The sequence below is a fragment of the Streptomyces albicerus genome (assembly GCF_008905045.1).
Lineage (GTDB): Bacteria > Actinomycetota > Actinomycetes > Streptomycetales > Streptomycetaceae > Streptomyces > Streptomyces albicerus.
Map to the genome: position 1 here is coordinate 110815 of NZ_VWMY01000015.1, position 56997 is coordinate 167811.

The following is a 56997-nucleotide window of genomic DNA, read 5'->3' on the forward strand; positions in this document are numbered from 1 at the left end:
CGACACCCCCACCCACCCAGGGGCGCGGGGAACTGCGCGACCAGCCACAACGAACCCGCAGACGAAAACGAACCCGCACCTACTCCCCGCGCCACCAGGCCCGCAGCCGCGCCCACGCACCCGTCGGCCGGACGGCCGGGGGAACCGGCTGCCCGGGCTGCTCGGCCCCGGCAGACGCGGGCGGCACGGGCGGCACGGGCCGGCGCACAGCCACCCCCTCCCGCGCCTCCCCCTCCCGCGCCTCCGCGGCAACCGCAACCCCCGCCACCGGAAACCGCACCGGCAACGAAGCCAACGCCCGGTGAAACGGCCCCGGCCGCCACTCCAGTTCATCCACCGCCACCGCCAACTCAACATCCGGCAGCCGATCGAGCAGCTTCTCGACCGCGACCGCGGCGATCAGCCGGGCCGGGCTCTGCGCGGGGCAGTTGTGCGGCCCCGCGCTCCACGCCAAGTGGGCCCGGTTCCCGGCCCGTTGGTCGTTCGTCAGCGCCGGATCGGTGTTCGCCGCGGCAAGACTGACGACGACCGGATCGCCCTCGCGCAGCAGCGTCCCCTCGTACACGACGTCCCGTTTCGGGTAGTGCACGGCATAGTTGGCCATCGGCGGGTCGGTCCACAGAACCTCGTCGAGGGCGTCCTCGACGGGCAGACTGCCGCCGCCCAGGCTGCCCGCGAACCGGTCGTCGGAGAGCAGCAACCGCAGACTGTTGGCGATCAGGTTCTGCTGGGGCTCGGTGCCCGCGCCCATCAGGACGACCAGTTCGTGGATCATCTCCTCGTCGGTCAGACCGGCCGGGTGGGCCATGAGCCAGGACGTCATGTCCGGCCCCGGCCGCGCGCGCTTGAGCGCGATCAGGTCGAGCAGCGTCACGGTGAGCAGCTCGTTGGCCTTCTCCGCGTCCACGCCGTCGAAGATCCCGGACATGCCCTCGACCAGCCGCTCCCCGAGGTCGGGCGGGCAGCCGAAGAGACGGTTGAAGACCAGCAGCGGCAACACCTGGGCGTACTCGCCGAGCAGGTCGGCCCGGCCGCGCGGCGCCATCAGGTCGATGAGGGTGTCGGCGCTGCGCTCGACGTATCCGCGCAGGGTGTTGGGCTCGACGCGCGCCAGGCTGTCGGTGATGGCGCCGCGCAGTCTGCGGTGCTCCTCGCCGTCGGTGAACAGCGCGTTCGGCCGGTACATCATCATCGGCACGACCGGGCTGTCCGGCGCGACGGTGCCGTCGGCCAGGTCGCGCCACCGGCGGGGGTCCTTGGAGAAGGTCTCCGGGCTGCGCAGGACGTGCAGGGCGGCCTCGTACCCGGTGACGAGGGTGGCGCGGACGCCGGGCGCGAGTTCCACCGGCGCCGTGTTGCCGTGCGCGCGCAGCTTGCCGTAAGTGGCGGCCGGGTCGGCGGCGAACTCCGGCCCGTACATGGGGTGGTGGAAGGGGCAGCCCTCAGGTGGCTCGGGGGCGGAGGCGGAGGCGGGCACGGAAGCGGGGACGGGGGCTTCGGGGGAGGTCACGCGTGCTCCAGTTCACTGTCGCCGGCACCGTCGCCGGCGCTGTCGTCGGCGCTGTCGTCGGCGCTGCTGTCGGCGCTGCCGGCGTTACGGGTGAGGAGGTACTCGACGAGGGCGATCAGCGCGTGCGTGGAGGAGATCCGGTCGCGGGCGTCGCAGCGTACGAGGGGTGTTTCGGGGAGCAGGTCGAGGGCCTCGCGGACCTCGCCCAGATCGTGCTCGGGGGCGTCGTCGAAGTCGTTGAGGGCGACCGCGTACGGCAGGCCCAGCTCCTCCAGTACGCCCATGACGTCGAAGGACTGGCCGAGGCGGCGCGTGTCGGCGAGGACGAGCGCGCCGAGTGCCCCGCGCGTCATGTCCTGCCACAGCTCGGTGAAGCGCTGCTGCCCCGGGGTGCCGAAGAGGTACAGCACCAGGGAGTCGTTGAGGGTGAGGCGGCCGAAGTCGAGGGCGACCGTGGTGGTCGTCTTGTCCTTCGTGCCCGCGAGGTCGTCGACGAGAGCGCCCGCCTGGGTCATGACCTCCTCGGTGCGCAGCGGCCGGATCTCGGACAGCGCGCCGACGAAGGTGGTCTTGCCGACCGCGAAGTGCCCCACGATCAGGAGCTTGACGGCGGTCTGCACACCGCTCGCGAGATAGACGCCGTCACTGGCGCCGGAGGACGAGGCGCCCGCGGAAGGAATGCCCGCGGAAGGGCTGCCCGCGGAGGGAGTGCCCGCGGAGAGGGCGGCTTCAGAGGCGGGCGCGGAGCCCATCGAGCACCTCCTGGAGGATGCGGGTCTCGGACGGCCGGGCGGACGGGATGGGGGCGCGGGTGACGATGTGGCCGCTGTCCATCAGGTCGGCGATCAGCACCTTGGTGACGCTGACCGGCAGCGCCAGATGTCCCGCCACCTCGGCGACCGACAGCGCGCCGGGCCTGCACAGCTCCATCAACGCCCGCTTCTCCGGGCTCAGTCCGGTCAGCGGCAGATCGTCGGCGGCGATCAGCAGCGTGACCAGGTCCAGGGTGTTGCGGGTCGGGTGGGAGCGGCCGTCCGTGACGACGTACGGCCGCACCAGCTTCCCTCCGGGGCGCCTGGGCGGTGTCATGCCGGGCTGGCGTCCCGACGCGCCGGGCTGGTCAGTTCCTTGCCGAGCCGGTCGACGAGTTTGTGCATGCGGTACGTGACGGCCTCCATGTCCACGTGCTCGGTGGTGGACACCGCGAGATAGGCGCCCTCGCCGGCGGCCACGAGGAAGACGTAGCCGTGCGCGAACTCGATCAGGGTCTGCCGCCACGGCGTGTGCGGGCTGCCGCAGAACTCGGCCGTGCTGCGGCTGATCGACTGGACCCCGGAGAGTCCGGCCGCGAGCCGTTCGGCGTCGTCCCTGCCGATGTCCGCGGAGTGGGCCCGGAGCATGCCGTCGGCCGAGAGCAGGATCGCGTGCCGCGCCTCAGGGACCTTCAGGACCTCATCGAGCATCCAGCCCAACTCGTTGTTCGTGGGCTCGATCATCCTTGGATGTTCCCTTCGTCTTCGTGGGGGGTGCCTGAAATGTCCTGTTCGGCGTCCTGGGCGGCGCGGCCGTGGAGGGTCCCGCGGGCGAACGCGCCCATACGGCGGGCGGTCTCCTCGGCCGAGCGGCCACCGGGTTCCTCGACGGGCGCCGGCGCGTCCTGCACTCCGGCGGCAGGCTCCGCCTGCGTCTGCGCCTGTGCGGATGCCGGGGCCCTGCGGCGGCGCTTGGGCAGCCCGCCGACCGTGGTGGACGCCTCCGCGGGCAGCGGCAGACCGGCCGACCGGCCCGGCGAGGGCTCGGCCGCGGGGGACGGCGAGGGCGCCGGTTCGGACGTACCGGCGGATTCGCTCGTACGGGCCGACGCGGCGGGCGTACCGGCGGATTCGGGCGTACGAGGCGACGCGGCGGGCGTACGGGCGGACGCTCGGGCAGGCGGTGCGGTCACGGGCGGCTCCTCCGCGGTGTCCCGGTGCGTGAGCAGGGCGGACGGCAGGAACACGACGGCACGGACACCGCCGTACGGGGAGCGGGTGTCGGCGGAGACGCTGAACGCGTAGCGCGCGGCGAGTACGCCGATGACGGCGAAGCCGAACTGGGGCGGGTCGTCGAGCCGGGTGACGTCCACCGCGTGCCGTCCCGACAGCAGGGCGGCGGCACGCTCCGTCGCGTGGGCGTCCATGCCGACGCCCGCGTCGTCGATGATCACGCAGGCGCCGTTGTGCACGGACTGGACGTTGACCTCGACCTTGGTGTTGGGCTGCGAGTGGCGGGCCGCGTTGTCGAGCAGTTCGGCGATGGTGAGCACGACCGGTTCGACGGCCCGGCTCTCGACGGCGATGTCGGCCTGGCCGTGGATCTGGACGCGCCGGTAGTCGCGGATGCGGGAGGTGGCGCCGCGGACGACCTCGATCAGCGCGGAGGTGGAGCGCTGGCGTCCCGGCCAGGATCCGCACAGTACGGCGATGGCCTGGGCACGGCGGCCGAACTGGGCGTTGGCGTGGTCGATTTCCAGGAGGTCGCGCAGCACGTCGGGGCGGTCGTGCCGGTCCTGCATGTCGGAGATGGCGACCTGCTGCTCGTTGGCCAGCGCCTGGATGGAACGCATCGACGACTTCAGCGCGGCCTTCGCGGACTGGTCGGCGCGGGACTGCGCGTGCTCGACGGCGGTGGCGAACCGCTCGAGCACGTGGTCGAGGGACTTCGCGAAGCCGCTGCCCGCCAGGCGGGCGTCGAGCAGTCCGAGGCCCGGGACCGGCTGCTGCTGGGGTCCGTGGTCCTCCAGTGCCGGGAGGCGTACGGCGACCAGGTGCCGTACCTCCTCCTCCCGGGTCCGCAGGTCCTCCGCCAGCTCGGCGTTGCGCCGGCGCAGCAGCGAGGTGATCCCGCGCTGGCGCACCAGCAGCACGGTGACGGCGAGCAGGCCGACGGCCACGCACCAGAACACCGCCTCCGGTATCTGTTCCTTCATGAAGTCCTCGAAGTTCTCAAAGGCGGGGAGGGTGAGAGGGGGGAACGGGTCGCTCGACGGTAGTGGCGAGCGGGCGCGCGCACTTTCCCGCGCGCGCAAGGAAGTTGCCCCCAGGCGCACCACCCGCGCGCCGGATTGCGCCGGGGCGCACGGGAGGCTCCGCGCACCTTCCGGCACATGCCCATGTGCGGTCCGCCTCATGTGCCGCCCTCCGGGGCGCGGAAACGGAACGTCTGCACTACGCTTACCAGCCGTAACTGCCGTTGCCAGAAAGCCGGTTGAGCAGGGGTTTCGGCGACGGCCGGGGCAACTCTGGGCGGAGGAAGCGTATTGCCCGCGGGAACCTACATCGTGGAGTCGCAGGCGACCGACGAGGTGGATCCGCGTGAGCGGACCGACTTCTGGAGCGAGCACATCGCGTCGGTCCAGTCCCGGATGGGCTACAGATACGCGCGCACCGACAACTTCCGCGGTGAGACGGTCCGCCAGTTCACCGACACCTATCAGCTGGTCAAGTTCTGGTCGGACGAGATCGAGTACAGCCGGACCGCGCGTCAGGTGCGCCAGGACCCCGACGAGGACTACCGCTTACTGTTCCCCGTGACCGGGGAGCTCATACTGCGGCAGGACGGCCAGGAGGCACGGCTGACGCCGGGAACCGCGACGTTGATGACCTTCGGGGCGCCCTTCGAGTGTCTCCAGGACGCGTCCACGCTGGCATACATCTTCACCATCCCGGCCCGTGAGCTGGACGGCCCACTGCACCGGAAGTCGCCGCTGGTCACCGGCCTTGATCTGAGCAAGGGCCTGGGGCGCGTGGTCAACTCCATGCTGAACGACCTGCACGAGGAGCGCGAAGCCCTCACCGACCCCCAGTTCAACGCCGTCTCCGACCGCATCGTCGAGTTGCTGTGCATGCTCGCGGTCGGCGACGACCGGCCGGACCCCTCCGGTCATCTGACGGAGGTGGAGGCGATGGTCCGCCGCCATGTGCGCGAGCACGCGGCCGATCCCGGCCTGACCGGGACCTCCATGGCACGGGCCCTCGGCTGGTCCCTGCGCCAGATCCAGCTGGCCCTCCAGCGCGTGGGCACCACTCCGCGCGAGCTGATCCGCGAGGAGCGCCTGCGGCTGGTCCGTGACCGGCTCCGGTGCGGCGAGTGCGAGCACATGACGATCACGGATCTGGCCTATGCCTCGGGCTTCTCGTCCGCGAGCGCCCTCAGTACGGCGTTCAAGCAGCGCTTCGGGGTGAGTCCTCGGGAGATGCGGCACGGAGGGCGTTGAGCTTCGCACGTCCGAACGTCGGCCATATCTCGGCTCGGTGACACTGGAGTTCGCTTCTTGCGAACGATGTGCCCCCACCACCGAGCAGAGGATGCAGCACCCGATGCACCACCCGCACGACGACGCTCCCCCGACTCCCCACACCTCCACTCCCCAAGCCCTCACCCCCCACACCGTCACCGCCGCCGAGGTCATACCCGGCGACCTCCTCGCCCTGTCTCCCGAGGCCGTCGCGGAGAACACCTGGTACGTGGTCATGCACACCCTCCCCGAGACGCCCGACACCCTGCGCGTCACACTGCGGCCACCGCTCGGCGGCACGGACCACGACGAACTCCTCGATCGCTGCCGCGAGTTGACGGTCGGGGGCCGCCGGATGGACCCGACGCGGATCCCGTACGCCGTCCCGGCCGACCTCCGCACGGTCGACCTGCGCGACGGCGACCGGGTCACCGCGCTGCGGGCCGTCGACCCCGGGGCCGCCGAGGAGTCGTACACGCGCAGATGGGGCGTCTGGCATCGCGATCTGGACCGACGGGGCCCCGAAGAGCCGCTTCAGGACGAGGAGTTGATGACCTGGGCCGCCGAGCGGGCGGCCCGAGGCCATCTCGTACGTCATCACGCGCGGCCGGCGCCGTCGGGTCGGGAGCCGTCGGGTCGGGAGCCCGCCGTCGGTGAGCGGCGGCGGGTCGTGGTCACCGGGCTGGGGGCCATCACTCCGCTGGGCGTCGGTGTCGACGCGTTGTGGCAGGGGCTGTTGGACGGGCGGCACGGGATCCGTGAGCTGGACGGGCCGGAGTTCGCGGAGCTGCCGGTGCGGACCGGGGCGCTGGTACCGGTGGATCTCGCGGACCTGGTGCCCCGGCAGCAGGCGCGACGGATGAACCGGTCGGCCCAACTCGCCCTGATCGCGGCGCGGGAAGCCTGGGCGGACGGCGGCTTCGATCCGTCGGGGACGTTGGAGAGCGGTCTCGACCCGGACCGGGTCGGGGTCTCGGTCGGCACGATCATCGGGGGTGCGCCCGTGCTCGTCGAGGGTGACCGACGGCTGCGGGAGAAGGGACCGCGTTTCGTCTCGCCGCTCACCACACCGATGACCGTGCCCTCGCAGGCCGCGTCCCAGGTGTCGCTCGGGCTGCACATCACCGGGGAGGCGCGGACGGTGACAAGCGCGTGCGCCTCCGGTACGGAGGCCATCGGGCAGGCGATCGACCGCATACGGTACGGGCACGTGGACGTTGCGCTCGCCGGAGGTGCGGAGGCGGTGGTGACGCCGGCGCTCATGGCCGCGTTCGCCTCCATGCGGGCCCTGTCCACGCTCGACGTCACGTCCGGGACGCCGTCGCGGCCGTTCGCCAGGGATCGGGACGGGTTCGTGAACGGGGAAGGCGCCGGGTTTCTGCTCCTCGAGGCCGAGGAGCACGCTCGGGCGCGGGGGGCTCGGGTGTACTGCGAGGCGGCGGGGTGGGGGCTGTCGGCCGACGCCCATCATGTGGCCGCGCCCGATCCGAGCGGGGGTGGGATCACTCGGGCGGTGCGGCGGGCCGTGCGGGACGCCGGCGCGTATGTCGTGGACGTCGTCCACGTCAACGCGCATGCCACGGCGACGGTCGACGGCGACCTCGCCGAGGCGGTCGCGCTGGAAGAGGTGCTCGGAGGCGAGCGGGTTCCTGTGACCGCGCTCAAGGGGCATCTGGGGCACCTGCAGGGAGCTGCGGGGGGCGTGGAGGCGGTGGCCTCTGCCCTGACCCTCCGCCACGGCCTGATCCCACCGACCATCGGCTGCGCCGAGCTCGACGACGGGGTGTCCCTGGACCTCGTGGTCGATTCCCCACGACCGTTGCCCACAGCGGGTGACCTGGTACTGAGCAACTCGTTCGGATTCGGGGGCCACAACGCGGTACTGGCATTGCGACGACACTGAGGTCCGGACGTGCACTCACGACAACCCGGCACATACGCACCGACCTCAGGCGCCCCTTTAGGGGCGCGGGGAACTGCGCGACCAGCCCACAACGACCCGCGGCCTGCGTACCGGCCTGAGGGGGGTCTGGGGGCGGAGCCCCCAGTTTCGGGAAGGGGTGGGGTTGGGGAAAGAAAGTCCCCCAGCCCCCCGCATCAGGCCGAGGCCCGCTTCCGCGGAGACGCCTTCTTCGTCGCGGCTGCCTTCTTCGTGGCCGTCTTCTTCGCGGCGGAACCGTCCGCCGTCTTCTTGCCCGAAGCCGTCTTCTTCGCCGCCGTCTTCTTCGCAGCCGCAGACGTCGACTTCTTACCCGCGGCCTGCTTGGGAGCGGCCCGGGAGGACTTGCGGGCCGGAGTCTTACGGAGAGGCTTGACCTCAGCCTCCGCCTCGGCCTCACCCGCTGACGCCGCCCCCTCCCCCCGCGCAACCCGAGCCTGCCGAACACTGCTCTCCAACGCGGACATGAGATCGATGACCTTGCCGCCGCCCCTCTCGGCGGCAGGAGCCGAAGGCACCTTCTCGCCGGAGGCCTTCGCCGCGATGAGTTCCTCCACAGCCTCGCGATAGTCGTCATGGAGTTCGGCGAGGTCGACCTCGCCGAGGGTGTCCATGAGGGCATCCGCGAGGTCGAGTTCCTTGTCGCGCACGGTGACACTCGCGTCCGGCGCGACACTCTCGGTCGCCCGGATCTCGTCCGGCCAGAGCAGCCCGTGCATGGCGATGACGTCGTCGACGACCCGCAGCATGCCCAGCCGCTCCCGCCCCCGCAGCGCGAACTTCGCGATGGCGACCTTCTGGCTGCGCTTCAGGGCCTCCCGCAGCAGCGTGTACGGCTTGGCCGCCGGCACCCCGTTCGCCGCCAGGTAGTACGCCGTGTCCATCTGGAGCGGGTCGATCCGATCGGCCGGCACGAAGGCCACGATGTCGATCGTCCGGGCGGTCGGAATGGGCAAGGAGGCCAGGTCGTCGTCCGTGATCGGGATGATCGAGCCGTCCGCGTCCTCGTACCCCTTGCCGATCTCCGAGCCGGACACCTCCCGCTCCTCCAGCTCGCACACCTTGCGGTAGCGGATCCGGCCGCCGTCCTCGGTGTGGATCTGGCGGAAGGAGATCGAGTGGTTCTCCGTGGCGTTCACCAGCTTGATCGGAATGCTGACCAGGCCGAAGGAGATGGCGCCGTTCCATATGGATCGCACGTGCAGCACCCCTCCACCCGATTGCGGATTATTTCAGCCAGTTTCCTAGCATTTCATGGGATTGTCATCCTATGACGCCGATCACTGAGGTGGAGGGGCGAAGGCTCCCGCTGAGCAATCTGGAGAAGGTCCTCCACCCGGCGACCGGCTTCACCAAGGGCGAGCTGCTGCACTACTACGCGACGACCGCCGAGGTCCTGCTGCCCCACCTCCGCGACCGGCCGCTGTCGTTCCTGCGCTACCCGGACGGGCCCGACGGCCAGGTCTTCTTCGCCAAGAACGTGCCGCCGGGTACACCGGAGTGGGTCGCCACGGCCGAGGTGCCACGGTCGGAGGGACCCGCCCGCATGGTCCTGATCCAGGACCTCGCGAGCCTCGTGTGGGCGGCGAACCTCGTCACCGAGTTCCACACGCCCCAGTGGCTGATCGGTGCGCCGGGTGAGGCCGACCGGCTGGTCTTCGACCTCGACCCGGGGGCACCCGCGACCGTCGTCGAGTGCTGCGAGGTCGCGCTGTGGCTGCGGGAGCGGCTGGCGGCGGACGGGATCGAGACGTACGCCAAGACGTCGGGGTCGAAGGGGCTGCATCTGCTGGCGGCGGTGCGGCCGACGTCCTCCGCACGGACGACGGAGTACGCCAAGGAGGTCGCGGTGGAGGCCGAGAAGGCGATGCCGCGGCTTGTCGTGCACCGCATGACGCGCAACCTGCGGCCGGGCAAGGTCTTCGTCGACTGGAGCCAGAACGCGGCACGGAAGACGACGGCGACCCCCTACACCCTGCGGGCGCGGGCGGAACCGACGGTGTCGGCTCCGGTGACGTGGCCGGAGGTCGAGGAGTGCCGGTCCGCCCCCCGGCTGACCTTCCAGGCCCCGGACATCGCGCCACGCCTGCAGGCCTACGGCGACCTGCTGGCCCCGCTGTTCGACCCGCGGAACGCCGGCCCACTGCCCTGAGCGCGGCCGACCGACCGGACGAGGGGGACGAGGGGGACCTCACGGCAGACGAGGGGGGGGACCTCACCGCAAAGGAGCACCATGGAAGTAGCACCGCCCTCCCGTACCGCCCGCCGCACACTCGTCGTCGGCGTGACGGCCCTCGCCCTCGGCGCCCTGCCCTGGGTGTCCGCGGCAGCCCCGGACCGGGCTTCGTCACGGCCCTCGACGCGGGCCACGAGCGCCGAGGTGATCACCGACTGGAACGAGACCGCCGTCGCCGTGGTGAACGTGGACGCCGGGCGCCCGACGTCCGAGCCTTTCCTCTGGTACGGCTTCGTCTCGGCCGCCGTCTACAACGCGGTCGTGGGCATCGAGGGCCGCTACACCCCGTACAAGTGGCACGTACGCGGCCCCCGCACCGCCTCGTCCGAGGCGGCCGCCGCGGCGGCCGCCCGTCGGGTTCTGCTCACGTACTTCCCGGCCTCGAAGGCCCGGATCGACACCGCCTACACCGCCTCTCTCGCGAAGATCCCCGACGGCAGGGCCGAGGACGAGGGCGTCCGCTTCGGGGAGCGCGCCGCCGCGCGGATCGTCGAGCTGCGCGAGAACGACGGGCGCGACGCCCAGGTGACGTACGACAGGGAACCGGCCCCCGGTGTCTGGCGCCCGGTCCCGCCCGGTCACCAGCCCTTCGTGGACCCGTGGCTCGCGAAACTGCGGCCGATGCTCTTCGACTCGCCGGACCGGTTCACACCCGGGCCGCCTCCCGGGCTGACCTCGAAGAGGTACGCCCGGGACGTCGCCGAGGTGAAGGCGGTGGGCGCGAAGAACAGCCCGGGCCGGACGGCGTGGCAGACCGAGACCGCGCGCTTCTTCGCCGACTCCCTGCCGCGGCAGCTCCAGGCCGCCTACCGCGACCACACCGCACGGCACCGGCTGGACATCGTCGAGGCGGCCCGGTTGTTCGCCGCCGCCAACACGGCGAGCGCCGACGCGACGATCACCACCTGGAACTCCAAGTTCACCCACGCCCTCTGGCGCCCGCTCACCGCGATCCGGCTCGCCGACACCGACGGCAACCCCGCCACCGAACCCGACACGTCCTGGCAGCCGCTGCTCAACACGCCCCCGTACCCGGAGTACATCGGCGGCCACTGCGCCATCGACGGGGCCGCCATGGCCGTACTGGACCGCCTCACCGGCGGCGACATCGACTTCCGCGTCTCGTCGGCGGTGACGGGCAGCACCCGTACGTACACGAGGTCGGCCGACTTCAACCGCGACGTGATCAACGCCCGGGTCTGGGGCGGCATCCACTTCCGCACCGCCGACATCGTCGGCAACCGCATCGGCCGCCACATCGGCCACTGGGCACTCGACCACTACTTCCGCCCGGCCCCGTAAGCGGCGCGAGCAACCCCACCCACCCGCACGGAACCTCAGACCCGCACCCAAGTCCCCCGATCACGGGCCATCGCATGCAGCGCCTCGACATCCGCCGGCTTCAGCACACCCCCCGACCGCGCGAGCGCGGTCACGTCAGTGTCCAGGAGAATCCGCACCTCACGAAGAGGAGCCGTCACCGACACGTCCGAGGGCCCGAACAGGGCCAGCACGGGATGAACCTCGGCAGTGAGGGCGTACGAGGCACGATCGGCGTCGGCGCGAACCCGCCGCAGCAGCGGACGCGGTTCGCGCCGGCCCACCGTGACCGTGGGATCGGCGACGAGAACGCGCTGCTTACGGGCGTACAGCGTGTGCACGGCGAACAGACCCCCGGGCCCGATCACCAGGTGGTGCACACGGTCACCGCCGGGCAGCGGCACCGAGTGCAGCGCATGCCACCCCGCTCCCTCCAGCCGGTCCAGCGCCTCCCCGACCGCCAGCTCCGCCGCGAGGGCCCGCCGCCGCGGATCGGGCCGCATCCGACGCGGAGCGCCCGGCTCGCGGTCGAGCGCGATCTGGAGCGCCTCCCCCGGCCGGTTCGGCGCCAGGTCGTCGTCCGGATGCAGGGACAGCCGCGCAAGCTCCGCGGGAGTCGGCACCGGTGGTGGCCCCACCGTCACCGCCCCGGTCAGAAACGGCCCGAGCACGTCGAGCACATCCTCCCGCCGCTCCTCGCTGAGGAGGTTGACCCGGCCCGCCTCTCTGTCGTACCAGGCGACGTTCCTGCCGTCCGTGAGGCAGACGTACAGCCGCTCCTGACCGTGCCGCCAAGTCGGTATGACGCGCAGTCCGCTCATGCACCATCACCCCCGACCATGGGAACAGGCGGGGTGCTCCAGGGGCAAGAAGCCGGTTACCTTTGTGAGCAGTTGAGGGGGAGGCGGGAGGCGCCGTTGCGGGCTCGCAGTAAGCAACCCGATGTGCCGGCCCCGGACAGCCCGTGGAGCGAGATCGTGCCTGGCCTGTGGATGGGCGGGCACGAGTACACGGGCCGGTCGGGAGATCCGGAGTTCGCCGTCGTACGTGACGAGTTCGACCTGGTTCTGACCCTGCTGCGACTACCCGGCCACGGCCCCGACGAGGGCGTGGAACACCATGTGTGGCCCATCCCGGACGGGCCGCTGGACGGCACCCAGCTGGCGGGCGTGATGCGGCTCGCGCGGACCGCGGGCGAGGCGCTCGACGAGGGCCGCAGCGTCCTGGTCCGCTGCTACCACGGCTACAACCGCTCGGGCCTGGTCATCGCGCACGCCCTGGTCCGCGCGGGCCGGGCGCCCGAGGACGCGATCCGCCTGATCCGCTCCCGCCGCTCCCCGTGGGCCCTGCACAACGAGCTGTTCGTGGAGTACCTGCGGACGGGTCTGGACACGGCCCGGCTGCTGGAAGAGCTCGCCGAGTAGCCCGGTGGCCACCCGCAGATTTCAGCCAGTGAACAAAAAGGACTTCCGTACGAATAAGGTGTACGGGTCTGTCGCAGCCGTCACGAACGGTCATCGCACCCACGACACCGCAGGAGCCCCGTGATCCACAACCGCCTCGCCCGCGCGGCGCTCGTGCTGCCCGTCGCCGCCCTGCTGCTGGCGGGCTGCGGCGACCCGGGCGACCTGCGCGGCGCGGGCCCGACGTCCACGGCCGTGGGCCCGACCCGGCTGTGGCCCGAGGTCCCGCCCGCCGCCTCACCCGCCGTCGACTACGGCGAGGCGGACACGGAGACGGTCAAGGGCGTCACGGCGCCGGGCGACGACATCCACAAGGTCGACCCGGTCGACGTCATGCGTGCCGAGATCGCCGCGTTTCCCGATCTCTACACCGACGACAAGGCCCGTTACCGGGAGACGGCCCAGCGGATCAAGGAGTGCGGCAAGAAGGGCGAGCCCGGCCGGAAATGCCCGGTCCTCCGGGCGTACTACCGCGATCTCACCGGCGACGGCCGGGACGACATGGTGCTCGGCGTGCGGATGCCCGAGAACCAGCTGGGCGTGCGCACCTACACCTTCATCGATCACAAGCTGATCGAGGTCATGGCGACGACGGACGCCACGCTCAGTGTCGAGATAGCGGGCCGTGACGTGATCATCCGCCAGCCGTCGAAGCTGGCGGGCTACGAGTACCGCACGGTCTGGTCCTGGGACCGCCGCCAGAAGGCCATGCTCGCCGCGAAGGACGAGATCCTGCGCGTGGGTGCGACGACCCCGCCCACCGGCTCGGCTCCCACGCGCACCCCGTCCGCGAGTCCCTCGGCGAGTGGCCGATGACCCGCCCGCCCCGGACCGGGCCGCTCGCCCGGATGAACCGGATACGGCGTCTTCGCCACCGGACCGCCACCCTCACCTGGAAGGCCGCCGTCTTCATCACGGTGATGTGCTGCGGCCTGGCCGCCCTCCTCGGCACCCTCGTGCATGTCTCGGTGACCAACCAGACCGTCGGCGAGGCCCGCGACCGCGCGCTCGACCGGCTCGCGGAGGTGACGGAGGCGTTCGAGGCGGGCGACCGGCTGCCGCCGGACGCGGGGGTCGATCTGGCGGGCCTGCCGGCCGAGCTGCGTACGCTCGCCGAGGCCGGGGACCGCGGCACGATGGTCGGCGACGACGACCCGCACCCCACGATGTGGGCGGCGGGCCCCGCGAGCGGCGGGCGCGCGCTCGCCGTGCGGCTCGACTACTCGCAGGGCGCCCGTACGATCGACGGCCTGGACCGGGCGATCCTGGGCTCCTCGGCGCTGGCGATCGGCGTGACGCTGCTCGTCGGCGCGGTCGCGGTGACGCGCGTGACGCGACGGCTGCACGGGACGGCGCAGGTGGCGCGGCGGATCAGCGCGGGCGACCTGGACGCGCGGGTGAACGACCCGCGGGCCGAGGACCCGACGCGACCCCAGGACGAGGTGGCCGCGGTCGCGGGCGCCCTGGACACGATGGCGTCCTCGCTGCAGAGCAAACTGCTGAGCGAGCAGCGCTTCACCGCGGACGTCGCGCACGAGCTGCGGACACCGCTGACCGGGCTGCACGCGGCGGCCGAGCTGCTGCCGCCGGGCCGCCCGACCGAGCTGGTCCGGGACCGGGTGGCCGCCCTGCGCACGCTCACCGAGGATCTGCTGGAGATCTCCCGCCTGGACGCGCGCCGCGAACGCCTGGACCTGGACGCCGTGCTGCTCGGGCCGCTGGCCGAGCGTGTGGTGCGGGCGTCGGGCACGGACACGGAGGTCAGGGTCGTACGGGACGCGGTCGTGGAGAGCGACCGGCGCCGTCTGGAGCGGGTGCTGGCGAATCTCGTCGCCAACGCGCACAAGCACGGGCGGGCGCCGGTGGTGTTGACCGTCGACCGGTCTGTCATCACGGTGCGGGACCACGGCGACGGCTTTCCGGAGTACCTCGTGGAGCACGGGCCGCAGCGGTTCCGTACGGACGGGGGTTCTAAAGGGCATGGGCTCGGGCTGACTATTGCGCTCGGCCAGTCGGAGGTGCTGGGGGCGCGACTTGTCTTTGCGAATGCGTCGGACGGCGGTGCCGTCGCGACGCTTTCGCTCCGCTAGGTGCGCGGATGAGAGCTCGGGGCTCTGGGTTCGTTGTCGGCTGCGGGTTCGTTGTGGCTTGTCGCGCAGTTCCCCGCGCCCCTTACGGGGCCCGGCCTCTCCGATGGCCCACTGTGGCGGGCGCGGGTCACACCGCGCTCCTAATGTGGCGAATAGTCAGCTCTGCCCCTGTTTCTGGAGGAGCCCGCCATGTCTCTGCGTACCGTTCTTGCCCGTCTCGGTATAGCCGCCGCCGGTGGCGCCCTTGTCGTCGGAGGTGCGGGCCCCGCCCTCGCCAGCGGGTCCACTGACGACGGGGGGCACCACCACGGCCACCACCACGAGTTCTACAAGGGAGTCGTCACAGCGCCGGGCGGACTGAACCTCCGCGACAGGCCGACCCGCGGCAGCGCCGTCATCGGTTTCGCGCACCACGGCCAGGTCGTCTCCATCTTCTGCAAGACGCCCGGCGAGAAAGTCAAGGGCAACCCCCTCTGGTACCTCCTCGCCGACGGCACCTGGGCCTGGGGCACGGCCCGCTTCATCGACAACATCGGCCCCGCCCCTCGGTGGTGCTGAGGAGACATCACGGGATGACGTCACGGGATGACATAACGGGATATCACCCTCGCACTTGCTACTTTCCGGACATGCTCTCGCCCGGAACGACAGCGCAGGCGGACCCGCCCGCTCCCGTTGTACGCCTCCCCCGGCGCCGTGGCATCGAGTTCACCCTCATCGTCGTCGCCGTCCTGCTCTCCGTGTACGGGTACTGCGACGTCGGACTCGCCAGGACCGGCTCCGTCCCGCCCGGCGCCGCCGGCTACGGCGCCGGGCTCGGCGTGCTCGCGCTGCTCGCGCATGTCGCGGTGCGTCTGCGGGCCCCGTACGCCGATCCGCTGCTGCTGCCGATCGCCGTCCTGCTCAACGGCCTGGGCCTGGTGCTGATCTACCGGCTCGACCTGGAGACGCCCGCCGACCGGGCGGCCCCCACGCAGCTCGTCTGGTCGACGCTGGGAGTGGGCCTGTTCATCGCGGTCGTGGTGGTCCTGCGCGACCACCGGGTGCTCCAGCGCTACGCGTACGTGTCCGTCGTGACCGCGCTCGTCCTGCTCGTCCTGCCGATCTTCTTCCCCTCGGTGAACGGCGCCCGGATCTGGATCAGGATCGCCGGATTCTCCATCCAGCCGGGCGAGTTCGCGAAGGTCCTGCTCGCGGTCTTCTTCGCCGGCTATCTCGCGGCGAACCGCAACGCCCTCGCGTACACGGGCCGTCGTGTCTGGAAGCTCCAACTCCCCACCGGCCGCGTCCTCGGCCCGATCCTCGCGATCTGGCTGCTGAGCGTCGGCGTACTGGTCCTGGAGCGGGACCTCGGTACCTCGCTGCTCTTCTTCGGTCTGTTCGTGATCCTGCTGTACGTCGCCACGGGCCGCACCGGCTGGATCGCGGTGGGCCTGCTGCTCGCGGTGTGCGGGGCCCTCGCCGTCGGCTGGCTCGAACCGCATGTGCACAGCAGGGTCGAGGACTGGCTGCACCCGTTCGCGTCGATCGAGGCGGGCCAGGGCCCGAACCAACTCGCCCAGTCGCTCTTCGCGTTCGCGGCCGGCGGCTTCCTGGGCACGGGGCTCGGCCTCGGCCACTCCGTCCTCATCGGCTTCGCCGTCAAGTCGGACTTCATCCTGGCCACGGCGGGCGAGGAACTCGGCCTGGCCGGACTCTCCGCGATCTTCCTGCTGTACGGGCTGCTGGTCGAGCGCGGCTACCGGGCGGGACTCGCCCTGCGCGACCCCTTCGGCCGGCTGCTCGCGGTCGGGCTCGCCTCGATCGTGGCGCTCCAGGTCTTCGTGATCGCGGGCGGCGTGACGGGCCTGATCCCGCTGACCGGGATGGCGATGCCCTTCCTGGCACAGGGCGGTTCGTCGGTCGTCACCAACTGGATCATCGTGGCCCTGCTGATCCGCGTCAGCGACTCGGCACGCGGCCAGTACGAGGACACGCAGGCCGAGGACACACAGCACGAGGGCAAGCCGTACGACGCGGAGGTCGCGCCATGACCGGGAACGGCCGCCCCATGACCCGGTACATCCGCCACGCCGCCGCCTTCTGCGCCCTGCTCCTGCTGGCGCTCCTCGCGAACGCCACCCGAATCCAGATCGTCCAGGCCCGCTCGTACGACGAGAATCCGGCCAACCGCCGCCACACGATCGCCCGTTACGGCCAGCCGCGCGGGAACATCCTCGTCGGGGGCAAGGCCGTCACCGGTTCCAAGGACTCCGGGGAGCAGTTCCGCTACGAACGGACGTACAAGAACGGCCCGTTGTACGCGCCCGTCACCGGCTTCGCCTCGCAGGTGTACGGGACGGACCTGCTGGAGGGCGCCGCGGACGGCGTGCTGGCCGGCACCGACCCGATGCTCTCGCCGCTCCCCCTGTGGAACGACCTCACACGGGCCCGCAACCCCGGCGGCAACGTCGTCACGACCCTCGAACCGGCCGCGCAGCAGGCGGCGTACGCCGCGCTCGGCTCCCGGCGGGGCGCGGTGGCCGCGGTCGAGCCGTCCACGGGCCGGATCCTGGCACTGGTCTCCACCCCTTCCTACGACCCCGAGGAGCTCTCCGGGACGGACTCGGCGGTGGCGGACGCGTGGGCGCGGCTGAACGGCGCCGCGGACAAACCGATGCTCAACCGGGCCGTACGGCAGACGTATCCGCCGGGCTCGACCTTCAAGGTGATCACCGCCGCGGCGGCCCTCGACGCGGGCGTGGTGCGTGACGTCGACGAGCCCACCGAGTCCCCGGACCCGTACCGGCTGCCGGGCAGTTCGGCCCGGCTCACGAACGAGGTCGAGGGGTGCGCGAACGCCTCGCTGCGCTATGCCTTCGAGTGGTCGTGCAACACGGTCTTCGCCAAGCTGGGCGTGGACGTCGGACTGGCCGGCATGCGGACCAAGGCGGCCGAATTCGGCTTCAACGACCGGCAGTTGAAGATCCCCTTCCGGGTCTCCCCCAGCACCTTCGACACACGGGTGGACGAGGCTCAGCTCGCGCTCTCCTCCATCGGCCAGTACAACACCCGGGCGACGCCCCTGCAGATGGCGATGGTCGCGGCGGCCGTCGCCAACCACGGCTCGGTGCGTACGCCCCACTTGGTGGAGCGGACGACCACCGACGACGGCGACACGGTGTCGACGACCGGCCAACGCACCCTGCACCAGGCCATGAACGCCGCCACCGCAGTCCGGCTGCGCGAGCTGATGACGGACGTGGTGGAGGAGGGCACCGGCGAGAACGCCGCCATCCACGGCGCCACGGTCGGCGGCAAGTCCGGCACCGCCCAGCACGGCATCCACAACTCCGGTACGCCGTACGCCTGGTTCATCTCCTGGGCCCAGGCGGACGACTCGATGGAGCCGGCGGTGGCCGTCGCGGTCGTCGTCGAGGACGCGGCGGCCGACCGGGGCGACATCAGCGGGGGCGGGGACGCGGCGCCGATCGCACGGGCCGTGATGGAGGCGGCGCTCAAGTCCTCATCCCGCGAAGGTGGTTGAGGAGGACGACGAGGCCGATGACGTCGACGGGGCCGATGCGGTCGACGAGGCCGGCGGGTCCGGCTGCTGGACGAGCGTGGCGGGCAGCGCGATGTAGGCCGTGACGCCCGAGCCCTCGGTGGGCCGCAGCTCCACATGGGCGCCGAGCCGGGCCGCGAGCGTGCCCACCACATGGTGGCCCAGGAACCGGGTGGGGGCGGCGAGCAGGGACGTGCCGCCGCCGGACAGCAGGGCGTTGGACTGGGCGAGCCGCTCGGCGGTCATACCGATGCCCCGGTCGACGACGGCCAGGCAGTACTCGCCCGCGTCACGCCAGCCGTGGATCTCGACGGACTGCGTGGGCGGGCTGAACATCAGGGCGTTCTCGACGAGTTCGGCGAGCAGATGGGAGAGCTCGGCGACGGCGTGGCCCCGGATGCGGCAGTACTCGACGCCCGCCACGGCGACGCGCTGGTACTGCTCGACCTCGGCGACGGCCGACTGCACCACCTCGGCGACCGTGACCGTGCCGGGCCAGGAGCGGGCCGGTGCCTCCTCGCCCGCGAGGACGAGCAGCGACTCGGCGTTGCGCCGCATCCGCGTGGCCAGGTGGTCGAGTTCGAAGAGCTCGGCCAGGGAGTCCGGGTCGAGCTCCTGGCTCTCCAGCCTGGTGATCAGACCGAGCTGGCGGCCGAGGAGCGCCTGGTTGCGGCGGCCCAGACTGGCGAGGGACTCGGTGCTGTTGCGGCGCAGGACGGCCTGTTCCGCGGCGAGGCCGACGGCGGTTCGTTCGACGTTGCGCAGGGCGGCGGCGAGGCGGCCGATCTCCCGTGCGCTGCCCGGCACTTGGGGCTTCTCCGGATCCGCGGCGACGGGGGTGTCGGGGTCTGCCTCCTGGATGCGCCGGACCGCGCCGGGCAGGCGGGAGCCCGCGACGGCGTCGGCCTCGTCGGCGAGCGCGCCCAGGGGGCGGGTGATGGAGCGGGCGGATAGGACGGCGAGCGCGGCGGCCACGGCGAGGATCAGCGCACCGAGGCCGAGGAAGCCGCCGAGCTGCCACGTGGCGGCACTGCCGGTCTCCTCCGCATGGGTGCGTACGCCGTCGCCGACGGTCCGCTGCACGCCGTGCAGGTCGTCGACGAGCGTCGTCATGTCGGCCCACCAGCGGGCCGGGGCGACCCGGACCTGCGATCCGTCCGCGCCCCGCTCGGCCTGCCGCTCGTAGCCGGTGGCGCGCCGGGCGGCAGCCGTCTCGAAGGCGGCGTCGAGCGCCGACTGCTGTGCGGGGGTGGCGAGTTGGCGGAACTGGCCCAGCGCGGCCACGCGGGTCGCCCGGATCTCGGTGAAGTCGAGGTACTCGCCGGACCGGAAGCGGCCCGCCGCGAAGACGCCGTTCAGGGAGCCGCGTTCGAGGGCGACGGCCTCGGTGGCGCGGGCCAGGGCCTGAAGGGCCTGCACGCCTTCGGTGATAGGGCGGTCGCCGTCGGGCATGCCGGCCGACTCGGCGTCGATCAGGGTGGTGACAGCCTTGGTGTAGAAGCGGAGGGTGTCGGCGCGATCGGCGGTGCCGGTGTCGACGTGCGTCCGGGTCACGGTGAGGTCGCCGAGAGGGCGCCGGGCCTCGCCGAGGGCCGAGGCCGCGGCCCCGGCCAGATCGTCGCTCCCGTCCGAGAGCGCCGCACCCAGTTCCTCCTGGGCGTCGTCCGTACGCAACCGCTGCTTCTGCACGTCGTCCCGGTACTCCTTGGCACCCCCCAACAGCCCGTTGGTCAGGCCGCGTTCACGCTGCAGCTCCCGTACGAGATCCTGCACCCTCAGCAGGACGCCGACCTGGGCCTCGGTCTCCCGCGCGGCGGACCAGTCCTCGGCCCGGTCGGCGACGCCGAGCCCGGTCAGGGCGAGCAGCAGGCAGGTCGGCACTGCGAGGACGACGGCCATACGGCCTCGAATGGAGCCCCAGCCGGGGAAGCGGCCGGGGAGGCGGACGGACTGGTCAGGTCGGTGGAATCGGTTCCCCGTCATGTCCCGCGAGGCTAGGGGCGGGCCGGTGAGGGTCCGATGTCCACTCCGTAAGACATCGGTTCACAGGTGCTCACGCGGCGCGGGGGCCCTCTGTGAGGCGGCCTGGTGAGAGGCATGTGCCGCGGCGCGGTGCCCGCTCCGTGAGACGGGGGGTGTTGCCCGCCCGCCGACCGACCTAACGTTCGGTACATGACTCGACCCGCAGCCGCGTACGAACTCGCCCAGGTCAACATCGCCCGCCTCAAAGCCCCGCTGGATTCCCCTCAGTTGAAGGACTTCGTCGACGCCCTCGACCCGGTGAACGCGGTCGCCGACGCCGCCGACGGTTTCGTCTGGCGCCTGCAGAGCGACTCCGGCGACGCGACGGACATCGCCGTCTTCGGCGACGACTGGCTGATCATCAACATGTCCGTGTGGCGCGACACCAACGCCCTCACCGCGTTCATGTACCAGGGGCAGCATCGCGAGCTCCTCGCCCGGCGCCGCGAGTGGTTCGAGCGGATCCAGGAGGCGATGGCGACCCTGTGGTGGGTGCCCGCCGGACACCGGCCGACGGTGGCCGAGGCGGAGGAGCGGCTGCTGCACCTGCGGGCGCACGGGGCCACGCCGTACGCGTTCACGCTGCGGACGCCGTTCCCGCCCGGGGAGGCGTTCCCTGCCGCTGGGGAGACCCGGGCCCTCCTGGATGTGGAGTGCCCGGTCTAGGGCTACGACTCCGCCCCTGCCTCGATCGCCTCCTCCACCTCCGTCACCCGGGCCTGTTCCTCCGCGGCGAAGCGTTCCGCGTCCAGCTTTTCCGCCAGTTCCTCGTCCTGGGCCATGAGGAGGTCGAGGTTGGAGTTGCCCATGTCGAAGACGCCCATGTCGACGTAGGCCTGCTGGAGCCGTTTGCCCCACAGGCCGATGTCCTTGACGCAGGGGACGATGCGGGAGAACAGCAACTGGCGGAACAGGGCGAGGAATTCGGACTGCTCGCTGTACGCCTCCGCCTCCGCCTTGGGGATGCCGAAGTTCTCCAGGACCTCGACGCCGCGCAGCCGGTCGCGCATCAGATAGCAGCCCTCGATGACGAACTCCTCGCGTTCGCGGAGCTCGGCGTCGGTGAGCTGCTTGTAGTAGTCGCGCAGGGCCATGCGGCCGAAGGCCACGTGCCGGGCCTCGTCCTGCATCACGTACGCGAGGATCTGCTTGGGCAGCGGCTTGTCCGTGGTGTCCCTGATCATGCCGAACGCGGCGAGGGCCAGGCCCTCGATGAGGACCTGCATCCCGACGTACGGCATGTCCCAGCGGGAGTCGCGGAGGGTGTCGCCGAGGAGCAACTCGAGGTTGTCGTTGATCGGGTAGAGCATTCCGATCTTCTCGTGGAGGAAGCGGGCGTAGATCTCCGCGTGCCGCGCCTCGTCCATCGTCTGGGTCGCCGAGTAGAACTTGGCGTCCAGGTCGGGCACGGATTCGACGATGCGGGCCGCGCAGACCATGGCCCCCTGCTCACCGTGCAGGAACTGGCTGAACTGCCATGAGGTGAGGTGCTTGCGGAGTTCGCCCTTGTCGCGGTCGGTCATCGTCTCCCAGTACCGCGTGCCGTAGATCGAGATCGACTCGTCGGGGGTGCCCAGCGGATCGTGCGGGTCCACCTCCAGGTCCCAGTCGATCCGCTTCTGGCCGTCCCACTGCTTGTCCTTGCCCTTCTGGTACAGGGCCAGCAGGCGATCGCGGCCTTCGTCGTACTCCCAGCTGAACCGTGCCGCGCCGGTCGCGGGCACCTGCCAGACGGGGGCTCCGGGGTCCTTGACGTACTGGTCGTAGGTCGGCATGTCTCGCAGGCTCACACGTAGTAGACGGCGGGTCAACAAGTTGCGCGAGAGGGATTGACGAGCTTGCTGACAGGCAGTCTCATAAGAGGTGACCGCCGGTAACTGGACTCTTTCCCCCGCTACTTCCCACTGCTTCCCGCTACAACTTCCCTCTACTTCCCGTACGACGAGGTGGGCACAGCCATGACGACCGTGACGGAGGCCGAGGTGCTGCGCGATGCGCTCGGTCTGCTCAAGGACCGGGAGCAGGTGGCCGAGCGGCTGCTCGACTCCTCCGCGAAGCACTCGTTCGACCCCGACGAGGAGCTGGACTGGGACGCGCCCTTCGAGGAGGGGAAGTGGTTCTGGCCGCCGGAGTTGGTGTCGCTGTACGACACCCCGATGTGGAAGCGGATGAGCGAGGAGCAGCGGGTTCTGTTGTCGCAGCACGAGGCCGCCGCGCTGGCCTCGCTGGGGATCTGGTTCGAGATCATCCTGATGCAGCTGCTCGTGCGGCACATCTACGACAAGGCGGCGACGAGCGCGCATGTGCGCTACGCGCTGACCGAGATCGAGGACGAGTGCCGGCACTCGAAGATGTTCGCGCGGCTGATCGCGCGGGGCGGGACGCCGTGGTACCCGGTGAGCCGGCTGCACCAGAACCTGGGTCGCTTCTTCAAGACGGTGTCGACGACGCCGGGTTCGTTCACCGCCACTCTGCTGGGTGAGGAGGTGCTCGACTGGATGCAGCGGTTGACGTTCCCGGACGAGCGGGTGCAGCCGTTGATCCGTGGGGTGACGCGGATCCACGTCGTGGAGGAGGCCCGGCATGTCCGCTACGCGCGTGAGGAACTCCGCCGGCAGATGGTCACCGCGCCGCGGTGGTCGCAGGAGTTCACGCGGGTGTCCTCCGGTGAGTTCGCGCGTGTCTTCTCGATCGCCTTCGTCAATCCGGAGGTCTACACGAACGTCGGCCTCGACAAGCGTGAGGCTCTCGCGCAGGTGAAGGCGAGCGGGCATCGACGGGAGGTCATGCAGACGGGTGCGAAGCGGTTGACTGATTTCCTGGACGACATAGGGGTGCTGCGAGGTGCCGGCCGGCGGCTGTGGAGGTCCTCGGGGCTACTGGCCTGAAAGACGGGGGCGCAGCCCCCTCTTTCAGGGGCGCGGGGAACTGCGCGACCAGCCCCCACCCGCCCGCACCCGGCACACACCCCCCGCACCCCCGGGGGGCTACGCTGCGAGCATGACCTCGGAGGCTCCCTCACGCGCGTACCGACGGCTCAGTGTCGAGGAGCGGCGGAGCCAGCTGCTGGACGCGGCGCTGTCGCTGTTCGCGCACCGGGCACCCGAAGAGGTCTCACTGGACGACGTGGCGGAGGCCGCCGGAGTCTCACGCCCCCTGGTGTACCGGTACTTCCCGGGCGGCAAGCAGCAGTTGTACGAGGCCGCCCTGCGCTCGGCCGCGGAAGAGCTGGAGCACTGCTTCGCCGAACCCCCGGACGGCCCGCTCACCGGGCGGCTCTCCAACGCCCTGGACCGTTACCTCGCCTTCGTGGACCAGCACGACGCCGGCTTCAGCGCGTTGCTGCAGGGCGGAAGCGTCGTCGAGACGTCCCGCACGACGGCCATCGTGGACGGCGTACGACGGGCCGCCGCCGAGCACATCCTGAGCCACCTGGACGTCGAGAAGCCGGGCCCCCGCCTGCGGATGACCGTCAGGATGTGGATCACGGCCGTCGAGGCGGCCTCGTTGATCTGGCTGGACGAGGAGAAGGAACCCCCGCTGGACGAGTTGCGGGACTGGCTCGTCGAGCAGTTCGTGGCCTGCCTGGTGGCCACCGCGGGACGCGATGCGCAGACCGCCACGGTCGTACGGGCCGCACTGGCGATGGAGGCCGCGGACGGCCCGATGGGCACGCTGGCCCGCCGGGTGCTGCCCGTGGTGAGCGACGCGGCGCACCTGCTGTGACACTGGCTCCGTGAAGAGCGAAGACACCCCCTTCGAGGGCGGCCCCCTGGACGGCCGCGTGCTGCCGGTCCTGCTCGGCGCGACCGGACACCCGCCGAAGGTCTACCGCGTCCCGGTCCCGGACAAGGCCGGCGGCCCGCCGACGGTCCTCGTCTACCGGCGAGTGCAGGCGGGCACGAGCAGAAGGCTCAGCCTGCATCAGGGGTGGAAGTACGAGTACGACCCCTCGGGCAAGAGCGGCAAGCTCAAGTGGCCATGGTCCAAGCCAGAGGCCAAGCCCGACGCCAAGCCCGACGCCATGCCGGACACCGCGCCCGGCATCAAGCCAGACGCCACGCCGGACGGCAAGTCGGACGACACCGACGAGTGACTTCGCTGGGCCGAACCGCCCACGGTCGGCGCGCGGAGTCCGCGCGCGCGTCTGATGCTCACGGTGCGGAGGAGCGGAAGGGCCGCCCCGCACCGGAGGTGATGACGTGTCAGGAAGGCTTCTGCGGCTGGTCTGTACGGCGGCGCTCGCGGCCGGCGCGGTCCTCGCACCCGTACCGGCCGTGGCGGTGCCCGAGCCCGGTGAGAGCTCCGCAGCGGAGCCCGCTCCGGAAGGTGAGAGCTCCGTAGCCGAGCCCGCTCCGGAAGGTGAGCGGTCCGTCGCCGCGTTGCTGACGGACCTTCAGCGGCTGTACCGGGAGGCCGAGCAGGCCACCGAGACGTACAACGCGACCGAGGAGAAGCTGAAGCGGCAGCGGACCAGGGTGACGAAGCTCAACCGGCGGCTCGCCGCGGCCCGGCTCTCGCTCCAGGACAGCCGCGGCGCCGCGGGCCGGCTCGCCCGGCAGCAGTATCAGAGCACGACCGAGATCTCCTCATACGTACGCCTGCTGCTCGCCCGTGATCCGCAGCACGCGCTCGACCAGGGCCAGGTGATCCGCCAGGTCGCGCTGGAACGGTCCGGAACGGTGGAGCGCCTGGCCGTGAACGAGAGAAGGACCGACGAGCTGGCACGCCGGGCCCGCACAGCCCTCGACGCCCAACTCACCCTCGCCGAACGGCAGAAGAAGGCCCGGGACGCCGTACGGAAGCGTCTGAAGGACGTCGAGGAGCTGCTCGCCTCACTGACCGCCGAACAGCTCGACCAGCTGGCCGAGCTGGAGAAGTCGGGGGTGGCCGAGGCGCAGAAGGACTTCATGACGTCGGGGGCACTCAGCAGTACTCCCGCTCGGACGCCCTCCCGGGAGGGGGACGAGGCGCTGCGCTACGCCGTGGACCAGATCGGCAAGCCGTACGAGTGGGGCGCCGAGGGCCCCGCCGCGTACGACTGCTCGGGCCTCACCTCACAGGCCTGGGACCACGCGGGCCGCCCCATCCCCCGCACCAGCCAGGAGCAGTGGGCCCAGTTGCCCCGCATCCCGCTGAGCGAGCTGCGCCCCGGCGACCTGGTGATCTACTTCCCCGAGGCCACCCACGTGGCCATGTACCTGGGCGACGGAATGGTCGTACAGGCACCACGACCGGGAGCAAGGATCAAGGTCTCCCCGATCGCGGCCAACCCGATCCTGGGCGCGGTCCGCCCGGACCCGACCGGGGAACCCCTGCGGCGGTACGCGCCACCGCGGCTCCCCCGAGGGGCGATGGACGGTTCGGATGAAGGCTACGCCCAGCAAGCGCCCCTTAAGGGGCGCGGGGAACTGCGCGACCAGCCACGTACGGCCCGCACGGACGGGAGTGCTCAGCCCCCTGCCACAGATGCCAGGTAAGCCTCGGTCTTCTCCGGCTCATAGAAGAAGTTCTCGAAGTCGGCCGGATCGTTGAACCCATTGGCGAAACGGTCCGCCACAGGCGGAAGCTGACCCGCGGCGCCAATAAGGTTCAGCACATGCTCGGGCGGAACGCCCAACATCGCGTTGGTCCACTTGGTCACGTACTGAGCCGTGTCCCAGTACCGCTCGAACGTCCCCCGCATCCAGGCTTCGTCGAACTCCTTGTCCCCACGCTCAAGAATCGACCCGAGATACGAAGCCGCACACTTCGACGCGGAGTTGGACCCCTGCCCGGTGATCGGGTCGTTCGCGACGACCACATCGGCGACACCGAGGACCAGCCCACCACCCGGCAGCCGGCCGACCGGATTCCGCACCGTGGGCGTGTAGCGCCCGGCCAGCGTGCCACCGGCATCCGTGAGTTCGACCTTGGTGGCCCGCGCGTACTCCCACGGAGTGAACCGCTCCATGAGTTCCAGGATCAGGGAGAGGTGTTCCGCCGGGTCCTTGACGCCTTGGAAGACGTCGAGCGGGCCGCCGGGTATGCCCTCCCAGAAGAGGATGTCCGCGCGGCCGGAGGTGGTGAAGGCCGGCATCACGAAGAGCTCGCCGACGCCGGGGACGAGGTTGCAGCGGACCGCGTCGTAGTCGGGGTGCTCGGGGCGCGGGCCCAGACCGTGGACGTACGCGACGGCCAGCGCGCGCTGCGGCTCCGTGTACGGGGAGCGGGAGGCGTCGCGGCCGAACATCGACACCAGCTCGCCCTTGCCCGCCGAGACGAGGACCAGGTCGTACGTACGGGCGAAGAAGTCGAGGTCGGAGACGGCGGCGCCGTGGATGACGAGCTGGCCGCCACGCTGGGCGAACGTCTCCATCCAGCCGGCCATCTTCACGCGCTGGTCCACCGACTGCGCGTACCCGTCGAGCGTGCCCACCCAGTCGATCACGCGCTGCGTGGGCCCCGGGTCGTGGGAGCCGGGCGCGGCCACCGAGACGCCGAGTCCTTCGATCTTCGGGGCCTGGGACTCCCAGAAGTTCAGCTGGAGATCGCGCTCGTGCTGCAGTGCCGTGTGGAACATGCACTGGGTGGACATGATGCGGCCGGTACGGATCTCGTCCGCGGTCCGGTTGGACATCAGAGTGACCTCGTACCCGTGCGACTGGAGTCCGAGGGCGAGCTGGAGTCCGGACTGGCCGGCTCCGACGACGAGTATCTTCCGCATACCGGTGCTGTCTCCTACTCGGTACTACTCGGGGCTGACTTCACTACTCGGGGCTGACTTCGAGCGCGTGGCCGACGAGGGCCAGCAGCGTCTCGATCACCGAGAACCTGCGGCGCGCGTCCATGATCATGACAGGTATGTGTACGGGCACCGTCAGGGCCTCGCGCACATCCGCCGGCTCGAACTCCTCGGTGCCGTCGAAGTGGTTGACGGCGACGACGTACGGCAGCCCGCAGCTCTCGAAGTAGTCGAGCGCCGGGAAGCAGTCCTTCAGGCGCCGGGTGTCGGCGAGGACCACCGCACCGATCGCCCCGCGCACCAGGTCGTCCCACATGAACCAGAACCGCTGCTGCCCCGGCGTGCCGAACAGGTACAGCACCAGGTCGTCGTCGAGCGTGATGCGGCCGAAGTCCATGGCCACGGTGGTGGTCAGCTTCCCGGGCGTCGAGCTGAGGTCGTCGGTGTCCTCGCTCGCCTCGGTCATCAGCGCCTCCGTCTGGAGGGGCGTGATCTCGGAGGCGGCGCCGACGAGGGTGGTCTTGCCGACGCCGAAGCCGCCCGCCACCACTATCTTCGTGGCGATCGGCGCGCGCGTCCGGTCCTTCTGCCAGGCCTTCAACTCCTCGTCGGTTTCGACGAGTTCGGGGTAACGAAAGCCATCGGCGACGCGGGAGGCGTCAGAGACGACGGAGTCCACTCAGCACCCTTTCCAGCAGAGCGCGGTCCGGCTGTCCCGGGCCGTGACCTGTTCCGTACACACGGATCTTTCCCTGGTCCGCCAGGTCGCTGAGGAGCACCCGGACCACACCGAGCGGCATCCTCAGCAGGGCGGCGACCTCGGCCACCGTACGCATCCGGCGGCACAGCTCGACGATGGCCCGCATCTCCGGCATCACCCGACTGGAGAGTGAACCATTCTCCAACTCCCGCCGCTCCTCCGGGGCTTCGAGCGCCGCCACGAACGTCTCGACGAGCAGGACGTGCCCGAAGCGCGTACGGCCGCCGGTGAGCGAGTACGGGCGTACGCGAGCGGGTTTGCGGTCGCCGCCGCGGACCGGGAGCTTGGGCGTGCCGCTCACGTCGCTCACTTGGCGGCCTCCATCGACGTGGCCTCGATCGACTGGCGCAGCTCGCTGCGGAGTTCGGGGGTCAGGACATGTCCCGCACGGCCGACGAAGAGCGCCATGTGGTACGCGACGACGCTCATGTCGCAGTCCGGGGCGCCGTGCACGCCGAGCAGCGAGCCGTCGCTGATCGACATGACGAAGACGCCGCCCTCCTCCATCGCGATCATCGTCTGCTTGACGCCGCCGCCGTCCATCAGCTTGGCGGCGCCGATGGCGAGGCTGCCGATGCCGGAGACGATGGTGGCCAGGTCCGCCGCGGAGCCCCGGGGCGAGGTGGGTTTGTTGTCCCTGCTCTCCCGTGCCTGAGCGTTCCTCCCGGGGTCGGAGGAGAGCAGCAACAGGCCGTCGGAGGAGACCACCGCGACCGACAGGAGTCCCGGCACCTCCTCGACGAGGTTCGTCAGCAGCCAGTGCAGGTTACGGGCCTCACTGCTCAGTCCGAAGGTACTGGACGCGGTCAACTGCTTGCCTCCTCGACTGTGTCCCCCTTGGTTTCTACGGCATGTGCGGCGGTCGGCTTCAGCTCCGACGTCTGTTCGGCGATCTCCGCTTCGACGTCGCGGCGGCCGTCGTTGGCGCCCTGGTGGAATCCGCCGAGCCTGCGACGCAGCGCCTCGGCGTCGACGGATGCCGTGCGCGGCCTCGCGGCCGGCGCGGGCGCGGAGATCTTGGGGGTCCGCTTGGGCAGACCCTTGTCGGTGACCGGTTCCGCCGGCTCCTGCGATGTCGGCGGCGGGTGCGGCGCGTCGGGGACGCGCTCGTGGGTGTCGGGACCGATGGCGTACGGGTCGGTGGGGTAGGTGGGGTACCGCTCACTGGTGGCCTGGGCCGGGAGCTCGATCGCCGGGGCGTCAGCTCCGGGTTCGCGGGCCGCGGCCTCGCCGGGTTCCGAGGGCTCCTCCACCGGGGGCACCGGCGCCATGAGCACCATGGTCGTCTCGGGCCCGGAGGGCTCGGAGGGCCCGGAGATCTCGGCGGAGCCGATGGGCTCGGCGGACTCGGCGGGCTCCGTGGGATCGACAGGATCGGCGGGTCCGGCAGGCTCCGCCTGCTCGGGCGCGGCATCGACGCGTACGGAGTCCTCGGCGGCATCGTCGCGTACGGAGTCCCCGGCGACGTTGTCGGCGGCATCGTCGGCGTCCCTCAGCGAGTCCTCCGCCGCCGCGATCAGCGGGTCGCGGTCCGAACGGCCGTACAGGACATTGGAGTTGACCTCGGCGTCCGCTCCCGGGAGGGACAGCGAGGACGCGCCACCGGTCGTGCGGGCGGTGGTCGCCGAGGGTACGGCGACGGCGGGAGCGGCGGCGAGCAGGGACTTGGGGAGGACGACGACCGCCGCGATGCCGCCCTGCTTCTGCTCGCGCAACTGCACCCGTACGCCGTGCCGGTGGGCGAGCCGGGCCACCACGTACAGGCCGAGCCCGAGGCCCTCGCCGCTCTCCTGGTCGTAGGTGTCCTCGGGGTCGAAGTCCGAGAGGCGGGCGTTGAGCTGGGTGAGCCGGTCGCCGGTCATGCCGATGCCCTCGTCCTGGACGGAGAGCATCACCTCGCCGCTCTCCAGGAGCCAGCCGGAGACCTCGACGGGCATGTCGGGCGGCGAGAACGACGAGGCGTTCTCGAGGAGTTCGGCCAGCAGGTGGCTGATGTCGTCCGCCGCGAACCCGGCGAGGTGCGCGTGCGGCGGCAGCGCGGCGATCCGTACCCGCTCGTACCGCTCGATCTCGCTGACGGCGGCGCGGACGACATCGACGAGCGGGACCGGGCCGGGGTGCTGGTGGCCGTGCTCCGTGCCGGCGAGGACCAGCAGGTTCTCGCTGTGGCGGCGCATGACGGTGGCGAAGTGGTCGAGCCGGAAGAGCGTCGCGAGGCGGTCGGGATCCTGCTCGCGCTCCTCGAGGCCCTCGATGACGCCGAGCTGCCGCTCGACGAGGCCGAGGGTGCGCAGCGCGAGATTGACGAAGGTGCCGTGGATGGACTGCCGGACCTGCTCCAAGTGGGCGGCGGCCTCGGCGAGTTCGGTACGGAGTCGGTCCCGCTCGTCGGCCATCTTCTGGCGCTGGCCGATGAGGTGCTTGCGGTCGCTCTCGAGGGTCGTCAACCGCTCGTGAAGCGCGAGGGCGTGCGCGTGGAGCGCGTTGACGGAGCGTACGACCTGGGCGAACTCGTCGTTGCGGCCGGTGAACCTGACCAGTTCCTCGGTGGCCGGTTCGGCGGCGAGACGGGCCGAGCCGAGGCGCAGGACGGCCAGCGGGCGGGTCAGCGTGCGGGCCATGGCCGTGGAGACGCCGACGGCGAGCAGCATCAGGGCGCCGAGGATCGCGATCCGGATCTCCAGCGCGGTGACGTCGTCGTCTCGCAACTGGGCGAGTTCCTTGGCCCGTTGGGTGTTGAGCGAGGCCTCGACGCCGCGCATCAGCTCGACGCGGGCGGAGAGCGCGGCGTCCAGCTTCTTGGTGTCGGTGGCGAGTTCGGAGTCGGAGAGGGTGGGCCGGTCGGCGAGGTTCGCGAGGTACTTCTCGGCGGAGGTGACGTCGGGGCCGTTCACCGTGGAGTCGTACGAGGCGCGGTCGGCCTTCGGCGCGGTGTCGCCGAAGCCGGAGAGAGCCGCCTGCTCGCGGACGTTGGCCTGCAGGGCGGCGGCGGTGAGCGCGTTGCGCTGTTTCGTCTCGGCCTCCGACGACGTGGTGGTCGTGGTGGGCAGGCCGGTGATCGGGTCGGTGGTGGTCCGGGTGGTGGTGGGTACGTTCAGGGCCGCGAGGAGCAGGCCGCGGGTCGCGGCGGCCTGCTGGACGGCGGTGTCGAGGTCGGCGAGGGCGTGCGCGCCGGCGCCCGCGCGGGGCGGGAGCTCCTCGGCCAGTTCCTCGGCGAGGCCGTGGAGTTCGGTGAGGGCGGCGGAGTACGCCTGATGCGCTTCGAGAGCGGTGCTCTCTCCGGTGAGCGCCGCTCTGCGTACGGTGGCGATGTTGTCGAGGGTCTTCCGGAACGCCGCGGGAGCGTCGGCCTCGACCGCTTCGGCGCGCAGCTCGTCGACCTGCCGGTCGACGCGGGCGCTGCGCCGCTCGGAGGGGCCTCCGCCGTCGGGGCGTCCGGCCGCGATGTAGGAGGTGACCTCGTCGCGCTCGTCGGCCAGCGAGTGGGCGAGGGCCAGCGCGTCCTGGGTGCGCCCGGCGAGCGTCACCAGGTTCTGGGAGTCGTTCAACTCGCTGGAGGCGGCGATCACGGACGGGGCACCGGCTCCGGCGATCGCGGCGGCCACCACGGCGACGGCGATGATCAGCCGGGTGCGTACATGGGCGGGGCGGCCGCGGCCCGCGGGGTCCGGGGGGTCCTGCGCGGCCGAAGAGTTCGGTGTGCGCCCGGAGGCTTCACCCGAGACCGACTGCCTGCCCTTGCGCCGAGGCCGCATCATCTGCACCGGTGCTCGCATTCTTGACTCGTGTCCCCATGGGCCCGGGTGACGATCCGTCAACTCGCGTGTCGTCCCGGTACGGCTCCCGACCCTCCCAGTGCCGGTGGGCAGTGGTCGCGCATCACCTGGCCCGCCACACGAAGGAGTGAACATCCCCGAGGAGCGGCCCGGCAAGTTCCCTTGGCGTGTGCAGCACTCTTGCGCGGCGGGCCGGTTGGACGTCCACGGCGACCGGTGGCAAGATGCGCCGCCGCGCTTCACCGGAGTCGGTGATTCCACCTCAAAGCAGGCGCCTGACCTGCTCGTCCGGGTCAATTCGGCGACGGTTGCCAGCCTTTGACGAAGCTTGTGAAGGCCTCGTGCAGACTGGCCGAATGCGCTCGGAACTGATCTCGGTACCCGGTGACCCTGCCCGCCCCGACGAGGACTACGCATCGCTCGGACTTCCGGCCTCCGGACAGGGCGGTTCGCTCGTCGTCCTGGACGGCGTGACGCCGCCGGCGACCGATGCCGGCTGTCTGCATTCCGTCCCTTGGTTCATCGCCCGCCTGGGCGGAGCCCTGCACGAACTGTCCGTTTCACGGCGAGATTTGACACTCACCGAGGTGCTGGCGCAGGCCATCACGCGTACCGCCGACGCCCATCGAGCCACCTGTGACCTTTCTCACCCACGCACCCCACAGGCAACCGTGGTCCTGGCCCGCTGGTCCCCGGAGTCCGTCGAGTACCTGGTCCTCTCGGACTCGGCCCTCCTCGTGGAATCCCCCTCCGGCATGGTCACCCCCTACCTCGACGACCGCCTCTCCCGCGTCCCCCGGGCCACTCTGACCTCCCACACCGCCACCGACGCGACCCTCCGCAACAAGGAGGGCGGCTTCTTCACGGCGGCGGCGGACCCCGCGGTCGCGGCCCGCGCGGTCACGGGCGCCCTCCCCCGCCCCGAGGTCCGCACCCTGACCGCCCTCACGGACGGCGCGACCCGCTGGGTGGAGAAGTTCCACGAGGGCGACTGGACCGACCTGTTCACCCTCGTCCGCAAGGAGGGCGGCCAGGCGCTGATCGACCGCGTACGGGCACTGGAACTGGCGGATGCGGAGCGGAAGTTCTTGGGCCGGTCGAAACGGCACGACGACGCGACGGTGGTGTATGTGGAGCTGTGAGCCGATCGACGGCGGCTTACGTGGCGTTGTAAGCCGATCGGGGCTGGTCCATGCGAGATCGCGGCGACCAGGGCGCCCCGTTAGGGGCGCGGGGAACTGCGCGACCAGCCACGACCGGCCGGCAGCCAACACACAAGCAGTCCCGATCCCGAGACCCCGTTCAGCCCTCCACCCCCCGATTCAACCGATGCAGCAACCGAGCAAGCTCAGCCACTTCCTCCCGGTCCCAGCTGGCAAGCTCCCGCACATACCGCGCCCGCCGAGCCTCCCGCACCCTGCGGAACCGCACCCGCCCCTCCTCGGTGAGATGAACGAGCCAGGCCCGCCCGTCCGCGGGATCCGGCTCGCGGGCGACAAGCCCCAGTTCCTCGAGCGCCCGCAGCTGGCGCGACATCGTGGCCTTGCCGATCCCGATGTACGCGGCGAGTTCGGTCGCACGCTGCCGACCGCGTTCCTCCAGGCGTACGAGGAGGCCGTACGCGGAGGACTCCAGGTCGGGGTGGACCTCGCGGACCATCTCGCCGGAGGAGGCGCGGGCGCGTCGCAGGAGGACGGTCAACTCGCGCTCCAGGGCCAGGAATTCCTCGTCCGCGCCGCGCTGGTCCACACCACTCGCCGGGGCGCCGGATTTCATCCGATGCCCCTCGCTGTTTCCGCCCTCGTGCACGTCAGCACCCATGACCCGGTTTCCCGATCCTGAAAGTTTTCGCCAAAGACCGCCATTGCCGCAGCTGGGCCAGTATTTCGCAGGAATAGACCAACGCCAGCTTCCGGGCCCTCTTCCCAGCCCGTCGTCTGCGTACGTAGCTTCTTCGAGCGGCAATCGATGGCATGCCCACGACATCATCCCACTGGGTACCACCGCGAGTGCGGAAGACCCGGGCCCCTCGCGAAGAGGGATCCGGGTCTTCCTGCACCGGCAGCGTCCGTCACGTCGCTGCCGGAATCTGCGGGGTCACGCGGCCACCGGAACCTCCGTGGCCGCCCCGTTCGTCGCCGGGGACAGGGCGAGCTCCAGGACCTGGCGGACGTCCGTGACTGCGTGGACGTCGAGCTTCTCCAGGACCTCGGCCGGGACGTCGTCCAGGTCGGGCTCGTTGCGCTTCGGGATCACGACGGTGGTGACGCCCGCCCGGTGCGCGGCGAGCAGCTTCTGCTTCACCCCGCCGATCGGGAGCACCCGGCCGGTCAGCGAGACCTCACCCGTCATCGCCACGTCCGTGCGGACCAGGCGGCCGGACAGGAGCGACGCCAGGGCCGTCGTCATGGTGACGCCGGCGCTCGGGCCGTCCTTCGGGACCGCGCCGGCCGGGAAGTGGATGTGCACACCCCGGTCCTTGAGGTCCGCCACCGGAAGCTCCAGTTCGGCACCGTGGCTGCGCAGGAAGGAGAGCGCGATCTGCGCCGACTCCTTCATCACGTCACCGAGCTGACCGGTCAGCGTCAGGCCCGCCGCACCCGTCTCCGGGTCGGCCAGCGACGCCTCGACGAACAGCACGTCGCCGCCCGCGCCGGTGACCGCGAGGCCCGTCGCCACACCGGGCACCGCCGTGCGGCGCTCGGCCGGGTCCTGGGCGGACTCGGGCACGTGGTGCGGCCGCCCGATCAGCCCGCGCAGATCGTCCGCGCCGACCGTGAACGGCAGCTCACGCTCGCCGAGTTCGTGCTGCGCCGCGACCTTGCGGAGCAGCCGCGCGACGGCCCGCTCCAGGTTGCGTACGCCCGCCTCGCGTGTGTACTCGCCGGCCAGCTTGCGCAACGCGCTCTCGTCCAGGGTGACTTCGGCCTTCTCCAGACCGGCCCGCTCCAGCTGACGCGCCAGCAGGTGGTCACGCGCGATGACGACCTTCTCGTCCTCGGTGTAACCGTCGAGCCGGACCAGCTCCATACGGTCGAGCAGCGCCTCCGGAATGGCCTCCAGCACGTTGGCCGTGGCCAGGAACACCACGTCGCTCAGGTCCAGTTCGACCTCCAGGTAGTGGTCCCGGAAGGTGTGGTTCTGGGCCGGGTCGAGGACCTCGAGGAGGGCCGCCGCCGGGTCGCCCCGGAAGTCGGAGCCGACCTTGTCGATCTCGTCCAGCAGGACCACCGGGTTCATGGACCCGGCCTCCTTGATGGCGCGGACGATACGGCCGGGCAGCGCGCCGACGTACGTACGCCGGTGACCGCGGATCTCCGCCTCGTCCCGTACGCCGCCCAGGGCGACCCGGACGAACTTCCGCCCCATGGCGTGCGCGACCGACTCGCCGAGCGAGGTCTTGCCGACGCCGGGCGGGCCGACGAGCGCCAGGACGGCACCGCCGCGGCGGCCGCCGACCACACCAAGACCTCGGTCGTTGCGCCGCTTGCGCACCGCCAGGTACTCGGTGATCCGCTCCTTCACGTCCTCCAGGCCGGCGTGCTCGGCGTCCAGGATCGCCTTGGCGCCCTGGATGTCGTACTCGTCCTCGGTGCGGTCGTTCCACGGCAGTTCGAGCACCGTGTCGAGCCAGGTGCGGATCCAGGAGCCCTCGGGCGACTGGTCGCTCGACCGCTCCAGCTTCTCGACCTCCTTGAGCGCGGCCTCGCGGACCTTCTCGGGAAGGTCGGCGGCCTCGACGCGCGCCCGGTAGTCGTCGGACTCCTCGCCCTCGGCTTCGCCGTTCAGCTCGCGCAGCTCCTTGCGCACGGCCTCCAGCTGCCGCCGCAGCAGGAACTCGCGCTGCTGCTTGTCCACGCCTTCCTGTACGTCCTTGGCGATGGACTCGGCGACATCCTGCTCGGCGAGGTGTTCGCGCAGCTGCTCGGTGGCGAGCTTCAGCCGGGCGACGGGGTCGGCCGTCTCGAGCAGCTCGACCTTCTGAGTGATCGTCAGGAACGGTGAGTACCCGGAGTTGTCGGCGAGCGCGGACACGTCGTCAATGGCCTGCACACGGTCCACGACCTGCCAGGCGCCGCGCTTCTTCAGCCAGTTGGTGGCCAGCGCCTTGTACTCCTTGACCAGCTCGGTCACGGCGCCAGGCAGCGGGTCGGGCACGGTCTCCTCGACCGAGACGCCCTCCACCCACAGAGCGGCTCCGGGGCCGGTCGTGCCGGCGCCGACGCGCACCCGCCCGCGACCGCGGATCAGGGCGCCGGGGTCGCCGTCGGCGAGGCGTCCCACCTGCTCGACCGTGCCGAGCACCCCCGTGTTCGCGTACGTCCCGTCGATCCGCGGAACAAGCAGCACCCGTGGCTTGCTTCCTCCACTGGAGCGTGCGGCGGCCTGCGCGGCCTCCACCGCGGCGCGTACATCGGTGTCGTTGAGGTCCAGGGGCACCACCATTCCGGGCAGCACGACCTCGTCGTCGAGCGGCAGCACGGGCAGGGTGAGCGGTGCGGACGTCAAAGCCATGATCTCCCCTTCGGCAGTCAAGTTGAGCTATGCCGACTCAATGCACATGAGCCTCTGATTGTTCCCCCGGGGCTGTTCGCTGTGAGCGATCGCGTCTGTCGGGGTGGCCACCCGGCCCGTATCGTCGCCGTCGCGGGTAATACCTGAATGCGGACAGTGGTCATTACGGGGGTCATGGTGAACAAGATCGTGCGGGCCTGGGTGGACGGGTGGGTCGTCTCGCGCGGGGCGGCGCCGCCCGTGGTCGAGCCCTGGGGTTGCACGGTGGACGTGGGGCAGGCGGAACACGTCACCCGGCATGTGCTGGGCGCGACGGGAGACGAGGTCGAGGAGGCCACGGTCCGGAAGGTGGCGGACGCGGTGACCGGAGCCGGGGTATGGCTCAAGGTCTTCGCGGAGCCCTCCCGCGTCGGGCCGTGGCTCGGCGACGGCTGGTGGGTCGACCCCGAGCCGGGCTTCCTGATGTCGACCCGGCTCACCGGTGAACCCGCCGCGCCCGTACCCGACGGCTACCGGGTACGCACCTGGTCCCGCGGTGGCGTCATCCGCGTCCTCGTCACGGCGGCGGACGGTTCGTGGGCCGCACGCGGGCAGATCGCCCCGACCGGCGCGACCGCGGTCGCCGACCAGATCGAGACGGCCCCCGCCCACCGGCGCAGAGGCCTCGGCCGCTTCGTCATGCGCACCCTCGCGCGGGCGGCGGTCGACCGGGGAGCGGAGACCGGCGTCCTGGGGGCGACACCCGAGGGGCGGACGCTGTACGAGTCGCTGGGGTGGCAGGTGGACGCGGAGCTGACAAGTGCGAAGTTCACGGGCCGAGCCGGAGGGGCGTGAACGATTCGCCCGGCCGGGGCGTCACAGGAGCAGCGCCGGATTCCGTCGTCTGCCTCGGGGGGCATCATGCGATCAGTAAAACTGCGTCAACTGCTCGTCGTACTCGGCCTGTTCGCCGCCGGAGCCACCGGAGCCACCGGATGCGGCCAGGAGACGGCGCCCGGCGGCGACGAGGTCGGTGACCGGACTCCCACTGCCACGAACCGCGCCCGGCAGGTCTCCGACGCCTGGGCGGGATCGGAGGCGGCGCGGCTGTGGCGGCAGGGCTACTTCCCGCTGGACGAGTCGGTCCAGCTGCCCGAAGGGGGCTTCCGCCACAAGGCCGACGAGCGCGCGTACGTGACCCAGAACTTCGCCCTGCGCGGCTCGCTCCCCAAGTCCCCTCCGCAGAAGGGGGAGGTCCGCTGGCGGAGCGGCGGCTCGCTCACCGTCCCGGTCACCGCCGTGCAGACGGCGTACGAGAAGCTCGCCCGGGGCAGTAACTCCGGTCCCCGGCTCACCGTGACCGGTGCGCGGCTCGGTGAGATGACCGTCTTCACCAGCCGGGGTCAGGCGACGGTCCCCGCCTGGCACTTCACTCTCGACGGATACGACACGCCGCTCAAGCGCGTCGCGGTCAGCCCCTCGAAACTGCCCCGGCCCCCGATCAAGGCGAAGTCGCTCCAGGAGGCTTCGGACGCGCTGTGGCCGCTCGCCGGGCTGACCACGATGTCGCAGGACGACCGGACCGTCGGCCTGGTCGCCCATCACGGGTCCTGCGACGACGGCCCGTCCGTCGACGTGCTGGAGACCGAGGACAACGTGGTGCTGTCCGCGTCGATCCGGAACCGCTCCGACGGTCCCTGCACGGACGACCTGCACATGAAGAAGGTGACGGTGAAACTGGACCGCCCGGTCGGCGACCGCATGCTCCTCGACGCGTTCACGGGCAGGCCCGTGCCCTACGCGGCCGATCCGGGTTCTCTGTCACCGACCTGGAGCTGAGAGAGCCTGTTTCTGACCGTCGAAGGAGGATCAGGGCAGCGGCAGCCGGGATCAGGGCAGCTCCTGCTCGGTCCAGATGATCTTTCCGGTGCTGGTGTAGCGGGTCCCCCAGCGTTCCGTCAGCTGGGCGACGAGGAAGAGTCCGCGCCCGCCCTCGTCCTCGGTCTTCGCCCGCCGCAGCCGGGGTGAGGTGCTGCTGCCGTCGGACACCTCGCAGATCAGCGCCCGGTCGCGGAGCAGCCGCAGCTGTACGGGTCCGGTCGCGTGCCGGATCGCGTTGGTGACGAGTTCGCTGGCGACCAGTTCGGTGGTGAAGGCCAGCTCGTCCAGGTCCCAGGCGGACAGTTGCCGGGTGACCGCGGCGCGGGCGCGTGTGACGACCGCCGGGTCGCTGGGCAGTTCCCACTGGGCGACCTGTTCGGGGCCCAGGGCGCGCGTACGGGCGACGAGCAGCGCGATGTCGTCGCTCGGACGGGCCGGGAGCATGGCGTCGAGCACGGCCTCGCAGGTCTCCTCCGGCGGACGGCCGGGCGTGGCGAGTACGCCGCGGAGCCTTTCGAACCCGTCGTCGATGTCGTGGAAGCGGTCCTCGATCAGGCCGTCGGTGTAGAGCACCAGCTGGCTGCCCTCCGGGAGCTCCAACTCCACGGTCTCGAACGGCATGCCGCCGACACCGAGCGGCGGTCCGGACGGCAGGTCGACGAACTCCGCGGTGCCGTCGGGGCGGACGATCGCGGGCTGCGGGTGGCCGGCGCGGGTGAGGGTGCAGCGCTGGGACACCGGGTCGTAGACCGCGTACAGGCAGGTGGCGCCGACGACCCCGGCGTCGAGGTCGGTGTCGTCGTCCTCCGCCCAGCCCTCGCCCCGGTCGAGCCGTCCGACCAGGTCGTCGAGGTGGGTGAGGAGGTCGTCGGGAGGCAGGTCGAGGGAGCAGAAGTTGTGGACGGCGGTACGCAGCCGGCCCATCGTGGCGGCGGCGTGCAGTCCGTGGCCGACCACGTCGCCGACCACCAGCGCCACCCGGGCGCCGGACAGCGGGATGACGTCGAACCAGTCGCCGCCCACCCCGGCGTGCGCGGGCAGATAGCGGTACGCGACGTCGACGGCGTTCTGCTCGGGCCGGCCGCGGGGCAGCAGGCTGCGCTGCAGGGCCAGGGCGGTGTTGTGCTCGCGCGTGAACAGGCGGGCGTTGTCGACGCAGATCGCCGCGCGGCCGGCCAGTTCCTGCGCCAGGGACAGGTCGTCGTCCTCGAACGGCACGGGCTTCTCGGAGCGGTAGAAGCTGACCACCCCGAGGGTCACCCCGCGGGCCCGCAACGGCACCGCGATCAGCGAGTGGATGCCCGCCGCGAGGGCCCGCTCGGCGCCCGCCGGATCCTGGGCGATCCAGCCGCCGGCGTCGGCGAGCACCGGTTCGAGCACGGGCCGTCCCTTCTCCAGGCAGCGGGCCTGCGGCGTGGACGGGATGTACCTGACGGACGCCCCGGCCCCGTCCAGGTGCGTGCCGACGCGAACGGCTCCCAGCGCGACCCGGCGCAGGGCGGTGTCGCCGCCGACCGGTTCCGGCTCGTCACCGCGCAGGACGGGGTCCGGCAGATCGACGACGGCGAAGTCGGCGAACCGGGGAACCGACACCTCGGTCAGTTCCTCGGCCGTGCGCGTCACGTCCAGCGAGGTGCCGATGCGGAGGCCGGCGTCGTGCAGCAGTTCCAGCCGTCGGCGGGCCAGCACGGCGAGCTGCCCGACACCGGTTTCGCCGACGAGCAGCCAGCCGTCGGCGCCGCCCCGTTCGCCGTCGGGCCCGGCTCCGTCCTCGCCCGGCACGGGAGCGGGGACGGACTTGGGCGCGGCCATGGGCGCGGGCGCGGGCATGGGCGTGGGCGCGGGCATGGGCGTGGGCGCGGGCATGGGCGCGTGCATGGGCAGGACGACGGCGGACGTCTCGGCCGGGGCGCCCTCGACGGCCGCGACGGGCTCGTCGACCAGGGCCACCAGGGCCACCGCGGCCGCCGTGGCGGTCACGGCCGGTCCGGGCCGCGTGTCCGGCACGACCCGCGGGGCCGGCGTGGCCTGCGCCGTCCGGTCCAGTTCGAGGTGGCGCAGCCGCGGCCCGCCGAGGATGCGGGCCTCGACCACCACGCCCGCCTCCCCCGTCGCGCTCATGACCTGACGGCGCAGCAGCGTGGCCACGCGGCCGCGGGGCAGCGTCACCTGATCGAGTGTCCGGTGCGGCGAGGCGATGAGTTCCTCGGCCTTCTCCCGCAGGAGGGCCCGGTCGATGTGGTCGATTCCGTTGCCGCGGGAGCCGGGCCGCGAAGGCCGCTCCCCGGCCGGGCTCGCACCGTGGGCGCGGCGGTAGGCGGTGAGCAGCGCCCGCTCCCGTTCCGTGGCCTGCTCCAGGAGCCGTTGCTCAATGTCCTCGACGGCCTCACGGACCAGGTGCAGCATGGCGGGGTCGGCGTCGCCGCGCAGGCAGGTGAGGTCGAGGATGCCTTCGATGCGCCCGCTGAAGGGATCCCGTACGGGTGCGCCGGCGCAGGCGAACGGCTGCATGCAGTCGGCGAAGTGCTCACGGCCGAGGACGAGGCAGGGCCGCCGCTCGGCCAGCGCGGTGCCGATGCCGTTCGTGCCCGCGATCTGTTCGGCGAAGCCGAAGCCGGGGGCGAACTGCACGGCGTCCAGGCGGGCGTTCAGTGCCGAGTCCGTGCCGCCCCGCTGGATCACGCGGGCCTTCGCGTCGGCGAGCACGACGCTCACTTTCGCGTCGGAGAGCACCGACGTCAGGCGATCGAGCACTGGGTTGGCCGCGGTGAGGAACCGGTCCTCCAGCCCCAGGTCCTCGGCATAGGGGATCAGGAGCCGGTTCGGCTCGAGTCCCGCGGACCGGCACCGCTTCCACGAGTCGAGGATGGAGTCCCTGACATCCGAGTCGACTCGGGATCCTGCAAGAAAACGCTCGTAGGCATCTACGAGCCCGCCGATGTCGTCCCATGCGACGGGCATGCGAACCACTTCCTACCCTGAAGTCGTCCCCGTCGCTCGCCGACATCCGGCTTGTCGGTCGGGAGTCCCTTCAAGTGATTTCACGCTAACACTCCGCCGCTTATTGTGACCAAACTCATAAAACTAACCTGCGCGTCCGGTATCCTCCGACCGCCGCAGCAGCGGCCAGGTGGCCACCCCGATGGCCAGCGCCATGAGATGCCCCCAGTTCGTCAGCGGATCCGTGAACGCGATCAGGTCGCCGACGACCATCCAGCCGAACGTCCCGAGCACGGTCCAGCGCAGCCACGGCGTCAACAGCCCGGCCAGCGCGCCGAGGCTCGCGGCGACGCCGAAGCTGATGCCGTAGTCGTAGCGGTGGAGAGAGCTCTCGGGGAGGTGCCCGACGAGGACGGAGAGGCCGACGGGTATCTCGGTGGCCAGGGTGGCCAGCACGTGTCCCAGCAGGAAGACCCCCGCCGTCCACCACCCGCCGATCCGCCGCTCCAACGCCGTGAGCACCAGCAGGAAGGCGATCGCATACGTCGAGGTGATCCCGCCCGCGACCCACAGCGCACTCGCGACCAGGACGTGCACCGGCGACTGCACCAGATGCGCCACATCCGTGCTCGACCCCTGGAGCACCCGCTCCACGAGGTCGGCGTCGCCGAGCTCGGCGAACAGGGAGGTCACGGCGAGGACTACGGCGTACCCGAGGGTGAAGGGGGTTCCGGTGGGAGTGGGCAACAGCCGCCAGGGCCGGACGCGGCGCCTCGGAGAGGGACCGGCGGATGCGGTGCCCTCGCCGGCGACGGACGCGGTCTCGGCAGCGGCGGGGAGTGCGGTCTCGACACCGACGGACGCGGTGTCGGCAGCGGCGGGTGCGGTCTCGGCAGCGACGACGTGGGCACACTCGCCTGCGGCGGTTCTCTGCCGCGGGACGCCGTCGAGCCCGGGGACGATGTCAGTGGGCGAAGCCGCCTCCGCGCCACTCGTCGCACTCCGGTCCACCGGCGGGCTCCTTCCGTCCCGTCCCACCCTCAACCCCCGCGACCAGGCTGTCTGTGACCGGCACCACGGGATGGCCGATTCACAGCAACCTCTCATGGACACCCCGCGTCCGCGAACGGCAATCCGGCTGCTCCTCCCGGGCGCGCTTGCCAGGATGGCCCCATGAGCACCTCGTACGACACCTCTTACGGCACGACTCCTTGCGGCACGCCCGAAGTCATCGACCGCCGCGAGGGCCCGTACGGCGAGGTCGTGCTGCGCCGCCACGGCGGGCTGCTGCAGATCATCGCCAACGGCTGTTTCCTCATGGACACTTCCGACGGCCGCTCGGAAAGACGGCTGGTCGACGCCGCGCTCGGCGCGCTGGACGGGCGTCCCGGGCCGGACGTCCTGATCGGCGGCCTCGGCGTCGGCTTCTCGCTCGCACACGCGGCCGCGGATCCACGCTGGGGCCGTATCGCGGTCGTCGAGCGGGAGCGGGCGATCATCGACTGGCATCTGTCCGGGCCCCTCGCCGAGTTGTCGTCGGAGGCGCTCGAGGATCCGCGTACCGAGATCGTCGAGGCCGATCTCGTCGCGTACGTCAATGAGACATCGGACACGTACGACGCACTGTGCCTGGACATCGACAACGGGCCCGAGTGGACCGTTACGGAGGGCAACGAAAACCTCTACTCGGAGGCCGGACTCGCCGCGTGCGCAAGGGTGTTGAGGCCCGGCGGGGTACTCGCCGTATGGTCGGCCACACCTTCGCCTGATTTCGCAAAAACCTTGTGGAATGCCGGGTTCCAACAGGTGCGTACCGAAGAGATCCCGGTTGCCCGGGGCGTTCCGGACGTCGTGCATCTCGGGGTCGGGCCTGGATAGCCGAGCGGCGGTCACTGCCCGTACCCTGCTGACCTGACGCCGATCATTCAAGCGTCAAGCGCAGTCATGGAATCACCCCACGGATTCCGGAAAGCACACTCAGGGGCGGGCGATGGAGCAGACACACACCTCCCACAACGGCACGGCGGCCACGCCGGGCGCACAGCGCCGGGTGCTGGTGGTCGAGGACGATCCGACGATCGTGGACGCCATCGCCGCCCGTCTGCGCGCCGAGGGCTTCCTCGTGCAAACGGCGGGTGACGGACCGGCCGCCGTGGACACGGCCGAGGCCTGGCAGCCCGACCTGCTGATCCTCGACATCATGCTGCCGGGCTTCGACGGTCTCGAGGTCTGCCGCCGGGTACAGGCGGCCCGTCCGGTCCCGGTGATGATGCTCACCGCGCGCGACGACGAGACGGACATGCTCGTCGGGCTCGGCGTCGGCGCCGACGACTACATGACGAAGCCGTTCTCGATGCGCGAGCTGGCCGCACGCGTGCACGTGCTGCTGCGCCGGGTGGAGCGGGCCGCGCTGGCCGCGTCCACGCCGCGCTCCGGCATCCTGCGCCTCGGCGAGCTGGAGATCGACCACGCACAGCGCCGGGTGCGGGTGCGCAGCGAGGACGTCCACCTCACACCCACCGAGTTCGACCTGCTGGTCTGCCTGGCGAACACGCCGCGCGCGGTACTCTCGCGCGAGCAGCTGCTGGCCGAGGTGTGGGACTGGGCGGACGCGTCCGGTACGCGGACCGTGGACAGCCACATCAAGGCGCTGCGCCGGAAGATCGGCGCCGAGCGGATCCGTACGGTGCACGGCGTCGGCTACGCGCTGGAGACCCCGACACCCTGAAGTCGGGCACCCTGGCTGAAGGGGCGGATGTGATGAAGGGTCTGAGCGCACTACGCAAGGACGTACGTGCGGGTCTGGAACCCGGTCGGCGTTCGAGCCCGGGGCGGGGTGCGAGCCCGGGGCAGGATTCGAGTCCGGTGCAGGGTGCGAGCCCAGGGCCTGATCCTTGGCGTCCGGAGCATGATCCTTCGGCTCCGGGTGCCGCTCCCGGTTCGGGTCCTGTTTCAGATCTCGATGCGGTTCCGGGTCCGGGGTCCGGTCCGACCCCGATTCCAAATCCGTCCTCGGGCGCGGCGCCCGTCTCAGGCCCGACGCCCACCTCAGGCGCGGCGCCCGGTCCGGGCCCAGGCATTGATGCCGGCCCGGATGCCGGCTCGGAATCCGCCTCGGAGACAGGTTCCGACGTGGGTGCCGGCTGGGCCTCCTGGGGCGACATGCGTCCCTTCTCCATCAAGACGAAGCTCGGCACGCTGGTCGTCGTCTCGGTCTTCATCACCACCGGTCTGCTGATGATCGCGGTGCGCACCGAGACCGAGCTGCGCTTCATCACGGTCTTCTCGATGATCGCGACGCTGCTGATCACGCAGTTCGTGGCGCACTCGCTGACCGCCCCGCTGGACGAGATGAACACCGTGGCGCGAGGCATCTCGCACGGCGACTACACCCGCCGGGTCAGGGGCGCCGACCGCCGCGACGAGCTGGGCGACCTGGCCCAGACGATCAACCGCATGGCCGATGACCTCGAGGCGCAGGAGCGCCAGCGCAAGGAGCTGGTGGCGAACGTCTCGCACGAGTTGCGCACCCCCATCGCGGGCCTGCGCGCGGTCCTGGAGAACGTGGTGGACGGTGTCTCCGCCGCCGACCCCGAGACGATGCGCACGGCCCTGAAGCAGACGGAGCGACTGGGGCGGCTCGTCGAGACGCTGCTGGACCTCTCCCGCCTGGACAACGGCGTCGTACCGCTGCGCAAGCGCCGCTTCGAGGTGTGGCCGTACCTGTCCGGCGTACTGAAGGAGGCCAACATGGTGGCCTCCGCGCGCGGGGGCATGGCCTCCGGCTCCGGCAGCCACAGCCGGACCGACGTCCATCTGCACCTCGACGTGTCACCGCCCGAGCTGACCGCGCACGCGGACCCGGAGCGCATCCACCAGGTCGTCGCCAACCTCATCGACAACGCGGTCAAGCACAGCCCGCCGCACGGCCGTGTCACGGTGAAGGCCCGGCGCGGCGCCCACCCCGAGTCCCTGGACCTGGAGGTCCTGGACGAGGGTCCGGGCATTCCGCGCTCGGAGTGGCACCGGGTCTTCGAGCGGTTCAACCGCGGCGGGGTCGTCGCGCCGCACGGCCCGGGCAGCGACGGCGGTACGGGGCTCGGGCTGGCGATCGCCCGCTGGGCGGTGGATCTGCACGGCGGCCGGATCGGAGTGGCCGAATCCCCCCGGGGCTGCCGGATCCAGGTCACTCTTCCGGGAGTGCCCTCGCTTGACAGGTTGACGTAGGGTTCGAGGAAGAGCTCAAGATCCACGTATGAGGCGTGCGATCGGGCAGCAGGACACGTGTCATCGTGCGGAGACTCGGCCTTTTGCGGTCGCAGTCCCGAACCGACGTGCGCGTTCCGCATCGGAACCTCGCTTGTTTCCCGCCATTTCCACCACCGAAACACGCTTTTCGATGTGACTTACGCGACGATGACCAGGCCCGGACTGACCTTCGCGGCCGGGGAGGCGTAGCCTTAATTCCCGCTGTCCATCACCTTGTGAAGCGGAAGAGGGCGGTTGCCGCCGTGTCGCCACAGTCCCCCAGTAACTCGAGTACCTCGACCGAGGACCAAGCCGGGAAGAACCCTGCTGCTGCGTTCGGTCCCAATGAGTGGCTCGTCGACGAGATCTATCAGCAGTACCTCCAGGACCCGAATTCGGTTGACCGAGCCTGGTGGGACTTCTTCGCCGACTACAAGCCGGGCGGCGTCGCCGCCTCGGCTCCGGCGGGTACCGCGGCCGCGGGGGCCGCGGGAACCACCACAGCAGCTCCGGCCGCCCCTGCCGCGCCCGCGGCTCCGGCTGCTCCGGCTCCGGCTGCTCCGGCTCCGGCTGCCCCCGCGGCGCCGAAGCCCGCGGCTGCCGCTCCGGCGCCGGCCGCCGCTGCCCCTGCCGCGGCTCCGGCGAAGCCCGCCGCGGCCAAGCCGGCCGCAGCAAAGGCCGCGCCCGCCGCCCAGGCTCCCGACGGTCCCGAATACGTGACGCTGCGCGGGCCGAGTGCCGCGGTCGCGAAGAACATGAACGCCTCGCTGGAGCTGCCCACGGCCACGTCCGTGCGCGCGGTCCCGGTGAAGCTGCTCTTCGACAACCGCATCGTCATCAACAACCACCTGAAGCGCGCCCGGGGCGGGAAGATCTCCTTCACCCACCTGATCGGCTACGCGATGGTGCAGGCCATCAAGGCCATGCCGTCGATGAACTACTCCTTCGCGGAGAAGGACGGCAAGCCGACCCTGGTCAAGCCGGCGCACATCAACTTCGGCCTCGCCATCGACCTGGTGAAGCCCAACGGCGACCGCCAGCTGGTCGTCGCGGGCATCAAGAAGGCCGAGACGCTGAACTTCTTCGAGTTCTGGCAGGCCTACGAGGACATCGTCCGCCGCGCCCGTGACGGCAAGCTGACGATGGACGACTTCTCCGGGGTCACGGTCTCCCTGACCAACCCGGGCGGCCTCGGCACCGTCCACTCGGTCCCGCGTCTGATGCCCGGCCAGTCGGTCATCATGGGCGTCGGCTCGATGGACTACCCGGCGGAGTTCCAGGGCACGTCCCAGGACACCCTGAACAAGCTCGGCATCTCGAAGGTCATGACGCTCACGTCGACCTACGACCACCGGGTGATCCAGGGCGCCGCGTCCGGCGAGTTCCTCCGCGTCGTCGCGAACTACCTGCTCGGCGAGAACGGCTTCTACGACGAGATCTTCGAGGCCCTGCGTATTCCGTACGAGCCGGTCCGCTGGCTCAAGGACATCGACGCCTCGCACGACGACGACGTCACGAAGGCCGCGCGTGTCTTCGAGCTGATCCACTCCTACCGGGTCCGCGGCCACGTCATGGCCGACACCGACCCGCTGGAGTACAAGCAGCGCAAGCACCCCGACCTCGACATCACCGAGCACGGGCTCACCCTCTGGGACCTGGAGCGCGAGTTCGCGGTCGGCGGCTTCGCCGGCAAGTCGATGATGAAGCTGCGCGACATCCTCGGTGTGCTGCGCGACTCGTACTGCCGCACCACCGGCGTCGAGTTCATGCACATCCAGGACCCGAAGCAGCGCAAGTGGATCCAGGACCGCATCGAGCGCTCGAACACCAAGCCGGAGCGCGAGGAGCAGCTGCGCATCCTGCGGCGCCTGAACGCTGCGGAGGCCTTCGAGACCTTCCTGCAGACGAAGTACGTCGGCCAGAAGCGCTTCAGCCTGGAGGGCGGCGAGTCCGTCATCCCGCTGCTCGACGCGGTCATCGACAGCGCGGCGGAGTCCCGTCTCGACGAGGTCGTCATCGGCATGGCCCACCGCGGCCGCCTGAACGTCCTCGCGAACATCGTCGGCAAGTCGTACGCGCAGATCTTCCGCGAGTTCGAGGGCAACCTCGACCCGAAGTCGATGCACGGCTCCGGCGACGTGAAGTACCACCTGGGCGCCGAGGGCACCTTCACGGGCCTGGACGGCGAGCAGATCAAGGTCTCGCTGGCCGCCAACCCCTCCCACCTGGAGGCGGTCGACCCGGTCCTCGAGGGTGTCGTCCGCGCCAAGCAGGACGTCATCAACAAGGGCGGTACGGACTTCACGGTCCTGCCGGTGGCCCTGCACGGCGACGCGGCCTTCGCGGGCCAGGGCGTGGTCGCGGAGACCCTGAACATGTCGCAGCTGCGCGGCTACCGCACCGGCGGCACGGTCCACGTGGTCATCAACAACCAGGTCGGCTTCACGGCGGCGCCCGAGTCCTCGCGCTCCTCCATGTACTCGACCGACGTGGCCCGCATGATCGAGGCGCCGATCTTCCACGTGAACGGCGACGACCCGGAGGCCGTGGTCCGCGTCGCGCGCCTCGCCTTCGAGTTCCGTCAGGCGTTCAACAAGGACGTCGTCATCGACCTGATCTGCTACCGCCGTCGGGGCCACAACGAGTCCGACAACCCGGCGTTCACGCAGCCGCTGATGTACGACCTGATCGACAAGAAGCGCTCGGTGCGCAAGCTCTACACCGAGTCCCTGATCGGTCGTGGCGACATCACGCTGGAAGAGGCCGAGCAGGCGCTGCAGGACTACCAGGGCCAGCTGGAGAAGGTCTTCACCGAGGTCCGCGAGGCGACGTCCGCACCGGCCGAGGCCCATGTCCCGGACGCGCAGCCCGAGTTCCCGGTGACGGTCACCACGGCCGTCTCCCAGGAGATCGTCAAGCGCATCGCCGAGTCCCAGGTCAACATCCCCGACCGCGTCACCGTCCACCCGCGTCTGCTGCCCCAGCTGCAGCGCCGCGCGTCGATGGTCGAGGACGGCACGATCGACTGGGGCATGGGCGAGACGCTCGCGATCGGCTCCCTGCTCCTCGAGGGCACCCCGGTGCGCCTCTCGGGCCAGGACTCCCGCCGCGGCACGTTCGGCCAGCGCCACGCGGTGCTCATCGACCGGGAGACCGGCGCGGACTACACCCCGCTCCAGTACCTCTCGGACGACCAGGCGCGTTACAACGTCTACGACTCGCTGCTGAGCGAGTACGCGGCGATGGGCTTCGAATACGGCTACTCGCTGGCCCGTCCCGAGTCCCTCGTGCTGTGGGAGGCGCAGTTCGGCGACTTCGTCAACGGCGCCCAGACGGTGGTGGACGAGTTCATCTCGTCGGCGGAGCAGAAGTGGGGCCAGACGTCCGGCGTCACCCTCCTCCTCCCGCACGGCTACGAGGGCCAGGGCCCGGACCACTCGTCCGCCCGCCCGGAGCGCTTCCTCCAGATGTGCGCGCAGAACAACATGACGGTCGCCATGCCGACGCTCCCGTCGAACTACTTCCACCTCCTGCGGTGGCAGGTGCACAACCCGCACCACAAGCCGCTGGTGGTCTTCACCCCGAAGTCGATGCTCCGCCTCAAGGCGGCCGCGTCGAAGGCGGAGGAGTTCACGACGGGCGGCTTCCGTCCGGTCATCGGCGACGCCTCGGTGGACCCGGCCGCGGTCCGCAAGGTCGTCTTCACGGCCGGCAAGGTCTACTACGACCTCGACGCGGAGCGCACCAAGCGCGGCGCGACGGACACGGCCATCATCCGCATCGAGCGCCTGTACCCCCTGCCGGGTGCCGAGCTCCAGGCGGAGATCGCCAAGTACCCGAACGCCGAGAAGTACCTGTGGGCCCAGGAGGAGCCGGCGAACCAGGGCGCGTGGCCCTTCATCGCCCTCAACCTGATCGACCACCTGGACCTGGCGGTCGGAGCGGACGTTCCGCACGGGGAGCGGCTGCGGCGGATCTCCCGCCCGCACTCGTCGTCCCCCGCGGTGGGTTCGGCGAAGCGCCACCAGGCGGAGCAGGAGCAGCTCGTCCGCGAGGTCTTCGAGGCCTGATCGGCGGTTGTACGGCCTGTTCTGACGGCCTGTTCTGTACGTACGGAGGGCCCGGCCCCGCGACAACCGCGGGGCCGGGCCCTCCGGCGTTTCAGGGCGCCCTGCACGCGTACGGGAGTACGGGGGTCAGGCGCTCGGCTCGTCGCGGCAGGAGCGGGCGTCGATGGACTCGTCGCTCGGCTTGTAGTCGCTGATCCAGCCCGGCTCCTTGTCGGGGATGTCCGGCAGCGACGTCTCCATGTCCTTGATCCAGTCGCTGCTCTCGACGTACCGCTTCACGAAGTCGCGCAGCCTCCGGCAGTCCTCCCGGTGTCCCTTGGGCAACCCGATGCCGTAGTGCTGCGGGGCTCCGATCGTGACATTGGGGAGCACCCGGAGGCCGTCCTTCACGTGGTGGCGCGCGAAGCCGTAGAGGATCATCTGGTCGGTGGAGACCGCTTGCACTTCGCCGCGCTTGAGTGCCTCGATGCAGTCGGAGGCGTCGACGAGCGTCTGGGGCTGGATGCCCTCGCGCTTGAACTCCTGGAGGGCCGCGTCGGAGGTGGTGCCCTCCCAGGAGCAGACGGTTTCGCCCCGGAGATCGCTCAGATCACGGACAGTCGACGCGGGCCCCACCAGGAACCCCTGCCGCGTGGTGGCGTACGGGCCCACGAAGTCGACCTCCTTCATACGCTCGGGCGTGATGGAGAACGCCGCGATCACCATGTCGACCTCGCCCTTCTCCAGGGACGGGATGCGCCCCTCGGAGGCCACGTTCGACGGTGAGGCGGACTTGATCCCCAGCCCTTCCTTGATCTGCTCGAACAGCAACTGGTCGAAGCCCGACCGGCGGTAGTTCTCCTCGTAGGAGATGCCGGGCAGGTCGTTGTGCATGCCGACGCTTATCCGGTCCTTGCCGAGGAACGTCTCGTCCCGCTCGTCCGAACCGGAACTGACGGCCAGCGTCAGACCGACCCCGACGATCGCGCAGAATGCGGCCACGGCGGCCACGTACACACGGGTCTTCGAGCTCATCCCGTACCCCTCAGCCGTGCAGCACGGCGTCGTCGACGATCACGTTCATCTTGCAGCCGGGGTCGGTGTGGACCGTCACCGAGACGCGGATGCCGTCCCGGGCCCCGCCGAGCGGAAGGTCGACCGCCTGCCCCGACCGGACGTCGGTGGCCGCGCTCTGACCGCCGCCCAGGCCGACTCCGAGATGGGTCTCCGGAGTGCAGGACTGCATCTCCGGGACCGCGTCCTCGGCCCTGAGGACGAGGCGCAGGTGCGTACGGGCCGGGCCGCCGTCCACGTTCACGGTGAGCGTCTCGCCGTCGCTCAGCGGGCGGGACGGCGAGACCGTCGCGAGTCCCGTGACATCGACCTCTCCGTGACCGCGCAGCTGCTCCACCCACACCATCCCGCCGACGGCGAGGGCGACGGACAACGCGGAGGCGAGACCCTGGACCGTGGCGGGCCCCTGTATGCCCGCCACACGTACGAAGGTGATCAGCAGGGCGGCACCGAGCATCAGGTAGACCCAGAGGAACTGACCGGCCGGTCCTTCGGGAGCCCGGATCAGTGCGGCGGCGCAGAGACCGAGGACCACGGCGAACGGCGGCCAGTTCCACAGCCGCCATTTCCTGGCGCCCTCGAAGGTGCTCTGCAGGGCGTCACCGACGACCAGGCTGACGACGAAGTTGCCGAGGACCTGCCCGACGGCCGTGACCCACTTGCCCTGTGCCCAGACGCTGGGGCGCTCCTCTCCCGAAGTGCCCCGGCGGACATCCTCGCGGACGTCGTCGGCGGGTGGGGTCATCTGTCGCTCTCGGGGTCGCGTCCGAACGTGATGTTGAAATCACCCTCGATCCGCCCGACGGCCACGGCGTGCCGGCCGTTGGCCTCGACGTGGGTGCCGCCGCCCGGGCGCAGGTCTGCGGCCTTCCCCATCCAGTCCTTCAGAGCGGACGCGCTCAGATCCTCACCCGCGAGCCAGTGGCCGATCGCCGTCTCCAGCGCCTCGCGGTCCGCCGGGGACAGCCCCGCGAGAGCGGCTTCCGGCCCGGCGACGTCCGCGTCCGCCACGGTGGCTCCGTCACTCCGGCGCCCAAGGGCCGCGTCCAGGAACGTACGGCCGCCCTGTACGACGCTCTCGGCGAGGCGGTCGCGGGCCGTCACGAGCACGGCTGTCCCCATCGAGGCCGCCGCGGCGCTCAGATAGGGGGCTAAGTGGCCGGCTGCCGTCATCAGTTCGGACATCTCACCGCTCCGTCTCGCGCCGCTCCGCGGCCACAGGACCGCACACAACCGCGCAGGCTGAACAGACTTTCGGGAAAGGGGAGTTACCCATGCTGCGCCAGGTGCACACCCTAACGGCCTGATCGCCCCGTCGAGGGACGTCGACCGGTTTCGTAGGCTGTGAGCAGCAGAACGACCGGGTACGCACGCAGGAGAGCAGCCACATGTACTTCACCGACCGCGGCATCGAGGAACTTGAGAAGCGGCGCGGCGAGGAAGAGGTCACTTTTGAGTGGCTTGCCGAGCAGCTGCGTACGTTCGTCGACCTCAATCCGGACTTCGAGGTGCCGGTGGAGCGGCTGGCGACCTGGCTGGCGCGCCTGGATGACGACGAGGACGACGAGTAGGGATTCCGAGGCCCGCTCGGCGCGGTTCCACTCCCGCGTCCGGGGCCTCCCTGGCGCGGGTCCACTCCCGCGCGGCTGCTCGTTCGGGCGCCTGAAGGCGGCTCAGTCGCGCGGGCGCATGAGGTCGTACGCCAGGCCGAGGGTGCCGTGGGCCAGCAGCAGCGCCCCCGCCGCGATCCAGCCGCCGCTGCGTCGGTGTACGCCCCACGCGGTGAGTGGCAGGCCCGCTGCCACCTGGGCGAGTGCGAGGGCGCGGGCCCGGGGAGTACCTGCCCAGGGGAGCCAGGGGCCGAGCCGGCCGGTCTCGACGGCGTCGAGTTCCGCACGGACAGCTCTGCGCCAGCCGGACCATTCGAGGGGCTGGGCGTCGGGCTGGGCGCGGGCCGTCTCGCGGAGGCGGGCGGCGGGTGCGCCGGGGGTGAGGCCGGTGGGCAGGGTGACGCCCGCGCGCGTGAGGACGGCCAGTAGGGCGACCAGGCGGGCTCGGGCGTCCGCGTCGGGGTCGGCTTTCGTCAGCCGGTCGAGGGACTGCGTGTCCAGGACCGGGTCGAGGCCCAGGCGGGTGGCGAAGGTGCGCATGGCCTCCTCCTCGCCCACGGGGATGCCGTTCGCGAGCCACTCGTAGCCGACGGGGCGGCGAAAGCCTGCGGCCAGGGTGTAGCCGCTGTGGTCCGGGTCCCACCAGAGGGCGAGTACGGGCCAGGGGGTACCGACGGCGAGGGCGGTGGCCCAGCCGGTGAGGACACGGTCGACCGGTTCGTCGCCGTGCAGCCAGGGCTTGCCCTCGGGGACCAGCACGCTCCACCCCCGGCCGGCCCGGGTGAGCAGCATGCGCTCGCGCAGCAGTTGGGCGACGGGGGCGACGGCCTCGGGCTCCGCGCGGCAGAGCAGCAGGGCACCGGCCGCCCGGGCGGGGGACGGGTGAGGGGCCTGCGACTCACGGGACGACATGGGCCCAGATTATTCGCTTTTGATCCGATTGATCCCTCCTGGATCACCGAAACGAGTGCCTTGACTTCCCGGATCCGCGATATATCGTGTCTAGTGAAAGACGCGATATGGCGTGTCGTGTCCCACCCCGGTCGAGGAGGTCAGCACCATGTCCGAGTGGTCCGTCGCAGAGCCCAGGAAGCTCACGTTCGACGAACCGGTGACGGCTCTCCATGTGCGCATCGCCAATGGAACGGTGAACGTCGTGGGGATCGACGAGGGTTCCCCCCGGCTGGAAGTCTCCTCGATAGAGGGACCACCCCTGATGGTGACCCAGGAGAACGGCACGCTGACGGTCGCGTACGAGGACCTGCCCTGGAAGGGCTTCCTCAAGTGGCTCGACCGCAAGGGCTGGCGCCGCAGCGCGGTGGTCTCCCTGGCGGTTCCGGCGCGTACACGCGTCGAGGTGGGCGTCGTCAGCGCCAGCGCCGTGATCTCCGGCATCGACGGGCGTGCGGAGGTGAAGGGCATCTCCGGCGACACGACACTCGTGGGACTCGCCGGCCCGGTGCGCGCGGACACGGTCTCGGGGAACGTGGAGGCGCAGGCCCTCACCGGCGACCTCCGCCTCAACTCCGTCTCGGGCGACCTGACCGTCATCGAGGGCTCCAGCCCCTCGGTGCGGGTCGAGTCGGTCAGCGGCTCGGTGATCGTCGACCTCGACCCGGTCGGCCGTCCCAGCGACATCAGTCTGACCAGCATCTCGGGCGAGATCGCCATCCGCTTGCCGCACCCGGCCGATGCGGAGGTCGAGGTGGACACGGCGAGCGGCTCCGTCTCCAACGCTTTCGAGGACCTCCGGGTCTCCGGCCACTGGGGCGCCAAGAAGATCACCGGCAGGCTCGGCGCGGGGAACGGCCGCCTGAAGGCGACCACCGTCTCCGGTTCGATCGCGTTGCTGCGGAGGCCTCCGGCGGAGGACGAGCCGTGGGACGAGGGAGTGGATTTCAAGAAGGGGACTGCGTTCGGAGAGGATGGGCCTGAGGACACGGCTCCTGAGGACACGGTTCCGGGCGGGGCCGAGTCCACGTCCGAGCCCAAGTCCGAGTCCACGTCCATGTCCGACTCCGGGCACGGCGAGGGCCACAGTGCGGTGCCGGAGGATACGGCGCCGGGCGACGGCGTCAGTGCCGCCCGCTCCCCCGTCACCCCCACCCCCGCGAAAGACACCGATCCCGAAGCCACCGAGGGATCACCCGACGGCCCGACCCACGAGAAGGGGCTCTGACATGGCTCCCGTCTTTGCCCATGGCCGCCTGCGGCTCTACCTGCTGAAGCTGCTCGACGAGGCGCCGCGCCACGGTTACGAGGTGATCCGGCTCCTGGAGGAGCGCTTCCAGGGGCTGTACGCGCCGTCGGCCGGGACCGTCTACCCCCGGCTGGCCAAGCTGGAGGCCGAGGGCCTGGTCACGCACACCACCGAGGGCGGCCGAAAGGTGTACGCGATCACGGACGCGGGCCGGGCCGAGCTGGCCGACCGCAGCGGCGAACTGGCCGACCTGGAACTGGAGATCCGCGAGTCGGTCGCGGAGCTCGCCGCGGAGATCCGTGCCGATGTGCGGGGCGCGGCGGGTGACCTTCGCCGCGAGATGCGGGCGGCGGCGAGCGAGGCTCGGCGGGGTTCCACGGGAGCCGGCGCCAAGGGGCGGCGGAGTGAACACGAAGGCGCCTTCGGGGACTTCGGAGACCTCGGTGACAAGGAGGCCTGGCGCGCCGCGAAGGAGGAGATGCGCCGCGTCAAGCAGGAGTGGAAGGAGCAGGCCCGGCGCGCCAAGGACGAGAGCCGGCGGGCCCGCGAGGAGGCCCAGCGGGCACGCCACCAGGCCAAGGAGACCCAGGAGCGGGTCCGGGCCCAGGCCCAGGAAGAGCTCCGGCGCATCGCCAAGCGTGTCCAGGACCAGATGCAGGACCACTTCACCCGGGGCGACTGGCCGACGGGCGTCCATGAGGGGCTCAGCGAACTGGCCAAGGAGTTCGGGGAGTTCGGAAAGGACTTCGGCAAGGAGTTCGGGAAGGACTTCGGCTTCGGCCGGCCGGGGACGAAGGAGCCCGACTACACGGTCACTCCTGAGGACTTCCCCGCCGACTACGAACCCTCCTGGGCCCACGAGGACTCCACGGGCGACCCCGCCCGCGACCTCGACCGCCTCCTGGACCGCTTCCGCGACGACATCCGCGACGCGGCCCGCGACCACGGCGTGACGGAGGACCAACTACGCGATGCCCGCCACCACTTGTCGACGGCGGCGGCGCACATAGCGGCGATGCTGCGAGCGCCCAAGGTCTGAGCGGCGGCCCGCTCCGTGCGAGCGGGAGGCGAGGCCGCCCCGGCGCGGGCCGCCTCGGTTCCTCAGATCCAGACTTCTCAGGTTCCTCGGGTCTCGGTTCCTCAGGTGCACCGCCGGAGGGAGCGGCCTCCCCGCCGTCCGGGGAGGGCATCTGTGGTGGGCCCCACTTCGGGCCCCACCACAGATGCCACCACCCCATCACCGTCCTCCCCTCAGCCCGCCTTCGCCTCGCCCCCTCCGTACAGCACCCGCCGCAGCGACGCGTACGTCACGCCGTGGTCGGCCAGGGCCTCCGCGGGGACGCCCGGGCGGGCGGCGAGGGCGAGGAGGAGGTGCTCGTCGCCGATGTACCGGTCCCGCTGGGCGAGCGCGATGCGCAGGGACTCCGTAAGGACATCCTTGGCGCCCTGGGTGAAAGGACGGTGCCCGCCGACGAACCCGGACCACCAGCCCTTGCCCCGCCCGGCACCCTTCCTCTCGGCACCCTTCCTCTCGGCCTCCAACGCGCCCTCGCCATGGGCCTCTTCGACCCGGGAGACGATCTTCGAGAGGTCGATGCCGAGCCCGGAGAGCGCGTCCGCGTCGGCGCGGGAGAGCCCGCCCCGACGCCGCGCCTCGGCCAGCGCCCGCTTGACGGACTCCCTGCGGTCGGCGAGCCCCAGCGAGGTCAGGGCGAACGACGCGCGGCTGGCCTCACGGTCGAGCAGGGCCAGCAGCATGTGCTGTTCCTCGACCGTCTCCGCGTTCAGCCGCTCCGCATGGCCGACCGCGCCGAGTACCACCGCGCGGGCGTCCTTGGTGAACCGTTCGAACATCACTGCCTCCCGTACTTCTTGTGCACGGCCTGCCTGCTGACACCCAGTTCCGCGGCGATCTCCTGCCACGACCAACCTTGATTGCGCGCACTGCGCACCTGCACCGCTTCGAGCTGCTCCAGCAGCCGCCGCAAGGCGGAGACGGCCCGCAGCCCGATCCGCGGATCGCGGTCGCCTGCGCGCTCGGCGAGATCCGTTGCTTCGGTCATGGTGTCAACTTAGATTGACAGGCCCCAGGATGTCAACCCTAGTTGACATCCCGGGGTGTGCGAGGCAAGTCAGGAGGCCATCAGGGCGTCGTCAGCACGACCTTGCCGAAGAGCTCACCGGACTCCATCCGCTCGAAGCCCTCGCGGGCCCGGTCCAGCGGAAGGACCTCGTCGATGACGGGACGGACGCCGGTGGCGGCGCAGAAGGACAGCAGATCCTCGAGTTCGTCCTTCGTGCCCATCGTGGAACCGACGACCTTGAGTTCGAGGAAGAAGATGCGGGTCAGTTCGGCGTGCGAGGGGCGGTCACCGCTCGTGGCGCCCGAGATCACCAGGGTGCCGCCGGGCTTCAGGGATTTGACCGAGTGGGACCAGGTGGCGGCGCCGACCGTCTCGATGACGGCGTCCACGCGCTGCGGCAGCCGCGCCCCGGACTCGAAGGCCTCTACAGCCCCCAGCTCGACAGCCCGCTTGCGCTTGGCCTCGTCGCGGCTGGTGGCGAAGACCCGCAGCCCCGCCGCCTTGCCGAGCGCGATCGCGGCGGTGGCGACACCGCCTCCGGCGCCCTGGACGAGAACCGAGTCTCCGGGACGTACGCCCGCGTTGGTGAAGAGCATGCGGTACGCCGTCAGCCACGCCGTGGGCAGACAGGCGGCCTCTTCGAAGGAGAGCTCCTTGGGCTTGGGCAGGACGTTCCACGCGGGCACGGACACCTGCTCGGCGAACGTGCCCTGGTACCGCTCGGTGAGGATGGACCGCGGTTCCTTCGGCCCGACGC

At 71.0% G+C, this 56997-nt stretch carries 50 protein-coding genes (1 of these 50 only partly in view); 25 read left to right on the forward strand and 25 right to left on the reverse strand.

Translation table 11 applies throughout. From position 1 onward, the window contains the following. Positions 1-79 precede the first annotated feature (79 nt). The 5 genes from GAS53_RS15335 to GAS53_RS15355 all read right to left on the reverse strand — a co-directional run bounded on the left by GAS53_RS15335 (position 80) and on the right by GAS53_RS15355 (position 4478). Positions 80-1420, reverse strand: coding sequence for a cytochrome P450 (locus GAS53_RS15335; protein ID WP_151478197.1), 1341 nt, complete (start codon positions 1418-1420; stop codon positions 80-82). An 86-nt stretch (positions 1421-1506) separates the two neighbouring features. After that, a complete protein-coding gene (locus GAS53_RS15340) occupies positions 1507-2262 on the reverse strand; it encodes a GTP-binding protein (protein ID WP_151478136.1) in 756 nt (251 codons plus the stop codon). After that, on the reverse strand, positions 2240-2599 hold the full coding sequence (locus tag GAS53_RS15345; RefSeq protein ID WP_151478137.1) for a DUF742 domain-containing protein: 360 nt from the start codon (positions 2597-2599) through the stop codon (positions 2240-2242). The genes GAS53_RS15340 and GAS53_RS15345 overlap by 23 nt, the downstream gene beginning before the upstream one ends. After that, positions 2596-3006: a roadblock/LC7 domain-containing protein gene (locus tag GAS53_RS15350; RefSeq protein ID WP_151478138.1), complete on the reverse strand. Its 411-nt coding sequence runs from the start codon at positions 3004-3006 to the stop codon at positions 2596-2598. Before GAS53_RS15350 ends, GAS53_RS15345 begins: the two co-directional genes overlap by 4 nt. Next, positions 3003-4478 carry an ATP-binding protein gene (locus GAS53_RS15355; protein WP_151478139.1) on the reverse strand — a complete coding sequence of 492 codons (1476 nt, stop codon included), beginning with the start codon at positions 4476-4478 and terminating at the stop codon, positions 3003-3005. The genes GAS53_RS15350 and GAS53_RS15355 overlap by 4 nt, the downstream gene beginning before the upstream one ends. Positions 4479-4808: 330 nt before the next feature. On the opposite strand from GAS53_RS15355, the gene GAS53_RS15360 reads away from it, so the two are divergent. Both GAS53_RS15360 and GAS53_RS15365 read left to right on the forward strand, forming a co-directional pair. After that, the gene (locus GAS53_RS15360; protein WP_151478140.1) at positions 4809-5765 is read left to right on the forward strand and encodes a helix-turn-helix domain-containing protein; all 957 of its coding nucleotides are present in this window, start codon (positions 4809-4811) and stop codon (positions 5763-5765) included. 91 nt (positions 5766-5856) lie between these two features. Next, on the forward strand, positions 5857-7689 hold the full coding sequence (locus GAS53_RS15365) for a beta-ketoacyl-[acyl-carrier-protein] synthase family protein (protein WP_225858928.1): 1833 nt from the start codon (positions 5857-5859) through the stop codon (positions 7687-7689). Between the two features lie 194 nt (positions 7690-7883). Here GAS53_RS15365 and ku read toward each other — a convergent pair whose 3' ends face one another. Then, positions 7884-8924: a non-homologous end joining protein Ku gene (ku, locus tag GAS53_RS15370; protein ID WP_450164321.1), complete on the reverse strand. Its 1041-nt coding sequence runs from the start codon at positions 8922-8924 to the stop codon at positions 7884-7886. A 71-nt stretch (positions 8925-8995) separates the two neighbouring features. On the opposite strand from ku, the gene ligD reads away from it, so the two are divergent. Both ligD and GAS53_RS15380 read left to right on the forward strand, forming a co-directional pair. Beyond that, on the forward strand, positions 8996-9877 hold the full coding sequence (gene ligD, locus GAS53_RS15375) for a non-homologous end-joining DNA ligase (protein ID WP_151478142.1): 882 nt from the start codon (positions 8996-8998) through the stop codon (positions 9875-9877). Between the two features lie 81 nt (positions 9878-9958). Then, positions 9959-11263, forward strand: a complete 1305-nt coding sequence (locus GAS53_RS15380; RefSeq protein WP_151478143.1) for a vanadium-dependent haloperoxidase — start codon at positions 9959-9961, stop codon at positions 11261-11263. Positions 11264-11298: 35 nt separating this feature from the next. Here the strand turns inward: GAS53_RS15380 and GAS53_RS15385 are convergent, their stop codons facing one another. Continuing rightward, positions 11299-12102, reverse strand: coding sequence for a nuclease-related domain-containing protein (locus GAS53_RS15385; protein WP_151478144.1), 804 nt, complete (start codon positions 12100-12102; stop codon positions 11299-11301). 96 nt (positions 12103-12198) lie between these two features. Between GAS53_RS15385 and GAS53_RS15390 the strand changes: the two genes are divergently transcribed. The 6 genes from GAS53_RS15390 to GAS53_RS15415 all read left to right on the forward strand — a co-directional run bounded on the left by GAS53_RS15390 (position 12199) and on the right by GAS53_RS15415 (position 18360). Next, positions 12199-12705, forward strand: a complete 507-nt coding sequence (locus GAS53_RS15390; protein WP_151478145.1) for a protein-tyrosine phosphatase family protein — start codon at positions 12199-12201, stop codon at positions 12703-12705. Between the two features lie 120 nt (positions 12706-12825). Further along, on the forward strand, positions 12826-13560 hold the full coding sequence (locus GAS53_RS15395) for a hypothetical protein (protein WP_225858929.1): 735 nt from the start codon (positions 12826-12828) through the stop codon (positions 13558-13560). Positions 13561-13592: 32 nt separating this feature from the next. After that, entirely contained in the window at positions 13593-14834 is a 1242-nt protein-coding gene (locus tag GAS53_RS15400) for an ATP-binding protein (protein WP_151478200.1), read from the forward strand. A gap of 189 nt (positions 14835-15023) precedes the next feature. Next, positions 15024-15392, forward strand: coding sequence for an SH3 domain-containing protein (locus GAS53_RS15405; RefSeq protein WP_151478146.1), 369 nt, complete (start codon positions 15024-15026; stop codon positions 15390-15392). 71 nt (positions 15393-15463) lie between these two features. Next, positions 15464-16867, forward strand: coding sequence for an FtsW/RodA/SpoVE family cell cycle protein (locus GAS53_RS15410; protein ID WP_151478147.1), 1404 nt, complete (start codon positions 15464-15466; stop codon positions 16865-16867). A 17-nt stretch (positions 16868-16884) separates the two neighbouring features. Continuing rightward, positions 16885-18360 (forward strand): penicillin-binding transpeptidase domain-containing protein, encoded by a 1476-nt coding sequence (locus tag GAS53_RS15415; protein WP_151478201.1) that lies wholly within the window; start codon positions 16885-16887, stop codon positions 18358-18360. Here GAS53_RS15415 and GAS53_RS15420 read toward each other — a convergent pair. Continuing rightward, positions 18340-20361 (reverse strand): sensor histidine kinase, encoded by a 2022-nt coding sequence (locus GAS53_RS15420; RefSeq protein ID WP_151478148.1) that lies wholly within the window; start codon positions 20359-20361, stop codon positions 18340-18342. The two genes, GAS53_RS15415 and GAS53_RS15420, sit on opposite strands and share 21 nt — an antisense overlap. A gap of 189 nt (positions 20362-20550) precedes the next feature. Between GAS53_RS15420 and GAS53_RS15425 the strand changes: the two genes are divergently transcribed. Next, complete coding sequence (locus GAS53_RS15425) at positions 20551-21066, forward strand: DUF3291 domain-containing protein (RefSeq protein ID WP_151478149.1); 516 nt, start codon at positions 20551-20553, stop codon at positions 21064-21066. A gap of 2 nt (positions 21067-21068) precedes the next feature. Here the strand turns inward: GAS53_RS15425 and GAS53_RS15430 are convergent, their stop codons facing one another. Further along, on the reverse strand, positions 21069-22175 hold the full coding sequence (locus GAS53_RS15430; RefSeq protein WP_151478150.1) for a ferritin-like domain-containing protein: 1107 nt from the start codon (positions 22173-22175) through the stop codon (positions 21069-21071). Between the two features lie 183 nt (positions 22176-22358). Here GAS53_RS15430 and GAS53_RS15435 point away from each other — a divergent pair, with 183 nt between their 5' ends. The 4 genes from GAS53_RS15435 to GAS53_RS15450 all read left to right on the forward strand — a co-directional run bounded on the left by GAS53_RS15435 (position 22359) and on the right by GAS53_RS15450 (position 25880). Then, a complete protein-coding gene (locus tag GAS53_RS15435; RefSeq protein ID WP_151478151.1) occupies positions 22359-23288 on the forward strand; it encodes an AurF N-oxygenase family protein in 930 nt (309 codons plus the stop codon). Positions 23289-23400: 112 nt separating this feature from the next. Continuing rightward, positions 23401-24126: a TetR/AcrR family transcriptional regulator gene (locus GAS53_RS15440; RefSeq protein WP_151478152.1), complete on the forward strand. Its 726-nt coding sequence runs from the start codon at positions 23401-23403 to the stop codon at positions 24124-24126. Positions 24127-24136: 10 nt separating this feature from the next. After that, positions 24137-24496, forward strand: coding sequence for a hypothetical protein (locus tag GAS53_RS15445; protein WP_151478153.1), 360 nt, complete (start codon positions 24137-24139; stop codon positions 24494-24496). 106 nt (positions 24497-24602) lie between these two features. Beyond that, complete coding sequence (locus GAS53_RS15450; RefSeq protein ID WP_151478154.1) at positions 24603-25880, forward strand: C40 family peptidase; 1278 nt, start codon at positions 24603-24605, stop codon at positions 25878-25880. Here the strand turns inward: GAS53_RS15450 and GAS53_RS15455 are convergent. From GAS53_RS15455 to GAS53_RS15475, 5 genes are read right to left on the reverse strand one after another with little or no spacing between them, the layout of a single operon-like run. Further along, positions 25853-27106, reverse strand: coding sequence for a styrene monooxygenase/indole monooxygenase family protein (locus GAS53_RS15455; RefSeq protein WP_151478155.1), 1254 nt, complete (start codon positions 27104-27106; stop codon positions 25853-25855). The genes GAS53_RS15450 and GAS53_RS15455 overlap by 28 nt on opposite strands. A 43-nt stretch (positions 27107-27149) precedes the next feature. After that, positions 27150-27803 (reverse strand): GTP-binding protein, encoded by a 654-nt coding sequence (locus tag GAS53_RS15460; RefSeq protein ID WP_151478156.1) that lies wholly within the window; start codon positions 27801-27803, stop codon positions 27150-27152. Next, on the reverse strand, positions 27784-28185 hold the full coding sequence (locus GAS53_RS15465; protein ID WP_192583125.1) for a DUF742 domain-containing protein: 402 nt from the start codon (positions 28183-28185) through the stop codon (positions 27784-27786). Before GAS53_RS15465 ends, GAS53_RS15460 begins: the two co-directional genes overlap by 20 nt. A 5-nt stretch (positions 28186-28190) precedes the next feature. Further along, the gene (locus GAS53_RS15470; RefSeq protein WP_151478158.1) at positions 28191-28694 is read right to left on the reverse strand and encodes a roadblock/LC7 domain-containing protein; all 504 of its coding nucleotides are present in this window, start codon (positions 28692-28694) and stop codon (positions 28191-28193) included. Further along, positions 28691-31660, reverse strand: coding sequence for a sensor histidine kinase (locus GAS53_RS15475; RefSeq protein ID WP_151478159.1), 2970 nt, complete (start codon positions 31658-31660; stop codon positions 28691-28693). Before GAS53_RS15475 ends, GAS53_RS15470 begins: the two co-directional genes overlap by 4 nt. 356 nt (positions 31661-32016) lie before the next feature. Here GAS53_RS15475 and GAS53_RS15480 point away from each other — a divergent pair, with 356 nt between their 5' ends. After that, on the forward strand, positions 32017-32802 hold the full coding sequence (locus tag GAS53_RS15480; protein ID WP_151478160.1) for a protein phosphatase 2C domain-containing protein: 786 nt from the start codon (positions 32017-32019) through the stop codon (positions 32800-32802). Between the two features lie 160 nt (positions 32803-32962). Here GAS53_RS15480 and GAS53_RS15485 read toward each other — a convergent pair whose 3' ends face one another. Further along, positions 32963-33469, reverse strand: a complete 507-nt coding sequence (locus GAS53_RS15485; protein WP_225858937.1) for a MarR family winged helix-turn-helix transcriptional regulator — start codon at positions 33467-33469, stop codon at positions 32963-32965. A 288-nt stretch (positions 33470-33757) separates the two neighbouring features. Next, complete coding sequence (gene lon / locus GAS53_RS15490) at positions 33758-36175, reverse strand: endopeptidase La (protein WP_151478161.1); 2418 nt, start codon at positions 36173-36175, stop codon at positions 33758-33760. Between the two features lie 174 nt (positions 36176-36349). Here lon and GAS53_RS15495 point away from each other — a divergent pair, with 174 nt between their 5' ends. Both GAS53_RS15495 and GAS53_RS15500 read left to right on the forward strand, forming a co-directional pair. After that, positions 36350-37009 (forward strand): GNAT family N-acetyltransferase, encoded by a 660-nt coding sequence (locus GAS53_RS15495; protein ID WP_404829230.1) that lies wholly within the window; start codon positions 36350-36352, stop codon positions 37007-37009. 66 nt (positions 37010-37075) lie between these two features. Continuing rightward, positions 37076-37993: a hypothetical protein gene (locus tag GAS53_RS15500; RefSeq protein WP_225858930.1), complete on the forward strand. Its 918-nt coding sequence runs from the start codon at positions 37076-37078 to the stop codon at positions 37991-37993. Between the two features lie 51 nt (positions 37994-38044). On the opposite strand, the gene GAS53_RS15505 is transcribed toward GAS53_RS15500, so the two are convergent. Together GAS53_RS15505 and GAS53_RS15510 are read right to left on the reverse strand one after the other, a co-directional pair. Next, on the reverse strand, positions 38045-40996 hold the full coding sequence (locus tag GAS53_RS15505) for a SpoIIE family protein phosphatase (protein ID WP_151478163.1): 2952 nt from the start codon (positions 40994-40996) through the stop codon (positions 38045-38047). 123 nt (positions 40997-41119) lie between these two features. Next, on the reverse strand, positions 41120-41986 hold the full coding sequence (locus tag GAS53_RS15510; RefSeq protein WP_225858931.1) for a rhomboid-like protein: 867 nt from the start codon (positions 41984-41986) through the stop codon (positions 41120-41122). 162 nt (positions 41987-42148) lie between these two features. Here GAS53_RS15510 and GAS53_RS15515 point away from each other — a divergent pair, with 162 nt between their 5' ends. The 4 genes from GAS53_RS15515 (at position 42149) to GAS53_RS15530 (ending at position 49293) form a co-directional block, all read left to right on the forward strand. Next, positions 42149-42853, forward strand: coding sequence for a spermine/spermidine synthase domain-containing protein (locus GAS53_RS15515; protein WP_151478164.1), 705 nt, complete (start codon positions 42149-42151; stop codon positions 42851-42853). 112 nt (positions 42854-42965) lie between these two features. Then, the gene (locus GAS53_RS15520) at positions 42966-43703 is read left to right on the forward strand and encodes a response regulator transcription factor (protein ID WP_055509869.1); all 738 of its coding nucleotides are present in this window, start codon (positions 42966-42968) and stop codon (positions 43701-43703) included. 434 nt (positions 43704-44137) lie between these two features. Next, positions 44138-45202 carry a HAMP domain-containing sensor histidine kinase gene (locus tag GAS53_RS15525; RefSeq protein ID WP_151478205.1) on the forward strand — a complete coding sequence of 355 codons (1065 nt, stop codon included), beginning with the start codon at positions 44138-44140 and terminating at the stop codon, positions 45200-45202. Between the two features lie 284 nt (positions 45203-45486). Beyond that, positions 45487-49293 carry a multifunctional oxoglutarate decarboxylase/oxoglutarate dehydrogenase thiamine pyrophosphate-binding subunit/dihydrolipoyllysine-residue succinyltransferase subunit gene (locus tag GAS53_RS15530; RefSeq protein WP_151478165.1) on the forward strand — a complete coding sequence of 1269 codons (3807 nt, stop codon included), beginning with the start codon at positions 45487-45489 and terminating at the stop codon, positions 49291-49293. 126 nt (positions 49294-49419) lie between these two features. Here the strand turns inward: GAS53_RS15530 and GAS53_RS15535 are convergent, their stop codons facing one another. The 3 genes from GAS53_RS15535 to GAS53_RS15545 are packed head-to-tail and all read right to left on the reverse strand — an operon-like array spanning position 49420 to position 51531. Next, a complete protein-coding gene (locus GAS53_RS15535) occupies positions 49420-50307 on the reverse strand; it encodes a transporter substrate-binding domain-containing protein (RefSeq protein ID WP_151478166.1) in 888 nt (295 codons plus the stop codon). A 10-nt stretch (positions 50308-50317) separates the two neighbouring features. Further along, the gene (locus tag GAS53_RS15540; RefSeq protein WP_151478167.1) at positions 50318-51091 is read right to left on the reverse strand and encodes a hypothetical protein; all 774 of its coding nucleotides are present in this window, start codon (positions 51089-51091) and stop codon (positions 50318-50320) included. Next, complete coding sequence (locus tag GAS53_RS15545; RefSeq protein ID WP_151478168.1) at positions 51088-51531, reverse strand: hypothetical protein; 444 nt, start codon at positions 51529-51531, stop codon at positions 51088-51090. Before GAS53_RS15545 ends, GAS53_RS15540 begins: the two co-directional genes overlap by 4 nt. 203 nt (positions 51532-51734) lie before the next feature. Here GAS53_RS15545 and GAS53_RS15550 point away from each other — a divergent pair, with 203 nt between their 5' ends. Continuing rightward, positions 51735-51917 (forward strand): DUF6104 family protein, encoded by a 183-nt coding sequence (locus GAS53_RS15550; protein ID WP_019058231.1) that lies wholly within the window; start codon positions 51735-51737, stop codon positions 51915-51917. A gap of 102 nt (positions 51918-52019) precedes the next feature. Here the strand turns inward: GAS53_RS15550 and GAS53_RS15555 are convergent, their stop codons facing one another. Beyond that, on the reverse strand, positions 52020-52868 hold the full coding sequence (locus GAS53_RS15555; protein ID WP_151478169.1) for a hypothetical protein: 849 nt from the start codon (positions 52866-52868) through the stop codon (positions 52020-52022). 148 nt (positions 52869-53016) lie between these two features. Between GAS53_RS15555 and GAS53_RS15560 the strand changes: the two genes are divergently transcribed. Next, entirely contained in the window at positions 53017-54135 is a 1119-nt protein-coding gene (locus tag GAS53_RS15560) for a DUF4097 family beta strand repeat-containing protein (RefSeq protein WP_151478170.1), read from the forward strand. Position 54136: 1 nt separating this feature from the next. Next, positions 54137-55195: a PadR family transcriptional regulator gene (locus GAS53_RS15565; RefSeq protein ID WP_151478171.1), complete on the forward strand. Its 1059-nt coding sequence runs from the start codon at positions 54137-54139 to the stop codon at positions 55193-55195. A 212-nt stretch (positions 55196-55407) separates the two neighbouring features. On the opposite strand, the gene GAS53_RS15570 is transcribed toward GAS53_RS15565, so the two are convergent. The 3 genes from GAS53_RS15570 to GAS53_RS15580 form a co-directional block, all read right to left on the reverse strand. Further along, a complete protein-coding gene (locus GAS53_RS15570) occupies positions 55408-56010 on the reverse strand; it encodes a Clp protease N-terminal domain-containing protein (protein WP_151478172.1) in 603 nt (200 codons plus the stop codon). After that, a complete protein-coding gene (locus GAS53_RS15575; protein WP_010984411.1) occupies positions 56010-56219 on the reverse strand; it encodes a helix-turn-helix domain-containing protein in 210 nt (69 codons plus the stop codon). The genes GAS53_RS15570 and GAS53_RS15575 overlap by 1 nt, the downstream gene beginning before the upstream one ends. Positions 56220-56299: 80 nt before the next feature. Then, positions 56300-56997, reverse strand: partial view of a zinc-binding dehydrogenase gene (locus GAS53_RS15580; protein ID WP_151478173.1) — the 3' portion only. Its footprint extends 268 nt past the window's final position; the window shows 698 of its 966 coding nt (coding positions 269-966); its start codon lies off the right edge, out of view — the gene reads right to left on this strand; the stop codon is at positions 56300-56302.

Bases quoted from the DNA above. Each gene is read 5' to 3' on its own strand.
- GAS53_RS15345 (WP_151478137.1), bottom strand. From the start codon at position 2,599: ATGACACCGCCCAGGCGCCCCGGAGGGAAGCTGGTGCGGCCGTACGTC.
- GAS53_RS15515 (WP_151478164.1), top strand. From the start codon at position 42,149: ATGAGCACCTCGTACGACACCTCTTACGGCACGACTCCTTGCGGCACG.
- GAS53_RS15520 (WP_055509869.1), top strand. From the start codon at position 42,966: ATGGAGCAGACACACACCTCCCACAACGGCACGGCGGCCACGCCGGGC.
- GAS53_RS15525 (WP_151478205.1), top strand. From the start codon at position 44,138: ATGCGTCCCTTCTCCATCAAGACGAAGCTCGGCACGCTGGTCGTCGTC.
- GAS53_RS15540 (WP_151478167.1), bottom strand. From the start codon at position 51,091: ATGACCCCACCCGCCGACGACGTCCGCGAGGATGTCCGCCGGGGCACT.
- ligD (WP_151478142.1), top strand. From the start codon at position 8,996: ATGACGCCGATCACTGAGGTGGAGGGGCGAAGGCTCCCGCTGAGCAAT.
- GAS53_RS15410 (WP_151478147.1), top strand. From the start codon at position 15,464: ATGCTCTCGCCCGGAACGACAGCGCAGGCGGACCCGCCCGCTCCCGTT.
- GAS53_RS15480 (WP_151478160.1), top strand. From the start codon at position 32,017: ATGCGCTCGGAACTGATCTCGGTACCCGGTGACCCTGCCCGCCCCGAC.
- GAS53_RS15575 (WP_010984411.1), bottom strand. From the start codon at position 56,219: ATGACCGAAGCAACGGATCTCGCCGAGCGCGCAGGCGACCGCGATCCG.
- GAS53_RS15475 (WP_151478159.1), bottom strand. From the start codon at position 31,660: ATGCGAGCACCGGTGCAGATGATGCGGCCTCGGCGCAAGGGCAGGCAG.
- GAS53_RS15560 (WP_151478170.1), top strand. From the start codon at position 53,017: ATGTCCGAGTGGTCCGTCGCAGAGCCCAGGAAGCTCACGTTCGACGAA.
- GAS53_RS15340 (WP_151478136.1), bottom strand. From the start codon at position 2,262: ATGGGCTCCGCGCCCGCCTCTGAAGCCGCCCTCTCCGCGGGCACTCCC.
- GAS53_RS15435 (WP_151478151.1), top strand. From the start codon at position 22,359: ATGACGACCGTGACGGAGGCCGAGGTGCTGCGCGATGCGCTCGGTCTG.
- GAS53_RS15440 (WP_151478152.1), top strand. From the start codon at position 23,401: ATGACCTCGGAGGCTCCCTCACGCGCGTACCGACGGCTCAGTGTCGAG.
- GAS53_RS15570 (WP_151478172.1), bottom strand. From the start codon at position 56,010: ATGTTCGAACGGTTCACCAAGGACGCCCGCGCGGTGGTACTCGGCGCG.
- GAS53_RS15420 (WP_151478148.1), bottom strand. From the start codon at position 20,361: ATGACGGGGAACCGATTCCACCGACCTGACCAGTCCGTCCGCCTCCCC.
- GAS53_RS15555 (WP_151478169.1), bottom strand. From the start codon at position 52,868: ATGTCGTCCCGTGAGTCGCAGGCCCCTCACCCGTCCCCCGCCCGGGCG.
- GAS53_RS15380 (WP_151478143.1), top strand. From the start codon at position 9,959: ATGGAAGTAGCACCGCCCTCCCGTACCGCCCGCCGCACACTCGTCGTC.
- GAS53_RS15545 (WP_151478168.1), bottom strand. From the start codon at position 51,531: ATGTCCGAACTGATGACGGCAGCCGGCCACTTAGCCCCCTATCTGAGC.
- GAS53_RS15365 (WP_225858928.1), top strand. From the start codon at position 5,857: ATGCAGCACCCGATGCACCACCCGCACGACGACGCTCCCCCGACTCCC.
- GAS53_RS15495 (WP_404829230.1), top strand. From the start codon at position 36,350: ATGGTGAACAAGATCGTGCGGGCCTGGGTGGACGGGTGGGTCGTCTCG.
- lon (WP_151478161.1), bottom strand. From the start codon at position 36,175: ATGGCTTTGACGTCCGCACCGCTCACCCTGCCCGTGCTGCCGCTCGAC.
- GAS53_RS15505 (WP_151478163.1), bottom strand. From the start codon at position 40,996: ATGCCCGTCGCATGGGACGACATCGGCGGGCTCGTAGATGCCTACGAG.
- GAS53_RS15550 (WP_019058231.1), top strand. From the start codon at position 51,735: ATGTACTTCACCGACCGCGGCATCGAGGAACTTGAGAAGCGGCGCGGC.
- GAS53_RS15500 (WP_225858930.1), top strand. From the start codon at position 37,076: ATGCGATCAGTAAAACTGCGTCAACTGCTCGTCGTACTCGGCCTGTTC.
- GAS53_RS15535 (WP_151478166.1), bottom strand. From the start codon at position 50,307: ATGAGCTCGAAGACCCGTGTGTACGTGGCCGCCGTGGCCGCATTCTGC.
- GAS53_RS15425 (WP_151478149.1), top strand. From the start codon at position 20,551: ATGACTCGACCCGCAGCCGCGTACGAACTCGCCCAGGTCAACATCGCC.
- GAS53_RS15400 (WP_151478200.1), top strand. From the start codon at position 13,593: ATGAACCGGATACGGCGTCTTCGCCACCGGACCGCCACCCTCACCTGG.
- GAS53_RS15455 (WP_151478155.1), bottom strand. From the start codon at position 27,106: ATGCGGAAGATACTCGTCGTCGGAGCCGGCCAGTCCGGACTCCAGCTC.
- GAS53_RS15350 (WP_151478138.1), bottom strand. From the start codon at position 3,006: ATGATCGAGCCCACGAACAACGAGTTGGGCTGGATGCTCGATGAGGTC.
- GAS53_RS15430 (WP_151478150.1), bottom strand. From the start codon at position 22,175: ATGCCGACCTACGACCAGTACGTCAAGGACCCCGGAGCCCCCGTCTGG.
- GAS53_RS15405 (WP_151478146.1), top strand. From the start codon at position 15,024: ATGTCTCTGCGTACCGTTCTTGCCCGTCTCGGTATAGCCGCCGCCGGT.
- GAS53_RS15385 (WP_151478144.1), bottom strand. From the start codon at position 12,102: ATGAGCGGACTGCGCGTCATACCGACTTGGCGGCACGGTCAGGAGCGG.
- GAS53_RS15565 (WP_151478171.1), top strand. From the start codon at position 54,137: ATGGCTCCCGTCTTTGCCCATGGCCGCCTGCGGCTCTACCTGCTGAAG.
- GAS53_RS15335 (WP_151478197.1), bottom strand. From the start codon at position 1,420: ATGTACGGGCCGGAGTTCGCCGCCGACCCGGCCGCCACTTACGGCAAG.
- GAS53_RS15415 (WP_151478201.1), top strand. From the start codon at position 16,885: ATGACCCGGTACATCCGCCACGCCGCCGCCTTCTGCGCCCTGCTCCTG.
- GAS53_RS15355 (WP_151478139.1), bottom strand. From the start codon at position 4,478: ATGAAGGAACAGATACCGGAGGCGGTGTTCTGGTGCGTGGCCGTCGGC.